Below are 55,282 nucleotides of genomic sequence, written 5' to 3'. Positions count from 1 at the left end.
GCTGGTCGCCATCGGCTCTTCGGCCTCTTCCAGCGTCGAAAAGACCGCGAGACCGCCGACGATGACGAGGCTGGCTGTCACGCCGATCGCGGCGATCGGCGACATCCGGGCCGATCCTGTTCGGCTCGTTTCTCTCCTGCCCGCTTCGAGCGCCTTCAGGCGTTCGTCGAGGCTCTCGGTTGCGCTGCACTGATCGTCGACTTCACTCATCCGACCGCTCCCGCCACTAAGGCCTGAGGTAGCGCCTGGATACAAATGACCTGATCGCCAAGGCGCAGAACCCAGCGCCCGCTTACGCCGGAAACGCGTACCACGTCCTGCTCGGTCGCAAGGGCGTTGACGGACCGCTCGCCATTACCGGAAACGCGGAAGATTGCAGGGATCGGCGCGTTCTTTGGAAACTGGAAATAGGTGAAGGTTCCGTCGTCCCAGACCGCGCTCGGCGTGATCTCGGACGAGTCGCTGGCGCCGTAGCTGTAATTTGGAGCACGCTGGGCTACGGCGTTCTGCGGCTTGGCGTCCGCGTTCGGATAGGAGAAACGGACGACGTAATGCGGATGCGCTGCTTCCCTCACACTGAAGTAGTAGCTGCGCCGATTGGTGTAGACGGTGATGTTGGTGGAGACGCCGCGCGCCGCCGGCTTGATGGCGAAGGCGCGCCCGCCCGGAACGCCGTCGAGCTGAAAACCTTCGGTATCGCCGGCGATGATCGAGCGGATGGTCTCACCTTCGCCGAACTCGACGCTGGTGACGCGTGTCATCGCCACGTGGATGCGGTAGACCTCACCGTCGCGATAGGTCGCCTCGCGCACCCGCTCGTCATAGCGGCCGCTGGCCGGACGGGACTCTCCAGAAGCGGGCTGCGCCCCGAAGATCGTGACAACCGTCAGGAACAGCGGCAAGAGAGGCCGGAGCAATTGGGATCGTGGCATCAGGCGTCTCCACCATTCTTAGCTTCGGACGCGTCGGGCTCCTTTCGATCGGAGGTCACGCCGTATTCGACAACGGTGAAGCCGAAGGGGTTCTGCCAGACATCGTCGATGGTCCGGCTCGTCTCAGGCCGGAATTCGAAGAGCAGGTTCGCGGTGAACTGGCCAGTCCTGCTGCCGCGCTGTGACGAAAGATGTTTTCGGTACCGCACCTGGGCGCGGTTGTTCGTCAGAAGCTGGATCGAGCCGACCTCGACTTCGAGCCGCGCGTCCGTGCCATAATTCGTCGGAGGGTAGGCCTCGTGACCGCTGGTCCAGAGCGCGCGAAGCGAGGCATCGGCGTTGCCGTCCGACATCGACAGGACGCGCCGGATGCGCAGATCGTTGTCGAGCTGGTTGTAGGTCTCGCGCGCCGTCACATAGCGGAAGACCTGCGCCTGGATGACGGCGGGCCGCTCCAAGATCGACACCGCCTCAACAGACGCATTCGGAAGCGCGACGCCGGTCTCGGAATCGAAGGGCACGACGACAGGTGGCGGATCGACGTCGAGAACGGCGACGCTCGCGGCAGCGAGACATCCGACAACGCCGAAGGCGAGCCCGGTGAATGCCAGGGTCTGCCAGAGCTGCTCGCGCCGCCGCGCGCCATAGACCAGCTCTTCTTCGAGATATTCATTCATGCCATCTGTTCCGTCGTTATGGCGGTCGGTCTCGCATGCGTAGGAAAGGGCCGCCCTTGCGATCCCGCTCGCGGTCGCAATCGCCTTCGTCGTCGCACGCTCGGCTGCCTATACTTGCCTGATCACCCGACGTTCGCTCAGTCGAGGTCTGGCAGTGTGAAGTCCATGAAGCGCTGCTCTTCGGCGATGGTCGCGGCATCGACGACGCCGCTCTGACCGGCACCGACGGTCTGGATCGCTTCGAGCTCCCACATGCGGGTGAGCGCGATGGCGAGTTCTGCGGTAACGCGGGTGTTGTGATCGACGCTCTGTTTCAGCGTCTCTTGATCCGGGATCATCGAGACGAGCTCGTCGACCCGTTCGAGTGACTTGCCTGCATCCTGATGGCTGTTCTCGGCCGCCGCCGACATGACCGCGCCGGTCGTTGCGCGGGTCGCTGTGTTACGAGCCGTAATCGCGCCGCTTGTTGCCAACTGGCGGATCGTATCCTCGTCGAAGCCCGCCTCGTTGAGGACTGTCTCCATCTGCGTCTTCATCTGCGGGGCCGCGCTTCCGATCAGGCCGGAATAGTCGCCGTTTGCGATATCGCTTGCGAGCTCGACCATGTCGCCGAACTCGGCATCGAGCAGGCCGTTCAGGTCACCGTCCATCGCCATCTGAACGATGTCGCTCGCGCCGCTGAGCGCTGCATAGGTCTCCTCGAGCTGGTCGATTTGATCCTGAAGGAGGTCAATCTGTTCGATGAGCCGGTCGAGTTGATCGGTCTGGATACCGAAGTCTTCCAACATCTGCTGGAACTGGCGGATTTCCTGGGCAATATTCCGGGTGTCGACGACGGGCACGCCTTGCGCGGCGGCCGGAGAGATGGACGCGATCGGCGAGACGAGCACCGCGCCGCCGAACGCAGCGGCGGTGAGGACCGACCGCACAGGATGCGAACGTCGCTTACCCGCAATGCGCGGAGCCGATTGATTATCGCGGGCTGTCGACGCGAGCGTTCCGTTCTGGGTAAAGGCCGGCATCAATTGATCTCCTGAAGCTCAAAGGTCATGAAGGCGCGTTCTCGGGCCATGCGGCTCGCCATCGCGATCTCACCGGCCGACAGCGGCTCGGTCCGCGCGGCCTTGAGGCGGGTTCGGAGCGCAACCAGGCGGGCGAGTTCGGCCCGGGCATAGGTGTTGAGGTCGTAGGATTCTTTGAGCGTTTCGGTTTCGCCGATCCGGTTGATGATCATTCGTATGCGCGCGACTGCGCCTTCGATCGTCGTCCGGCTCTCCGCGCCGTAAAAGCGTGCGCCGTCGGCCGATAGGCTTAAGTTTGAATTGGCGAGCAGCGCCGGCTCGATCGTACCGAGGGCGTCGATCCCGCCGACCCTGGCGAGATACTGGTTGTAGCGGCGCGGGATGACCTCGACGTAGTGCCGGGTCTCCGCAAATGGCGGGACGCCGCCATGCTTCTGAACATTGCCGGGGCCGGCATTGTAGGCAGCAAGGCCATGGAGGATGTTGCCGCCGAACATCGCCAGCATCTGCGCGAGATACCGAGCGCCGCCGGTCACCTGCAGATAGGGGCTGTCATAGTATTCCGGGTTGATGCCGAGATCGCTCGCCGTGCCCGGCATGATCTGGGTGAGACCGAAGGCACCGACGGGCGATTTCGCACCGATCGAGAACCGGCTTTCCTGCCAGATCAGCGCCTGCATGAGGCAGCGCCACTGAACGAGCGACAGACCCGCCTTGCCAACGCCGGCGAGACCATGGGTTTCCTTCGCTGCCTTGATGATCAGTTCTTCGACGTTGCTGCTGGCGTCACCAAAGAGGCGCGCTGATCCCGAATTTGGGCTATTCGCGCTGTAGAGTACGTCCGCGTCGGCGACGTCGCTTTCGTGGTCGGCTGCAGCGTCGCCGGCTTCAAGACCGTCGATCATCCCGGCGATGTCGCTCTCGCTAGTAACCGTCGTCGAATGAACGGCATCGAGGGCATCGAGCTGCTCGGTTTCGAGCGCGTGGATCTTGTCCGCCTTCGATAGCTGCTCACGCTGGCGGGCGAGATCGGCCTCGCTATGTTCGAGCGCCGCCTCACGCTTGGCGAAGACGTCCGGATTGAACACCGGGACGCCCTGGGCGAGGGCCGGTAGGGAGTACACGGTCAGCGCCGCTGCGAGGCTAGCGGTAAGAGCGAGCGCCCTCGAGGATGAGAGGAAGCGCTCATCCATCGAACTGATCCCAACGCGTGGTGCCGAGCGGTTTGAACTGGCACGGACCGTCGTCCTCGGAGGCATAGCTGAAGCAGTTCGCCGCCGGTGGGGTCAATCCGCAGCCGGCAAGACCGATCGTAAACACGGAGAGCACGGCGAAAGCGGCGAACTTCATCAGTGTGGTTTTCATGGCAGCCTCCAGAAGTCGGCGCGGTCGCGATAGTCGGCGCCGGCGAGTTCCTCCCCCTTTTCCATGCCACCGAGAATGGTGAGGAGGGGACCGAGGGCGCTGAGGTCCGCGTCGACGACGACCGAACCCTGGTCGTCTCGGATGAGAGCGAGCCGTGAATGGCTTCCCGAATTGAGAAGGACGTCGAGCTCCTTCTCCTGAAGCCCGAGCATGGCGTAGTCGTCCGCCTTGGCACGGATGTTCGGGAGAAGGATCTGTGTCGGGACGGCCTCAACGATCGTCTTGCCGGTGCGGGTGCGTTCGAGCTGGCTGGCGTACTGGGTCATCATGACGACGACGGCGTTCTGCTTGCGCGCCGTCACCAGCCAGTTGCTCAGGCGTTCGGCGAAGTAGCCGTTGTCGAGCGCCTTCCACGCCTCGTCGATGACGATGATCGTGCGTTTACGATCTTCGATCACCCGTTCGACGCGCCGGAAGAGATAGGAAAGGACGGCCATCCGCTCCTTCTCGCTCTCGCTGTCGAGAATGTCGGTGAGATCGAAGCCGACCGTGTCGCCCTCGAGTGAAAACGTGTCGTCGAGGCTCTGGCCGAAGATCCAGCCATAGCGGCCGTCGCGCGTCCATTCGCGGAGGCGCTCATGAATGTCGCCGTCGTCGTCGGCCGACACGAAGAGCGAGGCGAGATCGTCCCAATTCTGCAGAGCCTCATCCGCCTCGGCGTTCTGCCGGACGACCTCCTGGATGCGATTGATCTGAACCGGCGAGAGGGGTTTGTCGGGCCGATGCACGAGAGCCGCGAGCCAGTCGGCGAGCCAGGCCTGACCGCGGGCGTCGATCTCAGTTCGAAGTGGATTGAGACCAGTCGGCTCGGAGGCATTGATCGCGGCGTACCGGCCACGATTCGCCCGGACCGCCATCTCCATGCCGCGGCGATAGTCGAACACGAAGAGCCGGGCACCCAACCGCTTCGCTTGCGTCATCAGGAACGCCGCAAGCACAGACTTGCCGGAGCCGGGACGCCCAAGGATCAGCGTATGACCGCCGGTGGGCTCAGCGTCGGGAGTGCCCCGTTCGTGGAAGTTGAACCGGAAACCGCCACGACCGACCGTCGGAAGCATCGTCACCGGCGCGCCCCATGGCGTCTCCGCGCCAGGCTTACCCATCTGTGTTCGATGAAAGGCGGCGAAATCGGCAAAGTTTCGGTTGGTGATCGCGGCCTTTCGGCTGCGCTTGGCGGCGTTGCCCGGATGCTGGGCGAAGAAGTGGGTCTTGGCGGCGAGGCTCTCGTTGATCAGCCTCACGCCTTGCGTCGATCCGATATTGCGGATTTCCGCGCCGATCGCCTCGAGTTCGGCCTCGCTCTCGGCGAACACCGTCGCCGTCATATGATGCTCGCCGAAGCTGAGCCGTCCGGTTTCAAGCTCGTCGAGCGCGGCGGGCATTTCTTCGAGCAGCGAGATCGCGCCGTCGTCGGCCGCGCGCCGCATGCGCATCTCGCGGTAAATTCGTCCGGCCATGAGGTTCGAATTGATGCCGGTGAAGGAGTGGGTGACAACCATGTCGACGGGTAGGTCGAGTTCGTCGAACATCGTCGCGGTCGAGGCATGGGGATAGCTTTTGATGGCGTAGGACGCGCCGACACGGTTGCCGACGACACCTTCGGAAAGCGCGAAGGTCGATCCTTTGAACGTGACGCGCGTATTCGCAACGTCCTGGGCGATGTAACCGTAGGACGAACCGCGATAGAGCGGCGTCTCACGTCCGGTGTTGAGCGCCCCGAGAAAGCCAAGCAATTCACCGCTTGCGGCAGACAAGCGGCGCGGCTCCATGGCGGCGAAGGTCGAGAGGATGAAGTCGGCGACCTCGTTCAGCCGGCGGAGCGACTTCTGCGTCTCGCCGCGAAGCCGGTCCACCGACTTCGACCGCCGGAAGGGCAGCTTCGAGCCGAGCGTTGGGCGTTTGATGACGGTGAGCGTCAGGGTCTTTTCGCGGAGGCCTGATCCGTCAAGGTAAGCGCGCCACCGATGATCGACCGCGGATGCGAAACTGTCGCTTTCGATTGCGGGGAGGCCGTGGTCGACTCGCTTCGAAACCTTGTGGACGGTGAATGAGAAATCCGAGCCGCACTGTGCGACGATCCGGGCGAACAGCGCCCGCGTCTTGTCGAGGACGGCGTTGTCCGTCGTATGACTGTCGAGGCCGGACAATCGGATCGACTGGAAGAGCTCGTTGCCGCGCGTTCGGATCGTGACGTCGTCGACGAATGAGACATAAGGCAGAAGCGAAGCGAGCTCGGTCTCTTTCGCGGCCCACGTCGGCAGGAGTTCATGCGGCAGAGACACATCATGGAGCATAGCTGTCGCCCCCATGGCGTGACCTGTTGGGCGTCGGCCGCGTCTCCTGCAGGCTGACGGCGACAACATCAAGAAAATGCGGGTCCCAATCCGCCGCCTTCCAGATCGCCGGGTAGGCGAGCGCGGAGAGGGCGAGGACGATCCAGCTCTGGATCCAAAGGAACAGAAGCACGGACGCGAACAGCCAGACCATGGCGTACATCATCGGAAGACCGAGAAGTTTGGCGGGCCGTACGAGACCGAGATAGACGGGCGATTGTTCTGCCATGATGCCGAGTGCCGCCGTTTACGTCGTCGACCAGATCGAGCCGACGATTGTGGGCGCTGCGGCTACGCCCGCGATCCCGACGATCGTCCACATGGCTTGGCGAAAGTCGACGATGCCGAAGAGCCAAGACAGGAAGACTCCGATCAGCGCCAGCGTGCCGATGGCAATACCGAGCGGTCCGGTGATGATGTCGATGAGACCCTGAAGCAGCGCCTGGACCGGCGAGAGATCGAGCGCTTGGGCAAGAGCCGGCTCGCTCGCAAGGAGCGTCATCGCGAAGACGGGCAGTAGGGTGTAGAAGCGAGACTTCATCGGGTTTCTCCATCTAAGCGTTCGGCGACCGCCAGGACGCGGTCGACGTGGTTTTTGGTTTCTTTAAAAGGAGGAATGCCGTCATGGCGCGCGACCGCTTCGGGCCCGGCATTGTAGGCGGCAAGCGCTAGCCTCTCGTCGCCGAAGCGGTCCAACATAGCGAGGAGGTAACGGGCCGAGCCGTCGAGGTTCTGCGCGACATCGGAGGGATCAACGCCGAGATCGGCGGCTGTATCCGGCATCAACTGGCCGAGGCCGAGCGCGCCGACGGGACTCTTCGCAGCAGGATCGTAAGCGCTCTCGATCTCGATATTGGCGCGAAAGAAATTTCGCCAGTCAGAGACCGTCAGGCCTGCGCTTCGAACCGCAGGATGCGAGCCGTAGCGGATTGCGGTGTCGTCGATCGCGGCGAGAATGGCTGGAGGCGGTGTGGATGCGATGGCAACGCTCGCGCGAACCGAACCCGGCTTGTCGGGAGACGGGTTCGCGGGCTCCTTTTTGGAGCCGCCATCGACGCCGTCGTCTCCGTCGCTCACACCGAAGATGAACAGTTCCGTTCGACCCTCGCGACTGGCATCGCCATAGGTCTTTGAAAACGCGGCCTGATGGGTCTGCGCCTGCAGCGCGCCATCGCCACGCATGGAAAACACCATGCCTTCGGCAAATGTGGGGTTCGGAAGGAGGAATGCGACAGCGAACGCTGCTCTGAGAACCGAGTCAGTCCGCGTTATCGTCGGAAGCGGGCGGAACTTTGCGCTGAAGCGCCCGCGTCCCTGCGTTGAACGGGATATCGCAGAACCGATGCCCGGCATCGTAGAGAAGGCTGCAAAGCCCGAGCATCGTCTTGAACAGGCGCGGCTGAAGCTTTGGACCGATCGCGTTCTTGCCGCGCTCGGTGACGAGAACGAATTCTTCTCCGGTCTCCTCGGAGACCACGCGCACGAACCAAACGCCGGACCAGGTGTGGTTTTTCCGGACGGCGCTTTCCTCGCAGACGACCTCGGCGCGGTATCCGCGCTTGATGAGAGATCGGAAGGCATCCTCGACAACGACATTGGGGGCTCGCTCGAACATCACGACCTGACGCTTTCCTCTTCGGTTCGTTGGACCGAACGGGACACACCTGGACAAGACGCGGACCCGCTACAAAATACGTATTACGTCGGCAAGGGCTCGAGTGAGCCTTTCGAGCCGTCGATGGTGCTAACCTAGCCTTTCACCCTGCGTTACGTGAACCGCCTGAATGCCTGAATTTGAGGGGATCGCGCTCCATGCCGTTGCGCACGTGCAACGCTTTTACTTTTACGATTGTATTTGTCGCTTACGGCTGGAGTGCCGCGATGGGGTGTGAGTGCGTTCCGCCGGAAAAGCCATTCGTGCCGGCTGAACGACAAGCCGTCCAACAATATGAAGTTCTTCTCGGAAAGACTTCGAGACCTACCTGACAAAGATCTCGATTTATATCGCGTGTCTCGACGACGAACGGCGCCGTGCCATCGAGGTGTCGAAAGAAGTCACCAATGACTATCGGCGGTTCCTCGATCTCATCGAATAATGAGACAGGACCGGAAGGCGGTGAATCAGATCGACCAAACGTCACGGCGTAGCATCACTCGATGTTGCGACCGTGTTGCGGCGACGGAGGGTGTTGAGCCAGAGCAAAAAACGTATATTGTCTGCGAGCCTTCACGCCGTTCGGGAGAGACCATGATTTCTACGGCCAAGGCGGCTACCGCCGTCTTACTTGCAGCTGCCACAGTGATCGGCGCAACGGCAGCTCAAACCAAAGCTTATCCGATCGACTGCGCGATCCTGCTCTGCCTTTCCGGCGGATGGCCGGCCTCGGCCGAGTGCAGCGGAGCAGAAGCCGAGGTTATCCGTAGGATCACGCCAACGCCGATCGAACCCCCGGTGCAGATATGGCGGTGTCCGATGGACACAGGACTTTCGGGCATGCCGTCGTCAGGTGGTGGCGAAGTTGGAGTGGATTTCGGATCACCCGCGTTCGACGCCATCCGTTCGATCCGCGTCAGTGACATTCAGCGGCTCGTGCAGTACGAGACCGACATGCTGGACCAGGACGGTGAGCCGATCTGCCGGCGCTTCTCGTCCATCCGAACCGGTTTCTACGATATCGACGGCGAATACCGTTGGGTTCCAACGGGTGCCACGAGCCTACCAACGTCCTATCCACCCGCTCGCCTCTTCGGCGACGAGGACTGCCCCAGCATCTACGAGCGCGCCGTCGTTATCGAATGGCGGGACATCGAGGGCCGGCGTGATTTCGAGACGATTGATTATTGAATGCGAAAAACAGAAATGAGCGGTATCTGGGAAGGCGGCTTATCAACGATGCTCTGGTTTCGATCGACCTAGAAATACTACTTGAGACGATATCGATTGAGGCGCGTTCTTCGGAATGTCGATCGGTGAAAGCCGGTCGGGTTCGACTGGCCGGCCTCTCTCCTTCAACGAGAGTCAGGCGCGTTCAGGGTCTCTCTTGAGCGCTTTTTTTAGAAAATTGTGAATCAGTGAGAGATTCGTTTTTCATCGTCGACGACTTCAAGCCGATCGTCCGCGCCTGTGTTCCAGCGCCAAAGAACAAGATTGAGCGCGGTCGGGGACGCTCCCCGGGCAAAACTGCGGACGAGCAGGCCGGCAAAACCATCAACCAAAAGCCGTTCGGCGAAATCCTGCGTGGGGACGTGAAGGCGCTTCAGCATCCGATCCCGCCAGTCCGGGGCGACAAGGTCGTCCGCGCTCATTCCGTAGCCGGCAAGAGTCTGCCGATCGTGCGAGTCAAATACAAGGCGTAGATTCGCGCGATAAGCGACCAACGTCGTCGGCTGAAGCGTTCCGACCTGATTGGCTTCGCGCAAGGCGACGTCAGGTGAGAGCGAGAGATAGAGTGCCTCGCGACCTCGGGCGTTGAAGCGGCCGCCATGGATCGCCGCGCCACGGCCGGAAAGCGGCTCGCGGGCGTAGACCGGATTGAGCGCGCGATAAAGAAGGCCATCGTAACGGGCTTCTTTCAGCACATCCTACCCTTCGAGGGGTCCACGGCAATGTGGGGCATTGCGACCGGCATCAGGCGAAAACGCCGGCGTCAACGGCGTCGACATAATCCAGAACATCGCCAGCCCGTCCGTCCTGGACGAGTTGCATGGCGGTTTGCCCATCGAAACCGGCAAGCGGCTCGGACCGGTACCAGGCATAGGCGATCAGCGCTGAACCGAACCGCGGCTCGACCTTGTTCAGGACTTCGATCATCTCCCGAAGCCGGCGTTGGGTCCGGTCGGAGCCGATCCGCGTCTTTCGCTGAACGGCGTCGCGACCGAGACCAGCGGTGCGAGCGATTTCGTCGTTGGTCGTCCGCAGCGCTTCCGCAATTCTTCGAGGTGCAAATATTCCGTTTTCTGCAACAGTCTGGAGATTCATCTCACCCCTCAAAGCCATCATTCTTGACGCAATTTAGCGTCGTGATCGGTGCCGCGCAAGATATCTGCGGGTTCGTTCCGTGTCCAAGGTCCTGAAAGTCAGCGGCGCACTCGGACTGCACCCCTTTCCAACCGGACAGTCGGCATAGCCGATAAGGCATAGGCATCCGCCTTTAAGTACGACTACGTCAAAAGCTTCGGACGGCTCGTTTTCATGGGTCGAAGTCATCACTTCGGTGCAACATCAGTGCCGTTGCTCCGTGGACGAGAAGGCGCGCTTCGTGGAGGAGGCGAGGCAGCCCGGGATGGGTGTTTTCTTCGTCGCTCGCCAGGCCGAGAATTCTCCCTCACAGCTCTTTGCCCGGAAGCGTCGGATGCTGGAAGGCCGCCATGCTGCAGTTCAGGTGGACGAGGACGTCATTGGAACGTTCAGCGTCCGAGATCTGCAGAAGCGCTTTCGCGATCTCGAACGGCTTCTCGGTTGCAAGACCATAGAGAACGAGATCCTCAAGGAAGCCTTGGATGTCGCACGCCCACAAACATCCGTTCCAGCTGGTGGTGGGTCTCGGTTTCGTCGATCGTCTCACGCCGCCCGTGGCTCGATCTCGTGATAGTCGCCCGAGCGCCGCGCCTCCATCAGGTCGTAGGCGTTCTGCAGGCGCAGCCAAAAGCCCTCGGACGTGCCAAAGTAGCGGGACAGGCGGAGGTCGGTATCAGCAGTGACTGCACGGCGACCGCGGACCAGCTCACCAATGCGCGTGGCCGGCACACCGATTGCAGTGGCGAGTGCGTTCTTGGTCAGACCCATGGGCTCTAGATAGTCTTCGAGCAGGATCTCGCCCGGGTGAACGTTGGGCAGCCAATTCTGGGCAGTCTGTTCGCTCATGCCTGCCTCCTCAAGGTCAGTGGTAATCGACGATTTCGACATCGTAGGCATTTCCAGCGTCCCATCGAAAGCAGATGCGCCACTGGTCGTTGATGCGGACGCTGTGCTGGCCGGCACGGTTGCCCTGCAGCGCCTCCAGACGGTTGCCGGGAGGAATGCGCAGATCGTCCAGTCCTGCTGCGGCATCCAGCTGTCGCAGCTTCTTCAGCGCTGTGCGTTGAATGTCGCCGGGCAGCTTACGTCCAGCCCGTCCGCTTGCGATCGCCTCGGTCTGTTTGTCTCTGAAACTGACGATCATCCGGTGGGCACGCTGAGAATGTATTGAGGTGATATAACGCTTCGCAGCATATGACGCAACGCGTTATTTCGCACTGCTTTTTTCGGAGTTCTGCAGGTCGCCAGAAGCAGCCACACGAAGGCACGGCGTTTACTACGTAAAAATCAAAAACATCTCCTGAAAGTCGAGCCTTCCCGACAACCCTTCAATGGCTCGCAGCTACGGACCGGTATGCTTTCCGCTTCGGATCGTCTGCACACCACATAGCTGAGGAGAGCTATCGATAGAGGCCTGAGAACAGGTCCCCGATTGCGCGGCGCATGAGATAGGTGATGCGGCGACGGGCGAGATGGTGGGGCCGGTCGTGGATCATGTGACAGCGCTGGCAGAGCGCGGCGAGGTTTCCCGCCTCGTTGTTCGAAACGTCATGATCGAGATGGGCGCAGGCGAGGGAGACCCTCGTGAAGCGCGGCGCGAACTCCGGCGGCAGGGCGTCCGGTGCCGGCAGGTTGGTGCGTAGCTTTCGGCCCCTGCCGTCGCGCCAGCAGGCATCTACCTCGTCGAACCAGCGGCCGTCGCCGAGATGGCAGATGGTTGCGCCATGAGGCCGGGCGCAACGCTCGCAGCGGCCCTTGGCGCGGCGGAACCGGACCGAACGGGAGAGCTCGGTCCAATCGAGCGGATAGAAGCCACGCAGGTCATGCTTGATCGGCATCGGCATCCTCCTTCGGTCGCAGCCCCGCTGGCCTCATGCGCCGCTTGGCTCGCGTCTCGCCGGCTAAGGACGGCTCCGTCGGCTCGCGCAACGCCGAAGCGCCTACGGCGTCCCGATGTCCGCCATCTCGCCCGACACCGTCCGCGTCCGTGCCGGTCTCGGCTTGCGGGGTTCCGCCTACGCCGTCTCCGTCCACGGAGGCGTTCTCTTCATACTTATCACGCGCGCGGGTGATGGTCAGCCGGCTTACGCCGTAGTCCCGCGCGAGCCGCGAGATCGAAATGCCTTCAGCAAGTTTGGCGACGACCGACTGCTGCTGGCTCGGCGTCAGACGCGGCGGTCGGCCGAGGACCTTGCCTTCGGCTTTGGCCCGTTCGAGTCCGGCCTGGGTGCGTTCGATGAGAAGATCGCGCTCGAACTCGGCGACCGCGTTGATGACGCCCATGGTCATTCGGCCTGCCGGGCTCGTGAGGTCGACACCGCCGAGGGCGAGGCAGTGGACCTTGATGCCGAGTTCGGCCAGTTCGTCGACGGTCTTCCTGACATCCATCGCGTTGCGGCCGAGCCGGTCGAGCTTGGTGACGACTAGGATGTCGCCCTCCTCCAGCCGGTCGACGAGTTTGGAGAAACCGGGCCGCTCGGAAGCCGCCACCGATCCCGACACCGTCTCCGCGATCACCCGGCGCGGCTGGACCTCGAAGCCGGCTGCGCGAATTTCGCCGAGCTGATTGTCGGTGGTCTGCTCGACGGTGGAGACGCGGGCATAGGCGAAGATGCGGGACATGAATGGAAGACGACCGAACCTGATCTGCAAAACTGTATCGAAAATGCACCCGAACTTATCGGGCATGCTCGAAACGCGATCAAGCAGGGTTTCGATCGTTTTCCACAAAGATGCTCAAAACCGGTCACCTGTGAGCATATCGGTTTGCAGCAGAATTAAGTTCTGACCTGCCTTCACTTTAGGTCAATGGGGTGTTTATTGACCGCCAGATCGATACAAGCCATATATAGCCTATTAGTTTATGTCTAAAGAAGGCAGATCAATGATCCGGGTCAATGTTCTCCCGAATGGCCGCTTGGTCCTCCCGGCCGCATTGCGCGAGAAGCTTGGCGTGCAGAAGGGCGGTCACGTGATGGCGGAATTGATCGGAAGCGAAGTTCATCTGACTACTCCAGATGCTGCCTTGGATCGCGCCCGATCCATCTTTCGCGAATATGTGGCTCCGGGAACCGATATTGCCCAAGAGATCATTGCTGACCGGCGCAATGAGAATGACCGCGAGGCCAGTGACCGATCTGCGCAAGGCAAACGATCCTAATGCCATCATGCGTCATCGACACATCGGCTGTGTTTGTAGATCTCAATGAGGAGACGGGTGCCGCAGAAGCCAGACGCTGGCTTCGCGATGCTGCGATTTCCGCGGTCAACCTTCAGGAAGTGGTCTCGAAGAGCATCGACAAGGGCGTGCCGGTCGACGCAATCCCTCGACTGGTCGAAGCGCTCCGCCTTGACATACGGCCACTCGACGGCGAGCTGGCGATCGAAGCTGGTCTCATGCGCGGGGCAACAGCGCATCTCGGGCTGAGCCACGGCGACCGCGCATGCCTCGCTCTTTCTCGCAAACTCGGCCTACCTGCAGTGACAGCCGATCGAGCTTGGAAAGATGCTGAAACTGAACTCGGTGTCGAGGTCGTGCTGGTCCGATGACAATTCTGCTCCAACGGGCCGCTTTCGGCGAGTTGGACCTGAAGCAGACCGACAGCTTTTGGTGAGAAGACCGGAAAAGCCGACGTCCTGCTTCGGCTGGTTTGACCCAGAGCGGGCTTGAGTGAGATCAGCTTTTGGGAAGCTGACTGATTTTCTTGACGATCTCTCGAAACGCGACAGGCTTTTGCAGCCGCACTACATCCGCGAACAGGTGGGTAAACGGCCATAGCTTCATCCATCGCAATTCAACGACGCGGCGCTAGCGATGGATCGCGCCTGACGAGACCCTTTGATGGCGGCGAGCGTCCATACGCTTCATTGGCGACGCATTCGCCAGCGGCGGCGATCCTGCTTGGACGATAGTCGTCACCCACCACCTGCCAAGCCTTCGGTCGCTATCAATACGCGACGACAGGCTCAACCACTGCTATGCGAGCGATCGCGAGTCCGAGATCGCGGCGTAGAGCCCGGCGTTTTGGGTCCATGGTCGTATTCAAGCGACCGCCGGCTATCGGATCGGCAGCACGCGAGTCGTGGCGAACCCGCTCGGTCGGGCAGACGAGAGGACCGGTTTCGAACCGAGCCGGATCGTCACCATCTTGATCGAGTAGCGTTCGTACACCAACATCAAGGGACCGAACCCCATGCTTGAAGCCATATTTCGAAAAGCGACTATCATGACCATCAGGAAGAAGACGACCCTCGGCGCAGTTCTCGGAGCCGGCGCTCTCGCACTATTCTCGACGACGTTCCTCGCCGAAGCCGGCGAGGCGATGAAGGTTTACTCGTCGCCGACCTGCGGCTGCTGCGCGGCCTGGGTCCGCCATGTCGAGGACGCGGAGTACGACGTCACCGTCGAACAGCTCGCCTCGGCCGACCTCTACGCGAAGAAGCAGGAGGCCGGCTTCTCGCCGCAGCACGCGTCCTGTCATACCGGCCTTGTCGACGGCTATGCCATCGAAGGGCACGTCCCGACGGCCGAGATCGAACGGCTGCTGACCGAGCGGCCTCAGGCCATCGGCCTGTCCGTTTCAGGCATGCCGGCGGATGCACCGGGCATGGGCTCGGGCGACACGCCCTTCGACGTGCTGCTGGTCAAAGCCGACGGCTCGACCGAGGTGTTCGCGAGCTATCCCCGCTGATACCGCGGGGTGATCAGCGGCGCAGGAACTTGACGAGCGCCGCCATCGCCAGCACGACGAGAACGATCCAGAGGATGCCCCAGAGGCCCATGCCTAGGGGCATCCAGGCTCCCATGCCGCTCATGTGATCGTCCATCATTCAGAGCCTTCCTTTCCGCCTTCGACGGGCCGCCCCGCTTCTCGCCATCCCTTGAGCCCGCCTTCGATCGGCTGCGCCGAATAGCCCATCTCGAAGAGCATCGCGGCCGCCAAGCTCGCCCGCGCACCGGAAGCACAGAGAACGTGGACGGCCCGGCCTTCGGAATGGGCGGCATGCAGCGCCTTCACGCCGCCGTCGTTCGTGACGTCGGCCTTCGCTTCCAGAAAGCCTCGCGGCACGTGGACGGCACCGGGCACTCGGCCGTCCATATCGAGTTCGTCGGCCTCGCGCACGTCGAGCATCAGTCCGTCGGCCTTCGCGGCCTCGACGGATCCGCCCGTCCTCTCGCGAGCCTCGGCGACGAAATCCTTCATGGTCCTTGTCATTCGAGCCTCCTTCATGACCTTCCGACAGGAATCTTCGCCATGAATGATCCCCTTATTTTCTTCCGATCGCTCGGCAGGTGCGGCTTACGGTCGCTGGAAGATCAAGGAACAAGTACCGCCGATCGTTCCCGACGCCACGATCGCGGGATGCCCGGTCACGAAAACCGTCCCGTGACCAATTCGGTATCGTCATCCTGACGTCGTCCGCTCCAGGGATCGGATGTATCCCGGTCAGACGGCCCGCCGGGATCGCAGACCACAGGACGCTGCGATGCTCTCGCTTTCCATCTGCAGAGTCGCGTGCTCGATGCCGAACCCGTCGTGCAGTTCTCGTGGAACCCTTGCCAGCAGTTCGTCGGCCCGGTCCCGATCCGCGCAGACCAGATGCGCCGTCAGGGCCGTCTCGGTGGTGCTGATACCCGAGATATGCAGGTCATGGACCTCCTCGACGCAATTGGGCGCTTCGAGATGCCGGCGAACCGCCGTCTGGTCGATCCCCGGCGGTACCGCATCGGCAGCCAACGTCACGGAATCGCGGAGAAGACCCCAGGTTCCGAAGCTGCGATGGCGAGGCTTACGGCCGGATCCAGCCAGAGCCATCCCGTCCATCGGATCAGAAGCGCGGCGACGATGACGCCGATCGTGACACCGGTATCGGCTGCCATATGAAGGAAGGCGCCGCGAATGTTCAGGTCGTCCTTGCTTCCCGCCATGAACATCCATGCCGTGATACCGTTCACGAAGACGCCGACCAGCGCGACCCAGACGATAGTCCACGTGGCGACCGGAGCCGGCTGCATCAGCCTGTGAACGGCTTCCCAGGCGATGATGCCGACTGCGACCAGCAGGATGACGGCGTTGGCGAGGGAAGCCAGGATCGGCGTCCTTTTGAACCCGTAGGTCCGAGTCGCGCTTGGCGGCCTGGCCGCGAGCCATATCGCGCCCCAGGCGATCGCCAGGCCGAGCACGTCGGAAAGGTTGTGGCCGGCATCGGCAAGCAGGGCGAGGGAACCCGAGAAGAGGCCGAATATCGCCTCCAGGACGACGTAGACGACGTTCAATCCGATGCCGATCGCGAACACGCCATGCGACGCCTTCGGCGCGTGGTCGTGGCCATGTCCGCTCATGACGAACGTCCTGTCGCGAACTCGGGAGCGTCGGCTTCCGGGATCGAATCCATCGTGGCGTGTCCGCCCCGCTCGTCTCCGCCGTACTCGGCCCATGCCTGCCGGAGGATCTGGAACGACGAGACCAGGAACAGCCCGGCCATGACGGTCGCCACCGCCAGATCCGGCCAGGCGGAAGCCGAGCCCCAGACACCGAGGGCCGCAGCCATCACGACGAAATTGCCGATCGCGTCGTTCCGCGAGCAGAGCCAGACCGAGCGCACGTTCGCGTCTCCGTCCTTGTATCGCATCAGCAGGAGGACCGAGCCGAGGTTGGCCGCGAGCGCGAGGAACCCGATGCCGCCCATGATCTCGGCACTCGGAACACCGAGGACGAAGGTCTGATAGATCGTGGACCCGAGGATCCAAAGCGCCATGAGGCTGAGCGAAACGCCCTTGAAGAGCGCCGCCGTCGCTCGCGTTCTCAGGCTCGCACCGATGACGGCGAGGCTCAGTCCGTAGGTCACGGTATCGCTGAGGAAGTCGAGCGCGTCGGCCATCAGGGCTTGAGACCCGGCGATCCGGCCCGCCGCCATCTCGATGCCGAACATCAGGCCGTTGATGCCGATTACGGTCCACAGGATCCGCTTGTAGCGCGGATCGACGCCGTCGAAGACGGGAACGCCTTCCTTGCACCCGCAGCCGGTATCGGCCCTCGAGGTTTCGACGGTGTCGCGCTTCTCCGCGCCGCAGCAGCCTTCCGCCATTTTTGATCTCCTGTTCTTGAACACGAAAGGAAGCTACGATCTCTAGCGACTAGAGGAGCAAGAGGTATTCCCATGAACCTGGCGATCGGCGAGTTGTCGAAGCGAACGGGCGTGAAGATCCCGACGATCCGCTACTACGAGCAGATCGGCATTCTTCCCGAGCCGCCTAGGAGCGAGGGGAACAGACGTCTCTACGACGAGACCCACGTCCAGCGACTGGGTTTCGTCAGACACGCTCGGGAACTCGGTTTCGATCTCGATGCGATCCGCGAACTGATCGAACTGGCCGGGCATCCCTCTCGGCCGTGCGAGAAGGCCGACGAGATCGCGCGTGCCCACCTAGCGAAGATCGAAGACAAGATCGCCCGACTGTCGGCCCTGCGTACGGAGGTCGAACGGATGACCCAGTGCTCGAACGAGATGGTCGAGAACTGCAGGGTGATCGAGGTACTCGCCGATCACGGCAACTGCGTGCACGAAACTCGTCGGTAGGCCGACAAAGTGTGCTGTCGGGTGCGTAGCGGTTGAGATCGACCATTCCGACAAGGCTACGCTTTCAGTCTGAACGTAACCGGCCATTCAACTCTGGAACGGCACCTATTCTTCGATTGATCGCCTCATCTGACCATTGACCGCTAGCTTTACCCCTATCCCCTAGGGGTAGGGGTAAAGCATTAAGCACGCATCCCATCCGCACATCGTCACCCGCCTGAAACAGGCGCATGGCCACATCACCAGCATCCTGAAGATGCTCGAAGAGGAACTCCTGTCTCGACCTCGCCCAACAACTCCAAGCGATCGAAGCGACGATCCACAACGCTAAGCGGACAATGATCCTTGATCATATGAAGCGTTGCATTGGCGACGAAGTGGCCGAGGACGGGAGGCCAGCGGAAGATGCACTGCACGAGTTCAAGACGCTCGCGAAATATCTGTGAGGCCGAAGCGATGCTCGGAAAGATTGAAGAATGGTTCGGCTTCGGCGGATACGATCATGGTGCCGGGCATCCCCATGGCCATAGTAACCATCATGGCCATGGGGATTCTCACGATGAGCACGGCCACGGCCATACCCATGGCGAGCTCGATCGCTCGATCTGGTCGATTGAACGGTGAGCGCTTCAATGGTCTCAAAACCATACTTCATGAAGGACCACTTTTTCTAAGGCAGACCAGCGTCGGAATCGGGATCATTTCAGTCCGCGACCACGAGCAGCACGTCGACGTCTTCGAAGCCATGATTTCTGTTTCTATGAGAAGCTTGATGACGGATCATTGAACGAGCCCACTCTCAAACGGTCTCTCACCCTTTGGTAGGCAAGTGGTAGGCAAGTTACGGTTCAGCCCGACAGCAGTATGGTTGCTTTTATGCAATGAAGTTGCGGCCGTGGTGTAACGAACACAGAGCTCCACCCGAATGCAATGACGACCTTGTAGAAATTTTCGCGAACGTCTAGATACATGCGTATGAGACGGTGTTTGGCATTGTTGGCTCGTGCATCGCTTGCGATATTGCTTTTCGCAAGCGTCTATGCCTCTGCGTCTAACCATTCGCAGGCCCTTGAGGCGGAATTTTCCGCCGTCGAAGCCGCAGTATCTTCTCTGAATCTCGCGCACGACGGTGCATCTGGCCACTCGAAAAGCTCTGAGTCGAAAGATCACCATCCAAAAGGCACGTCGCACTGTGTTGTACAGTGCGTTTCTGGCATTGAGAGCCAGCATGATGTTTCGGCAGTGTCTATCGCTTACAAAGACGCAGCGTATGTTGAAGGCTCTAGGACCATTTTCGGTGTAGAGCCTGCCGCCGACGATCGGCCCCCTCGAGTATAACCGCACTTGCGGCTTGGTTTAAGCTGCATGACGTTCTGACTCTGTCAGTACGTCTGGGAAGCGTCGCACTTATCCATTTCTGCGGATAGTTGCGTCGATAGATCGGCAATAACCTGCTCTTGTAGATGAGCACAGCTTCTCGCGGTAGATTTCTCATGAAAAAAATAGCGCTCGGCGTAACCCTTACGGGTTTCGTCATGGCTAGCTGCGCGCCTGCACCTCGCGGTTTGCCGGACGTATTTGCCATACCTCCCGCTGCGGACCCTCAAAATCCATCGCCGACTGTCCAGAGCACGGCGGTCATAGGCTCTTACACTCCTCGATCGGTCACTGAGCCACGTGGCTGGCGCAACAGCGGTGTTCCGCTCGAAGCCATTCCCTCGACAAGCCAGGAGGCAGGGCAATGAAGCGCAGTCTACTAATTTCCGGTGTCATAACGCTGCCACTTCTCATCAGTGGGTGCGTCTCGGCGACCGAGGATTTCGAGACAGATCTGGGCTTTGCGTCTGTCTCAAGCCAAACGGCCCAACGCCTTGGAAAAGAGACCGTCTGGATCCAAAGCCAGGCGCAGGCGAAATCTGCTCAGGAACGTGTGGCGAGGCTCTTGAAACCCAAATACGTGGGCGTCGATGCTGCGATTCAGGTGGCACTCCTTAACAACAAGTCGCTGCAGACTTCCTATGCGGATGTAGGCCTCTCAGTTGCCGACCTCTGGCAGGAGGGACTGCTCCAAAATCCAAGCTTGTCCGTTGGATATAGCGGGATCGGCATCGCACGATCCGTCGAGGGACTCATCGCTGCCAACTTGATGAGACTTTTGACACGAGAACGGCGGCTGGATGTTGCAGAAGTGCGTGTGCTGCAGGCACAGCTACGCGCGGTCGACGCAACGCTTGCTCTCGCGATGGAAACTCGCCGCGCATGGATCGACGCAGCATCTGCCTGGGAGGCCGTGTCCTACCTCAACAGGGCGAAAGTCGCAGCCGACGCAGCCGCAGAATTGGCTCTCGAGCTTGGAAAAACAGGCGCACTCCCGAAAGTCGATCAGGCGCGTGAACAAGCGTTCTATGCCGAACTGACAGCTCAGACTGCCGAGGCAAGGCTTGCGGCGAAACTTGCGAAAGAACGTCTCTACAAAGTCATGGGCGTATGGGGGCAGAACCTCAAATTCGAGGTGCCGAACGCGCTTCCGCCACTCCCAGGTTCCTTAAAATCCTATAAGGCCATCGAAGCTGAAGCATTACGCAACCGCGTCGATCTTCAAGTCGCTCGTCTGGAGTTGGAAGCGCTGGCCCGCTCGTACGGCCTCACGACCGCAACGCGATACCTCTCCGACCTTGAAATCTCGGCTGGCATATCGGTCGAGGAGGAGATCGAGGAGGCCGAAGATGGGAGTGAGACGTCAACCAATGTCGTTTCCGGCTCGGGCGAAATTGGCCTAGAGATTCCAATCTTCGATAGTGGACAGGCGCGTCTTCGAAAAGCGGAATTCCAGTACCTGAAGGCTGCGAACCAGCTTGCAGCCAAAGCTGTCGACATCCGGTCAGATGCTCGGGCTGCATTTCAAGCCTATCGTGGACGCCATGATATTGCCCGCCACTATCGCTCGAATGTTGTTCCTATTCGAACGACAATCGAAGAAGAAGCGCTCTTGACATATAACGGAATGATCACAAATACTTTTGATCTTCTTGCCAACACACGTCGAAAAATTGCCGCAATACTAGCATCTGTTGATGCAAAGCGGGAATTTTATCTTGCCGATGCTGATCTGATGGCGGCTGTCTACGGTGGGGGGGAGAGCACTCCCGACGCGGACGCCGAGACAGAAATCGCGGATGCCGGCGACGAGTGACGTCACTCGGAATCTCAACCACGTCCTGAATGGAGAACATAATGGTTTCTCGACGTCAGCTTTTGGGTGCTGGCGTAGCACTTGCGGGTGCTACAGCATGGTCCAGAACATCGGCGATGGGGTTACCCGAGGCCCCGATCATGGAGAGTGCGGCGACGCAGCCGCCGGTCCATCCGAGCGAGGGGCCGCATTACAATCCTGTCGTTACCCTCAACGGCTGGTCGCTGCCCTTCCGCATGAACGGCAACGTCAAGGAGTTCCACCTCGTCGCAGAGCCCGTCGAGCGCGAGATGGCCGAGGGCATGACCGCCTATCTCTGGGGCTACAACGGCCAGTCGCCCGGTCCGACGATCGAATGCGTCGAGGGCGACCGGGTGCGTATCTTCGTCTCCAACAAGCTTCCCGAACACACGACGATCCACTGGCACGGCATGATCCTGCCCTGCGGAATGGACGGCGTTGCCGGTTTGACCCAGCCGGCAATCCCATCCGGAAAAACCTTCGTCTACGAGTTCGACGCCGTGAAGAGCGGCACCTTTATGTACCACCCGCATGGCGACGAGATGGTGCAGATGGCGATGGGTATGATGGGCATGTTCATCATTCACCCCAAGGATCCGACCTTCATGCCGGTCGACCGGGACTTTGTGTTCATGTTGTCGGCTTACGACATCGACCCCGGCTCGTATCTGCCACGCGTCATGGAAATGACCGACTTCAACATGTGGACGATCAACAGCCGCATTTTCCCAGATGTGGCGCCGCTGGTCGCCGCAACTGGGGACCGGGTGCGAGTCAGGGTCGGCAACCTCACCATGACCAATCATCCGATTCACATGCACGGGTACGATTTCGAGGTGACGTGCACGGACGGCGGATGGGTGCGGCCTGAGGCACGCTGGCCAGAGGTTTCAATCGACATTCCTGTCGGCGCCATGCGGGCCTACGAATTCGATGCGGTTTATCCCGGCGATTGGGCGCTTCATTGCCACAAGTCGCACCACACCATGAATGCCATGGGGCACGAAGTTCCGACGTTCATCGGCGCGAACAAGGCGGAGGTCGCAAAGAAAATTCGCCAGGTTCAGCCGGAGTATATGCCGATGGGTACCAAGGGTATGGCGGACATGGCCGAGATGTCGATGCCGCTCCCCGACAACACCATTCCAATGATGACCGGCTGGGGCCAATTTGGCTCGCTCGAGATGGGCGGCATGTTCACCGTTATGAAGGTTCGCGACGGGCGCGAAGCTGGCAACTACGAAGATCCGGGCGACTACGAGCATCCGCCAGGAACGGTGGCTTACGAATGGACCGGGGCACTGGCCGCGGCCCCCACGGCCCCTGCTGGAAGCGCGGATGGATCAGCCTTTCGAAAATCGGATGTCCGCCAGATCAAGATGTCGGGCAGCGACCATTCCGGCCACTAGAAGCCGGAACTGAACAGGGAATTCTCAAGAAACTCAGGAGAAAGATTATCATGAGAACTTTTGTTGCGGCTCTCTCTATTGGTGCCGCCGCCCTCCTTGCCCTTCCAGCTTATGCAGCGGGAAGCCATTCTGGGGGCCACGACGACGAGATGGCCATCGGCAAACCAGGCGAAGCGGCAAATGTGGCGCGGACCATTAAGGTTGTGATGTCGGAAAACGACGACGGAGCGATGCTGTTTTCGCCTGCGGCCATTCAGGTCAAGGCGGGCGAAACGGTTCGCTTCAAGATCGTAAACGACGGCGAAACCGCACATGAATTCGTCATGGATTCCATGGATGAAATTCAGGAGCATATGGCTCTGATGGAGAAATTCCCCGAGATGGAGCATGCGGATGCAAACGCGATCCGTCTTGAACCGGATAATTTCGGCGAAATCATCTGGAGCTTCACCAAACCGGGAAGCTTCGAGTTCGCCTGCCTTATTCCTGGACACTACGAGTCCGGAATGCACGGTCCGCTGACCGTCGCTTCGAAGTAACGAATCTTAACACCGGTCAAGCAAGGGAAAGACAAATGCGCATCCTTATTACCGCTACTCTGGCAACCATGATTGCGTCCACAGCGAGCTACGCCGCTGGTCTCGTTCCGGGTTCGGAAGCTGGAATTGTTGCCCATGAAACGGCAGAACGCATGGCCGTTACTCGAGGAGGCCATGTTGCAGCCGGCAGTGCCGATCACACGATCCTGCAGCATGGGACGCAAACCTTCGGCTATTCGGATTCTGCGACTGTCATTTCCGACCATAACCTAATCCCTGGGTCGGAAGCTGGTCTGGAACGTTCGCAGGAGAAATCACGTCGAAGGGTGGCAAGCGACAAGTATCACAATCAGGCTCCGGTCGCCGAGACGCAGTTAGGACGAAGGTCACTGGTGCCTGGCACGGAAGACCGTTCGCAGTAATGCGCACCAAGCGAATCCTGAAAGGACTTTCTAATGAAAACGATCATCAAACTCGCTTTCGCGGCAATCATCGCAGCCTCGGCGGCAATGCCTGCAATGGCAGCTGAGTTTACCGCTGGCACCATACAGAAGGTCGACACCAAGGCGAAGAAGATCACGATCAAGCATGGTCCTCTGACAAACCTCGACATGCCAGGGATGACGATGGTGTTTTCGGTCGCCGATCCTGCAATGCTCGAAAAGGCCAAAGAGGGCAGCAACATCCAATTCATCGCCGACCGGGTTCGCGGCAAGTTGACTGTTGTCGAAATGAAATGACGAAGAGGCGCTCCGCTCTCCGTAGCGGAGCGCCCTTCGAATGGAGAGTTAAATTTTGCCTTTTACGCGCAGGACAGCCTTGACGGGTTTAGGATTACTGGCCCTCGGCGGATGTACGTCTGCAAACAGAATCGCCGCCTCTGCCCCGCCTCGCAGTCGACCGCGACTTCAGAACGCCACGTCGGGTTCTTGGACCTATCCGACCTATTACGGCCCGATCTATTCAGAGCCATTTACCATTCCTGCCGTTCCCCCGGGGGTCGTCGCCCCGCAATATTGGAGGCAGCTCGTCGATGATCCGACTGGAGAGCAGCCGGGCACACTCGTGGTCGATCCGGACGAGAAATATCTTTATCTGGTTCAAGAAGGAGGTCAGGCTCTGCGCTATGGCATTGGTGTCGGCCGACAAGGCTTTTCGTGGTCGGGCTCTGCGCGCGTCCAATACAAGAAGCAATGGCCCACTTGGACGCCCCCACGGGAAATGATTGAGCGGCAGCCTGAATTGGAGCCGTATTCCGCGGCAAACGGCGGGATGCCGCCAGGTCTCTCGAACCCGCTTGGCGCCAGAGCACTTTATCTTTTCCAGGATGGAGTCGACACGCTTTATCGAATTCATGGTTCGCCAGAGGCCAATTCGATCGGTCGAGCCGTTTCATCGGGATGCATTAGGCTTCTTAATCACGAAATCATCGATCTCTACAGCCGCGTCCCGGATGGAACATTGGTCAAGGTCAGACCATCCAGGCGTCAGATCGAGACGAGTTCTGTGATGGCCGCCCTATGAAGTTACCTCGAAGGGCCTTCTTGGCAGGGGCTGGAGCCGTCATCAGCCAGAAAGCCTTCGGTCGCGTTATTGACCTATCGAAGGAAAACGGGACTGCCCGTGTCTTGACGGCGCGCCGAGCTTCAGCCTTGATTCTTCCGTCCGATCTCGCTTCGCCGACGCCGATCTGGGGCTTCGACGGTACCGTGCCCGGGCCTGTCCTAAGAACAATGGCCGGGGAGCGGCTCAGCGCCGTCGTCGAGAATGGCCTCGACCAGCCGACCAGCGTCCACTGGCACGGCATCCGCATTGACAACGCGATGGACGGCGTGCCGGGCCTCACGCAGGAGGCGATCGCGCCCGGCGGCCGCTTCGTCTACGACTTCGAGGCGCCCGATCCCGGCACCTACTGGTATCATTCGCACGACCGCTCCTGGGAGCAGAACGCCCGCGGCCTGCACGGCGCGCTGATCGTTGAGGAAGCCGAGCCCTGGGAGGGTGCCGACCGAGACCTCGTTCTTCTCGTCGACGACTGGCGCCTCGCCGAGGACGGCTCGATCGACGACAGCTTTGGCCAGATGATGGACTGGAGCCATGGCGGGCGTCTCGGCAACTTCGTCACCGTGAACGGCCGTTCCAAGCCGCGGATCGAGGTGAGGCCCAACGAGCGTATCCGCGTGCGGCTGATCAACGCCGCCAATGCGCGGATCATGGAACTGGGACTGCCGGGAACGCGTACATGGCGCCTCGCCCTCGACGGTATGCCGGTGCCGCTCGTCGAGGAGAATGAGCCGGTCTGGCTGGCGCCTGCCCAGCGAACCGACCTCCTCGTCGACATCCTCGACGACGAAACGCCGAAAACGCTGGTTCTCCATACCAATGGCGGCCCGTTCGAGATCGCGGAATTCGCGGTTACGGGCGAGCCGGTGCGCGCCTCTTTCCCCGAAGCCATCGGCCTGCCGCGGTCGGGTCCGTCCCTGCCGGACGACCTTTCCGACGCCGTTCGGGCCGAACTCCTGATGGAGGGCGGTGCGATGGGTGGGATGGCCGGAGCCATGCACAAGGGCCGGATGATGGACACCCGCTCTCTCGTCGGCAAGGGCTATGTCTGGGCCTTCAACGGCGTCGCCGACGACAGGGGCAAACCGCTTGCCCGCTTCGCGAAGGGCCAGACGGCCGTCATCACGATCCGCAACGAGACCGGCTGGCCCCATGCGATGCACGTGCACGGCCATCATTTCCGGGTCCTGACGCGCAATGGCGAGCCGACGGGCGATGTCGCCATGCGTGACACCACGCTGACGGTGCCCGACGAGACCATCGAAATTGCCTTCGTTGCCGACAATCCGGGCAAATGGCTGCTTCACTGCCACATGCTGGAGCACTCGGCCTCCGGCATGATGACATGGTTCGAAGTGGCCTGAGCAGAGCAGAGATGAACATCAGCAAGACAACACTCGCCGCAGCCATCGGCGCCGTCGCCGTCGGGGCGTTCCTGATCTGGCGGGCGACGTCACCCGGCGATGCAGCCGCCGACCACATCGACGACGTGACCGTCCCTGAACTATCGGCGCAAGCTGCTTATGGCGAAGATCTTTTCAAAGAGAATTGCGCCGCGTGCCACGGCGAGAACGCTGGCGGAAGCGAGCAGGGCCCGCCGCTGATCCATCGCATCTACGAGCCGAACCATCACGGCGACCAGGCCTTCCTCATCGCTGCGACGCAAGGAGCGCGCGCCCATCATTGGCAGTTCGGAAACATGCTGCCGGTCGATGGGATCACGCCTCGCCAAGTTCGAGACATTGTCGCCTATGTGCGAGAAGTCCAGAAAGCCAACGGCGTCTTTTGATCGCCTTTACCATGAGGGCTTGAAATGAAATCTAGATTATTCGTTCTGATGCTAAGTGCTGTCGTCGTTTCAGCATGCTCAGCCACACAACCGGCAAGCTACGACAACTCTCTTGCATTCTCGAATGCCGCTGGAGGCGTGGAGAACGCGGTTCGGTTTACTCCCTACTCCGGTACGAGCGCTGTCGGGTTATTGGAGAAACCCTATTTTGTCTCATTCCGAGCTAGAAACGCAGAAAGCTATGGACATTCCTTTGTTGCGTTTGGCGAACGCGACTCCAATGGCAATATTCCCTACGATCGATCTGGTGTGCTGATCCAGTCGATGACGGAGATTGCGGGGCTTCATCCCGCCTCGACGAGCGACGTTCCGTACTCGATCGGCCATGTCGTGCCTGTGCCGTCTGAGACAGGTCCTTCGGATGGTGATACAGAAATTGCTTACCTTCAAAACGAGCTGACGATTGCACTTTCTCCAGGTGAATACAGAAAGCTATACTCGTTCATAAAGGACCTTCAGTCATCTCGCCCACTTTGGCATGCCGTTGCCTACAATTGCTCTTCATTCACGAACGAGATTGCATCATATATGGGGCTCGACACGGCAAATCACATTCTTTTTCCGACTAATTACATCGAAGCATTAAAGAAGAAAAATCCGAATGCGCGAACATTGTAGTATATCTTATTGTCTGGAACTCCTTCTGGTAACTACATTAGAGAGCAAAAAGAGGCCGTGTATGATGCACAGCTAACGAGTACATCGTTTTTTTCATCTATCTGCATAGTGCCTGTTCACATCCTCGCTCTAGATCCGCGTTAACTGAACGCGGATTGCAATTGCTGAACTCGATTGAGGTTTTGCGCATGGAGATCGTTCCTTGGGTCTTCTTAATCGGAATCCTGTCGGTGTTGTGCATCCGAGGAGTCCACGGCGTCCGACATTCGGCAACGGCACCTCAACAGCTTCCTTTCCTCGGAGGCGGAACGCCTGACACCCATGCCTGGCAGCGCTATCACATTCGCTACTACTCCATGACGCTGCTCTTTATCGCCTTCGAGATGGAGATGATGTTCATGTATCCTTGGGCTGTCGTCTTCGTCGAAGAAGGCGGGATGGCGATGATGGAGATGGGTATGTTCCTGGCGATCCTCTCCATCGGCATCGTCTATGCTTGGCGCGAGGGCGTATTCCGGTGGCAGTGAGTGTGCTTTCGAATTGGGCTGGCGAAGCACCAGTGGCGGTCTTCGTCGCGATCGGCGAAGGGATGCGCGACCGGCTCGAACGTCTCTTCAATGATGCGCGTTTCGTTCGCGCGGCGAGCCCGCGCCATGCCGCGATCTTCCTGATCGCGGGGCGCATGCGGCTGGAAGACCGCGAGGATCTGCGCCGCCTGCACGACCAGATGCCGCATCCTCGAGTAACGCTCCTCTGGAATGCTGAAGTGGGCGAAGCACTGGGGGACGCGGAAGTCTTTACCGGCAGCACTCTCGAAGTCGACATAGAAGCAAGCGAAGCGGGGCGCTCGGACGATGCAGTGCGCGACCGTCTCGAGAAGCTTTGGCAAGAGCTGGCCAGCGGCGAGCGGTCAAGCGAGCCGGACCTTTTGCACGACGAGCCGCCCAACTCCTGGGAGGGCATTGGCCCCCATGGCCAGGGCGGCCAGGGCATGATGGGTGGTACGCCCTATGGCCGACCTATGGCGATGACGTCCGATGATTTGAGGGACGGCCTCGCGCTGGACCTCTACACGGCGCGATTTGGCCCTTTCCTGCCGATGTTCCCGCCGGGTTTGCTTCTGGAAATGACGCTTCAGGGCGACGTGATCCAGTCCGTCAAGGTGGTGCGGCCACCGCTCTCGCAGGCTGGGGGGAACGATGTTCCGGCAGCGCTCTTGCGGCTTGCCCGGCTTCTCGACGTTCTCGGCCTGCCGGTACTCGGCCAACGCGCCCGGCTTGCAGCAGTGGGCGGTGCGACTTCCGTGCCGCTCGAAAAGCTCAGTCGTGCCATCCATTGGGCTGGCGCTACGCTCGCCATCCCCCGCGGGCTCGGTGCGGTCGAAGGGTACGGCGACACGCGCACTCGTTTTGCGAATCTTGTGTCCGTCGCGAACGGTTTTTCGCCTGCGATGTGGCCCGGACTAACGAGATCGGCGCATCTTTCTTCGATCCTACCCGGCCTTGAATGGTCAGAAGCCATGCTAGTCCTGAACAGTTTCGACGACGAAACTCTGTCCACGCTCGCTGCCATCGTGGAGGGGGCTGACGAGGACCGTGACGGCCACGACCATGATAGCGGTCATATGCACCATGACCACGGAGGCCCTCACGACCATGACAGGCATCAGGGACATGGCGGCCGCGGCTCGCATCTGGGGAACGACTATCACGGCCGCCATGGAGGCCACGCATGATGGAGCTCATTGCCGCCCTGCTTCTCCTCCTCTTCCTTTCGGTCGGCTTCGCCGGAGCGGCACTCGTCGACGGCATGCTGCCCGCGTTTCTCGCGGGGCAATCCCGCCCATCCTGGCGTCGGCCGATCGCGGACGCCGCGCGCCTGCTCCAGACCCAGCGCATCCGCACCGAGGCCCCTGACGCGCTGCTCTGGTTTCTCGCGCCCGTCCTTTATCTGGCGCTGGCGATCATCGGCCTCGCGGTCATTCCCTTCGGCCCGGGTCTCGTTACTATCCCGAGCGAGGTCGGCATCGTGGTCTGGGGCAGCTGCGAGGCGCTGACCATCGTTGCGGTCTTCATGTTCGGCTGGTCGGCCAATGCGCCACTGCCACTAATCGGGGCCTATCGCTATGTGGCGATCGCCCTGCCGGCGATGCTTCTCTCCATGTTCGTGTTGATCGGCGCGGCGCTGCCGGCGGAATCTCTCGGCTTCACGGAAATCGTCGAGGCGCAGCGCAGGGTCTGGAATGTCGTGCGCCAGCCGGCGGGCCTGATCCTCTTCCTGATGCTCGGCCTTGCCATCAGCCTGCGCGGGCCCTTCGACTATGCCGATCCAGCCGACCTCGCCGGCGGCACGACGGCGGACGTCTCCGGTCCGATGGTTCTCGCCTGGAAGATCGCCCGGCTCACGATGCTTGTTTCGGTCTCGGCGGTCACGGCCACGGCCTTTCTCGGCGGTTATCTCGGGCCGCTCCTGCCGGGCTTCGTCTGGCTTCTCCTGAAGACGGCGTTGATCCTTGTCGTCCTCGTTGGCGCCGGCAATTTCTTCGCCCGCATGCCGCCGGCCCGCATGATGAGCGTCATCTGGACGATGCTCTTGCCACTGTCCTTCCTCATGCTTCTGGCCGTCGGAGTGGAGTTGCTGCTATGGGGCTGACCGATCTGCTCTTCCTCGCCCTTTCGGCAGTCGCGATCCTCTCCGGCTGGCGGGTCTTCGCCACTGATTCGATGGTGCGCGCTTCCTTCCTCCTGCTCCTCTCCTTTGTCGCGGTGGGTCTGATCATCGTCATGCTCGCTGCCCCCTATATCGGCGTTGCGACCGTCTTCATGATGGCGGTCGAGATGATGGTTATGGCCCTCTTCATGGTCATGTTCATGATGAACCCGGCCGGGCTCAACCCAATGATGATGGTGCATCAGCACCGCTTCTCGATCGTCGCCGGCGTCCTCGCCTTCGCCGGGCTGACGGCCGCGATCCTCTTCACGAGCTTTCCGAAGATTCCCGTCGATCCTTCGACGCCAGTCGTCCACGATCTCGGCATCGAGCTTCTCGGGCCCTCCATGCTGATCTTCGAGACCGCCGGGGTGACGCTGCTCGCCACCATGATCGGCTCGGTGATCCTTTCCTCGCGCTCGGGCCGCTTCGGCATGGCGGATCAGGGCTCCAGGCCGCCAGGCCTCGAACCGGACGGCGAACCCGCCGGACGCCAGCCCGAAGCGGGCAACGGTCATCATCACCATCATTAGGAGACCGACCCGTTGACGCTCGCCACCGTCCTCATCGTCGCTGCGGCCCTTATCGGTATCGGGCTCTATGGCGCCCTGTCGCAGCAGAGCTTCGTCATGCTGATGATGGGGCTCGAACTGATGCTGAATGGCGGGCTTCTTGCCGTCATAGGCCTTTGGGCGAACACAATGGGCGGCGCGCCGGAGGGCCAACTTCTAGCGATCATCATCATGGCGGTGATGGCCGTCGACATGGCGATCGGCTTCGCGTTGGTAACGGCTGTCTATCGCAAGCGACAGGCGGACGTGACCGAAAGCCTCACAACGATGAAGCACTGATCGATGGCCTTCGTCCTCCCCCTCCTGCCGATCCTCTTCGCCATCGCGACGGCCTTCGCGCCAAGCGGTGTTGGCCGACGCCAGCGCCTCTGGCTAACAAGTCTCGCCGTTGCGGCCATGACGCTGACCGCATCCGTCGCCGTCTTCGGCGCGGCGGGCGGATGGACCGGGCGTATCGCCTGGCACGAACCGCTCGGCCTGACGGCCGCGCTGCCGCCGCTCGCAGGCGCGATGGCGGTCCTCGTGCCGCTGATCGCGCTGCCCGTCCTTGCCTATGCCGCCTTTCACGAGGAAGCCCAAGGCCTCCAAAGGCTTCTCGCCATCCTCCTCGTCTTCGTCGGCGGCATGGAGCTTCTGGTCGTCGCGGCGGATTTCCTGACGCTTCTGATCGGCTGGGAGCTGGTCGGCGTCTGCTCCTATCTCCTGATCGCCCATGAATGGCACGAGCGGGAGAACGCCGCCTCCGGCCTCTACGCCTTCCTGATGACGCGCTTCGGCGATCTCGGCCTCTTCGCCGCCGCCATGGCGGTCTTCGCGACCACTGGCTCTTTCTCCTATGGCGGCCTTGGCCACATGGAAGGCGGGCCAGCGGCGGTCGCAGGCTTTGGCCTTCTGATGGCCGCCGCCTCGAAATCCGGCCAGATCCCCTTCGCGCCTTGGCTCTTTCGGGCGATGGCGGGGCCGACCTCTGTCTCCGCACTCCTCCATGCCGCAACCATGGTCGCCGCCGGGGCCTTCATCCTGCTTCGCCTTGAGCCCTTTCTCGCCTCGGTGCCGGGTCTGTCCGGCGCGATCATCGCCGTTGGCGCAGCGACCGCTCTCTCGGGTGGCATCGTGGCGCTCCTCCAGACCCATGCGAAACGCCTGCTCGCTGCCTCCACCTCGGGCCATTACGGCCTGATGTTCGTGGCCGTCGGCGCAGGCTATCCGGCCGTCGCCTTCCTACACCTTACCGCCCATGCCGCCTTCAAGGCGCTGCTATTCCTTGCCGCCGGTCTCGCCCATGAAAAGACCGGTAGCTACGACCTTTCGACCATGCGTCTCGGCCGCGCTCTGCCGCTGGCGGGGCTTCTGACCCTGATCGGTACCTTGTCGCTCGCCGGCCTGCCGCCGCTCGGCGGGGGCTGGACCAAGGAGGCGGTGGTGACCGCGGCCGAGCATTGGAGCGTCTGGGCCACCGGCTCGGTGATCCTCGCTGGGGCGCTGAGCGCTGCCTATGCGGCCCGCTTCCAGCTCTCCGCCTTCGGCCTGCTCGAGATAAAGGATGGGGACAATGAAGATGAGGGCGAAACCGCACCGCTCTGGCCTCAGACCCGCGCCCGGCAGATCGAGATAGGCGCAATGGCGCTCCTCGCTATCTTCATTCTGGTCACCTCGCTGCTCTGGCTTCCGCCGGTCCGCATGAGCGCCGAAGAGCTCCTGCAGGCAGCCCTTCCGCAAGCAAGCGTCGCGACGCTCATCCTGTCTCTTGTCGCCGTCGGTTTCGGCCTACTCATCGGCACGCTGATCGCGCGGCAATACCGCACCCTCGGCGCTGATGGTCCCGCCGCCGAGGCGGCCCACTGGCTCGGCCTGCCGGCGTTGATCGATGCCGCGATCACGAGGCCGGTCCTCTGGCTGTCACGGGTGGCCGCCAAACTCGACGACCGCCTCATCGACGGCGCCGTCCGGTTTCTTGTGCTCGGCGGTCGAAGCGCCTCTTGGGTCCTGCGTCAGACGGGCGAGGCCGGCGCGGAAGGCTTCGTCACCCAGGCCACCAACCTCGTCGGAAGCCTGTCGCGCACGACGTCCCGCTTCGGCGAATGGCTGACCGATGGTGTCGTCGAGGGCCTCTTGCTCACCGTTGGTCAGAGCGGGCGCGACGCGCGTCGGCTCCAGACCGGCCTCTCCCACCATTACTACGCCATCGCCACGCTCGGCGGCGGCGCGGCGATCATCCTCCTGCTGAGCCTGTCCTGATCCATGCTGACGCTCTCGATCCTCATCCCGCTTCTTGCTTCGCTCGGCCTGTTCGGCTGGTCAAATGTCACGAAGGAGAAAGCCCGCCTCGTCGCCCTCGGCGCGTCTACCCTGTCTTTTCTCTGCCTGATCATCGTCTGGATCGGCTTCGACACCGGGTCGGAGGCGCCGGCCTTCCAGTCGGTCGCCGAAGTCGGCTGGATCGATGCGCTGGGGGTTGCCTGGCGAGTGGGTGTCGACGGCATGTCGCTCGCCGTCTCTTTGATGAGCGGTCTGCTCTTTCTCTGCTCGATCGCCTGGCCGGCGGAGACCAAGGGCCGGGCGCGGCAATATTACGGATGGTTCCTATTCCTGCAGGGCGTCTCGCTCGGCTTGTTCCTCTCGCTCGATCTTTTGGTCTTCTACGTCTTCTTCGATCTGACGCTGGTCGGCATGTATTTCCTGATCGGCCGCTGGGGGCATGATCAGGCGGAATACGCGGCGCTGAAATTCTTCGTCTATACGCTTGCCGGCTCGCTCGCGATCCTGCTTGCGATCCTTGGCCTCGTCCTCGCCAACGGCACGCTCACCTTCGACATCCGCGAGCTGATCGCTGTTCAGCCGCTTGGCGGAACGGACCTTCGCTCGAGCCTGATCCTCTTCGGCTTCCTCGTCGGCTTCGCCATCAAGACGCCGCTCGTGCCGTTCCATACCTGGCTACCGCTCGCCCATGTGGAGGCACCGGGGCCGGCCTCTGCCGTACTCGCGGGTGTCCTTCTGAAGATGGGCACCTACGGCATGGTGCGTATTCCCTTCCAGATGATGCGCGAGACTTTCGCAGCCTATGCTTTTCCGTTGGCGATCGTCGCCCTGGTCGCGATCCTTTGGGGCTCGCTCGTCGCCCTTGCCCAGACAAACCTGAAACGCCGCATCGCCTACACTTCGGTCAATCACATGGGCTACACCGTGCTCGGCATTGCCGCCGCCGGCGCGATGATCGGCAGCGAAAGCGTCCGGACGCTTGCCCTCTCCGGCGCGGTGACGGAGATGGTTGCGCACGGTCTGATCACAGGCGCGCTGTTCCTGATCGCCGGCAGCTTCTATACCCGCGCCGGCACCTATGATCTCTCCCGCTTCGGCGGCCTCGCTCGCCTCACACCGCTGCTGATGGTGGCCTACTTCCTCGCCGCTTTCGCGAGTTTCGGCCTGCCGGGCCTCGCCGGGTTCGTCGCCGAATTCCAGATCTTCGCCGGCAGCTTCGGCGTCTATCCGATCGTGGCCGCGATCGGCCTTCTGGGCCTCGTCATCACCGCCGCGCTCTTCCTGATGATGGGACAAACCATCTTCTTCGGCGAGACAAAACCCGAAATCGCCGCGATCAAGGACCTTAAACCCGCCGAGATCTGGCCCCTCGCCGTGCTACTCGTTCTTGTCGTCCTCATCGGCATTGCGCCCGGCTGGCTCCTCGACCTGATCCAGACCGGCTCGGCCTTCGCACCGTTCAAGACCGGGGGCGGGCCGCAATAGCATGATGCCGATCGAAGATGTCCTGCCGGAGATCACCGTCCTGGTGACGGCCGTTGCCATTGTGCTCCTCGCAAGCTTCCTGCCGCGAAGGCTTCAATGGGTTAACGCGCCCGTTGCGCTCGCCGGCCTTGCGACCGCCACACTGCTCCTCCTCCCTCAGGTGAATGGCGAAGCGCGGGCGACCTTTTCGGATACCTACGCGCTGGACATGGCGAGCATCGGGGGCCGCCTGCTTATCCTCTTCGCGACCGCCGTTACCGTGCTCCTCTCCCCGCGCTGGTTCGCGACTGATCAGCGGCATGGCGAGTTCTACGCCATGCTCCTCTTCTCGGCCCTCGGCGCGATGGTCCTCGCCGGAGCGCTTGATCTTCTCTTCGTTCTGATCGGCGTGCTCCTCTCCTCGGCGACGGGTTACGTTCTCGCCGCCTATCACCGGGACTGGGCACTCTCCTTAGAAGCGGGCATGAAATATTTCCTCGTCGGCGCGCTGGCCAATACCGCGCTGGCGCTGGGGGCGACCTTCCTGATCGGCATGCTCGGCGGCCCCGGCTTCGGCGAGATGGCGGCCGCGCTTTCCGCGGGTAGGGCCTCTCCACTTCTCCTCGTCGGGCTTGGCCTCGTCACTATCGGTATGGCCTATAAGCTTGGCGCCGCGCCCGCTCATGCCTGGCTTCCTGATGTCGCCGAAGGCGCGCCAGCGCCCTCGGCCGCCTTCCTCACCGTCGTCCCGAAGATCGGCGCGGCGATCGCGCTTGCCCGGCTCGTTTCCCTGTTTCCGGAAACGGACTTCGCCATCCGCTCTCTTATCGCTGCACTTGCCGTTATTACTATGACCCTCGGCAACCTCGCAGCGCTGTGGCAGGACGACATGCGCCGGATGCTCGGTTGGTCCTCGGTGAGCCAGGCCGGCTATCTCCTGATGGCGGTCACTGTTACAAGTCTGACCGATCACGCGATTCCTGCTCTTGTTACGTTCCTGTTTGGCTACGCCGCCGCCAATCTTACCGCCTTTGCTGCTATCACCCATCTGCGTGGCCGTACCGACCGGGGCAACTATGGGGGGCTCTTGAAGACCGCGCCGCTCCCCGCGATTGCCCTCATTGTCGCCTTCCTCTCCCTCGTCGGAATCCCCCCTCTCGGCGGGTTCGTCGGCAAGCTGGAGCTGTTCCTGGCGACGATAGACGGCGGCTATGTCTGGCTGGCAATTGCAGCTCTCGTGAACACTGTCGTTTCACTTGCTTATTATCTTCGCTTCGTAACGCCAATGGTTTTGGGACCACCATCGGAAAACGTCTTCCAGCTCGGATCATGGTCTCGTGTGGCCACGACAGTCGCCCTCGTTGCGACCATCGCAATCGGACTGTTTGGCCAATTGATACTTGGCCCTGTCACGGGCAGCGTATTTCTGCCAACGTAAACAGAAACATAGCAGGGACTTAGGAACTTCTGATATCGCCACGAAAAAATACTTTTATCCGTATCTATTGATGTTTTGAAATCATTTGAATTGCCTTGTATATAGATTACATATTATTTTCTCTATAAGTCACTACGACAAATTTCGAGTTTAAACAACTGTCAACCAAATGAAAAGGGGAAATCAGGTGTCATACTGGCGCTTCGCAGCGATGATCGCAACATCAACTGTCGTTATGCTCGGCTTGATGTACCTGAACACGTATTTGCCTGAGCACGTGTTCTACAGCGAGACACGCGTCTACATGGCAATCATGATGGGCGGCGTTATGGCGTTTATCATGCTGGGCTTCATGCTCTCGATGTACTCCAGCAGGACTATCAACGCCCTGATCTTCATAGGATCGGTGCTGGTCGCCGGTTTTGCTCTGTGGCTCGTCAGGAGCCAGATCACGATCGGAGACCGCTCGTACATGAAGGCGATGATCCCGCATCACTCGATTGCCATCATGACCTCGTCACGAGCCAACATTAAAGATCAACGCGTGCGGAAACTTGCCGACGAAATCATTTACGCGCAGGACAAAGAAATCGCGGAAATGCGATATCTCATCGCCGACATCGATCGATCGGGCAGGAAGGCAGGCAGGAACCCGAAAAAGCCGGCGCAGATGACGAATGTTGAAGAAGCCCTCGCGACACCGGAAACCGCGACGCTCGATGCCGAATTCCTGACTGAAGCTGAAATTAAAAGAGCGTTCTCAAACGGCGGCACCTGCAGTTTCCGTTATACCTCGCAAAGCGATCCATCTTATGTCGTTTCGGTCGCGGACGATCAGGCCTCAGGTGTGGTGAAGATCAGTGGCGACCTTGTTCGCCTCCAAGGTGACGACGCAACATCAATGTCTTCAGAAGATCTCGTCATCGGTCTAACACCGGTCGAGGAGGGCATGAATCTCACTGAAGCGATCGGAACGACGATCGAGGCGGATATGGTTCTGGCGATCGGCGAAGATCTCGAGGTTGGATACCGCGGGTATCTCGAATGCCCGCTCTGAATCTCTCTGGACTGAAGCGGGCACCATGATCTTCGACGTATCCTCGGTCGGTGGCCAGCAGAATGCCGATGATCCGGATCACGGCGCGTACCGACACTTGAAGGGTATACGTCCGAACATCGAAGCGCTCCCGCGCATCATGGCGACATACCTTTAGTTCTTAGGTTGGGAATCGTCACTCTATTCAGGTCTTAAGTCTTGGATCGAGGGGCTAGCCGACATATGCCATTCCGGTGGTGTTGCGCGGGAAAGGCTCGCCTGCGCAGTCGAGCCAGAGAGTGTATGAACTAGCGATCCATGCGGCGCCTGCGGCTGCTAAATCCTGCCATCACGAGGAAAACAAATCGCCTCGCCGTTCAGAGCCGAGGGAGGTCAATCTGTTCGTAAGCGTCATCCTCAGGCCACCGCGGTGAGATCGACTTTCGGCTTGAATGTCCACGGCATGAGGTCGTCGATCGCGCTGTTGGGATGGCCGTCGACGATGCAGGTGATGACGGCGCTGAGATAGGCGTACGGATCGACGTCGTTTAGCTTGCAGGTCTCGATGAGCGAGGCGACGACGGCCCAGTGCCGGGCACCGCCGTCGGAACCGGCGAAGAGCGCATTCTTGCGCGTCAGCGCCAATGGGCGGATCGAGCGCTCGACGGTGTTGTTGTCGATCTCGATCGTGCCGTCACCGGCGAACCGGCAAAGTCCCTCCCATCGTGACAGCGCATATCGGATCGCCTCGGCGAGCTTCGTCTTCTGGCTGATCAGGGCGAGCTTCTCGCGCAGGAAGGCTTCCAGCGCGTCGAGGAGTGGCAGGCTTTTCTCCTGCCGAACTTTCCGACGCTCGTCAGGAGACCGGCCGCGGATGGTGGTCTCGATCTGGTAGAGCGCGGCGATGCGCTTCAACGCCTCCGTCGCGATCGACGCAGGTCCATTGGCGGCGAGTTCATAGAACCGCCGACGGACATGCGCCCAACAGAAGGCTAGACGCACCTGTCCCTTCTCGGCGAGCGCCTTGTAGCCGCTATAGCCATCGACCTGCAGGATGCCGTTGAAGTCCTGTAAATGCTCGGTGGGGCGCACCGCCTTTCGGTCCGGCGCGTAGATGTAGGCGACCGCCGGCGGATCATCGCCGCCGAAGGGACGATCGTCGCGGGCATAGGCGAAGAACTGGCCGGTCTTGGTCCGACCGCGCCCGGGATCGAGGACTGGCGCAGTCGTTTCGTCGGCGAAGAGCTTGGTGGACGCCTTCAAGTGGCCGAGAAGCCGCTCGTGGATAGGCCTGAGCAGGAAGGCCGCCCGTCCAACCCAATCCGCGAGCGTCGATCGGTCGAGCCGCACGCCCTGGCGGGCATAGATCTGCGCCTGACGATAGAGCGGCAGGTGATCGGCGTATTTGGAGACCAGGACCTGCGCTACCGTCGCCTCGGTCGGAATGCCGCCCTCGATCAATCTGTTCGGTGCAGGTGCCTGAACGACGACGCCCTCGCAGGCCCGGCAGCCGTAGCGCGGCCGCCTTGTCACAAGAACACGGAACTGGGCGGGCACGATGTCGAGCCGCTCGGCGACATCCTCGCCGATGACGTGGAGCCAATGCCGGCAGCACGGACAGGACTTGTCCTCGATGTCGACGACGGTCTCGATCCGCGGCAGATGGGCCGGCAGAGAACCGCGGTTCGCCCGGCGCTTCGCCGCCCGTTCGGTCTTTCGTTCTGGATCGGCGCTTTCAGCCTCGGCCTCTTCGACGGCAACGCCTTGCTCGACGTCTTCGAGACCGAGAAGAAGCTGGTCCTCGGGCAGCGTCTCGGCCCGGCGGCCGAAGCGATGGCGCTGCAATTCCTTGATGATCTGCTCAAGACGCTCGGACCGCACGCGCTCGGCGATCAGCATCGCCTTCAGCGTGCCGGGATCGTCGGGAAGTGCTTCGAGAGCAGTGGCCATGAACCGAAGAGAATCATAATCTCGCGCCTTCGGCGAGAGATTTATCGGCGTCGATGCCGATCAGCTCACAGCTTCGGGCACCCGTGTCGTTCGGGCCTCGTGAACGCGGCGCCAGTCCAGACCTTCGAGAAGCGCGGAGAGCTGTGCGGCTGTCAGCCGAATGACGCCGTCCGTGATCGCAGGCCATTTGAACGCGCCGTCCTCGAGCCGCTTTGCAACGAGAACCAGACCGGTGCCGTCCCAGAAGATCAGCTTGATCCGGTCGGCGCGTTTGGCTCGGAAGACGTAGATCGTACCGCCAAAGGGATCGGCCGCCATCGTCTCGCGCACAAGGGCGGCGAGACCCTCGGCGCCTTTGCGGAAGTCGACGGGCTTCGTCGCGACCATAACGCGAACGGCGCCGCTTGGCCCGATCACGCGCTTCCCTTCAATGCGTCGATCACTGCCGCGATCGTTTTTGCGTCGGCACCCTTGGCGATCTTCACCGCGACGCCGTCGATCTCCAGTTCGACCGCCGGGATCGCCTTGCCGGACGAGCGTGACCGTTTCCGCTTCGCGCGAGGCTTCTTCTCGATGATGGAAGGCTCGACGATTGCCGGCACGAATGCCGGTTCGGTCGCGGTCGCATCGGACTTCACAAGAGCCGTCTCTCGCAACTTGCGCCGCCAGGTGAAGAGTTGCGAATGGCTCAGTCCGTGACGCCGGGCAACGGCACAAACGCTTTCCAAGCCGGAATAGCTCTCGGCGACGATCGCCGCCTTCTCTTCGTCGCTCCAGTCGCGCCGCCGTCCTGCGCCCGTGAAGACCTCGAACCGCCGAACTGGCTTAGTGCCAGCATCAGCACATGACATCGACATAGCTCCAAGCCTCTACCTCGCATGAAAGGCTCGGAAACTCGCTGGCTACGCCGCAATCAGCAAGGTGGGGTGACGGCAACGCTTACATCTGTTCCCTCTATAGCAACATCTAAACCAAGCTGCTTCTTGCTGGATCGTGAGTACGAGGTGCGATCGGCGGACGATCCACTATCAATTTGCTACAGAAGAGGTTCTCGCCATCATGAATTGCTTTCGTAGGATCTTTCGCGAGACTGGAACGCTGAACAACAGGGGACTGACATGACTTTGGTGGCTTTTGCGACGGGACTTTCTCTCGTGCTCATTCTCGGCATGATTCATCATGTCGGGGTCTTAACGATCGTCCGAGTGGCACCTAATTTCAGGGCCTCAGGGCATGCACCGATCATGATTACGTTCACATGCCTCTTGATACTTCATTCGTTCGAAATACTTTCATTCGCCCTCGTGCTGGCCGCACTGCTGGAAATCAACGGTTTTGGAGATCTCGGGGGCACCTTTTCCGGTACATGGGAAGGGCTTATCTATTTCTCTGGAATGAGCTTCGTGACCCTCGGCTTTTCCGATATAAAAGCTCTCGGTCCAATTCGCCTCGTTGCGATGTTCTTCTCCCTCGGCGGATTCATGGTCCTCACTTGGTCTGCGACCCTACTCTACTCGATCTGCAGCAAGATTTGGCAACAAGATAGTTAGCGTCGGCAAAATGGCACTGCGCGAACTCATCGAAGAAGAAAGACGACAGTCACTGTCCGTCCAGTGCTACAACGCGACGGGATAAAGATAGAACGATAAGTGGAATGACAATCCACTGCAATAAAGGGCTTAGACCAGTTCCAAAAGGTGGAACCAGTGGCATCAGATTTGAGTAATTCCAACGTTCGGAAACTTCTGTGTAGTAGTATTCGAACCCAATCGTGAGACCAATTCCGATTGCGAGAAACATTGCGACCTGCCAAATTCTCGGCGCCAGTATCCAGTATCGCGAGCGCGATGCTGCGGCCGTCGTCCAGAATGCAGTTAGTGCAAACCCTACATCACCGAACGTTGCACTGGTACAGATCTTTACTCCTTCCCAGTGAGGCATCACAGCCATTTCCGCATAGGTCGGAACTTGAATAAATTCCCAAACGAAATGCAGCGCAAACGACAGAAACGCAACGGTAATTTCCGGAACGGCCCAGAGGGAAAATGGCGATGCGGAGGAATGCTGCAATTTCAAACTCATTCTGTAGCGACTACGAAATCAAAGTCTGCTTAGTTCCCGCAATGACGACTGACGAAGATCGGATATACTTTCGTTAACACCGTAAGCTTAAACGACGCAACCGGCCGAAAAAATCTTTGAGTTGAACGGAAAGTGAGGTGTAAAGCTGCGCTCAATTGGTGACGAACTGACCCATCATGCCAGCATCTTCGTGCTCCAGGATATGACAATGGTACATGAAAGGTATGTCATCTCGCGATTCTGCTTCGACAGAAACCCAGAGGTCCCGCGTGCCGGACACCGTCACCACATCCTTCCAGCCCGTTTCCTCCGGTCCATTCGGCTCGGGCACCCAAAATTTTACCCCATGAGCATGGAAAGGATGAGCCATGCCCTCCGCGGAAATTGTCCACCGCTCAAACGTCCCACGCTTAACCGTGAAATCCATTCGGTCCGGATTGTAAGGTTCGCCGTTGATCGCCATCACCGGCCCGGAACCAATTGCGCTGCGCAGATGCTGCATTGGACCCATGTTCTCTTGCAGGACGAAGCGACGATTGGTGACTGGCGTCGGCGGATCAGGAAGCGGGTCCACCAAGCGATCGGGGATCCGGCCGCGGACAGGTAGCGACGCATCTGGAGCGAGCGTTAGAAGGGGGTGGGGCGTGCTTCTCTCCGCCATCATGCCACCACCCATCATGCTAGCATCACCGCCCTCTGAGCTGCCCACTGTCGCTGCCGTGACCGACGGCATACATATATCGCCATCACTCAGATCTACGATCACCTCGACCCGTGCACCGGGCGAGACAGTCACGCTTTCCACAGCAATCGGTTCGGACAGAAGCCCCTGATCGACTCCGACCACAACGGTTGGATGAGCGAAGGTTACATGATGTTCGGCGGAGGTAGCAGCGTTGATCAACCGCAAACGAACAGGTCCGGCAGGAACTGAAGCACGTGGCGCAAACTGGCCGTTTACAAGCACGATCTGGCCTACCACTCCGTGCATGATACCCATCATGCCTGGATCGTAGTTTGCACGCCCCTCGGCATCAAAGCTCTTGTCTTGCATGATTATCGTGAAATCATCGATACCGTCTGTGGACGGCAAACCTAATGCATCCGACACCTCATCCTCTAGGATTATCGCACCAGCGAGGCCGGCCCAAACGTCGGGCGCCGTGTGGCCATGAACATGAGTGTGATACCAGAGCGTCGCCGCAGGCTGTTCGATAGGCAGCATGGCTCGCCAACTGTCACCTGCAGCGATGGCGGATTGCGGAGCTCCGCCATCAGCATCGGATGTCACGTGTAGTCCGTGCCAATGCACAGAGATCGAGCGTTCGGTTGCGTTCGCGACTTGTGCTTCGACCGTTTCCCCCCGCCTAAGACGTATCGTCGGTCCTAAGTAGGCTTGACCGAACCCCTTTGTCTTTGTCGGAGCACCGCCTTCAAAACGCGTCTGTCCAGCCATTGCGCGCAGATCGAGTTTGCCATCAGTGGCATTGAGTGTGGGTAAGGATCTGAACGGGGCGCCACCGGCGGGAGTCGCGGCTGTTGAATTTCTGCCGCTCTCCATCATGCCTCCATGCTCCATCATACCCTGAGCGCGCAGCAAGCCAGGCGCGGCGAGAGCAAAGGTGCTGCCAAGCAACACTGCACGGCGGGTCGTCTTGAAGCCCGCATTGTTAGCCCTTTGGCTGATCATTGCATTGCCTCCATTTCGTCGTGACGCTGTCTGACATCATCCGGCCAGGTACTCTTAATGTAGGAGAGGACGGCAAGAATTTCTTCGTCCTCCAGAACACCGTCATAGGCAGGCATATTCGTTTCATAAGACGAACCAGGATCGAGCAGGGCGGTGGGCCCGAACTTCACTAGGCGGAACAATGTTCGGCCATCATGATGCCAAGTATGACCGGTTTCGTCGTGCGGCGGTGCCGGCATACGTCCATCGGGACCCGGCTGCTTCCAATTCGCCTCGCCTTGAAGGTCCGCACCATGGCAGGAGGCGCAATATTGAGCGTATATTCGAGAACCTTGCGCGACGACGGCGTCGTCGCCCGGCCGCAACTCGCCCGCTGATTTTGCAGATGGCCACCACCAAAGAACGGTGGATGCGATGATGGTGGCGATCGTCAGTCCGACAATTACGATCAAGAAGCGATTCAACGGCGTGATCCATCAAGGGAGCCGGGCTTCTTGAAAACTGGTAGACAACAAGCGGTATGCCAGAGACTTTCCATTTTACTCACCTGACCGAAATCTATGTTTCGAAACTCCCTCCCCCACCTTAATTTAAAGATCGACCGGATCTTTTCGACTGATTGGTCGCAGCGCGAGAAGCCAAGGCGGCGATCGACCCTTGGAGGGTGGCAGCTCGCGCCCCTCCGCGAACCCAATGCTGAGGCCCTAGATTATCTCCAGAGTCCGGGCGGCGAAGGCGATCGACGACGCGGCATCCAGAGGCCGCTTCGGAACACCAGGCGTCGCGCCGGACTGGACCCCGGTCTTTAGTCGCCGGGAGGCAGTAAGCGCCAGCGTGGGAGCCAGAGGGGACGCATAGCATCCCCACGGCCTTATTCAGCGGGCATTATGGCGCGGATGCCAACCATGCCGTCCGCTCCCTGCTCCAGCATGAGCATCGCCTCGTCGCCTTCCCCGATCTCTCCCATCTCAGCGCCGTCGAGCAGCGTCATGTCCATGGTCATGGCCGGCCATCGCAACGCGGGAATAGCAGGGTGGCTCACATTGACAGTATTGCCGTCGATGCTGTTGATCGTGGCGGTGGTGTGGATGCCCTCCATGTCCGAGTGCTTCATGGTACCGTGATCCATGCCGCTATGGGTCTCGGAGCCCTGGCTCATGCCCTCCATGTCCATCTCTCCATGGTTCATGCCCTCGCGCTGCATGTGATTGTCCGCGAAGGCGGGGGCGGCGAGTAGGGTTGCCGAAAGGGCGAGCGTGATGATGCGCATTGGTTTCTCCTGAGGTTTAATTATTCCGCGGGGGCGGCGATGGTCGGCTCTGCGCCTCCGGTGCCACGCAGGCGTTCCCGGTTGCGTGAGCCGATCTCCAGCCGCTTCCAGATCGTGAAGACGGCAGGTATGACGAATAGTGTGAGCAGCGTGGCGGTGGCCATGCCGCCAATCATCGGAGCGGCGATCCGCTGCATGATCTCGGAGCCGGTGCCAGTGCCGTACATAATTGGGATGAGCCCAGCGAAGATGGTGGCGACGGTCATCACTTTGGGGCGTAGTCTTAGTAGCGCTCCCTCGAAGACGACCTCCTCCACGTCGCGTGGCGTCAGCGCACGGTCCTGCACGTCCTCAATCCGCCGGTTCCAGGCGAGGTTGAGGTAGAGCAACATGACGATGGCCGTCTCCACCGCAACCCCGGCCAGCGCAATGAAGCCGACGAGTACGGCGACCGACATGTCGAAGCCGAGATACCACACCAGCCACACCCCGCCCGAAAGGGCAACAGGCAAGGCGGTCAGAATGATGGCAACCTCCTGAAAGCGGCGGAACTCCATGAACAGCATCAGAATAATGAGGCCTATGGTAGCCGGAGCCACCAGCGTCAGCTTCGCCCGCACCCGCTCGATGTATTCGTACTGGCCCGACCATGCGAGGGAATAGCCCGGCGGCAGCGTAACCTGCTCGGCCACCGCCCGCTGCGCCTCCTCGACATAACCGCCGAGATCGCGGTCCGCGATGTCGATAAAGACGAAGCCGGTGCGGCGCGCGTTCTCGGAGCGGATCATGCCGGGACCGTCGACTAGGCGGATCTCGGCCACCTGTTCGAGGGGGATATGAGCGCCCGAGGGTGTCACCAGCGGGAGTTCGCGCAGGCGCTCGGGGCTGTCGCGCCAGTCGCGAGGATAGCGCAGGTTAATGGGGAAACGCTCTAGCCCCTCGACCGTCTCGGAGATTTTCACGCCGCCGACCGCCATCTGCACGACCTGCTGCACGTCTGCGATGGAAAGCATGTATCGGGCTGCCGCCTCGCGGTCGATATCCATCTCGATGAAGCGCCCACCGACGGGTCGCTCTGCATAGACGGAGGCCGTACCCTCGATGCTTCCGACGGCACGCTCGACCTCGACTGCGATCTGTTCGATGACGTTCAGGTCGGCACCGGTCACCTTCACGCCAACGGGCGTCTTGATGCCGGTGGCGAGCATGTCGATGCGGTTCTTGATCGGCTGAATCCAGACATTGGTGACGCCGGGGACCTGCACGGCGCTGTCCAGCGCGTCGCGGATACCCGCCATCGTCATCCCAGGGCGCCATTCATCCTCCGGTTTGAGTTGAATGGTCGTCTCGATCATCGTTAGTGGGGCGGGGTCCGTGGCGGTGACCGCGCGGCCGAGCTTGCCGTGGACAGTCTCGACCTCCGGCACCGTGGCGATCAGCCTGTCGGTCTGCTGCAGCACCTCTCGAGCCTTGCCAATGGAAACGCCTGGATAGAGGGATGGCATGTAGAGGAAATCACCCTCGTTAAGTTCGGGCATGAACTCCGTCCCGATCCGCTGCATGGGATACGCCATCGAGGCGACGATCAGCACCGCGCAAGCGATGGTCGCCACCGGCCATGCCACTGCCGCGTCGAGAAACGGGCGGTAAAGCGCTATGCAGACACGGTTCAGGGGATTTTTCCGTTCAGGAACGATCCTCCCTCGCACGAAGTAGCCCATCAGCACCGGCACCAGCGTCACCGACAGGATCGCCGCTGCCGCCATCGCATAGGTCTTGGTGAAGGCAAGCGGCTTGAAAAGCCGGCCCTCTTGCCCCTCCAGCACGAAGACCGGCAAGAAGCTCACGGTGATGATGGCGAGCGAGAAAAAGAGCGCCGAGCCCACTTCGGATGCGCTCTCGCTCACAATGCGCCAGCGGTTTTCGGGGGTGAGCGGCTCGCGCTCGATGCGCCGATGCAGCGCCTCGATCATCACGATGGCTGCGTCCACCATGGCCCCGATGGCGATGGCGATCCCACCCAGACTCATGATGTTGGCGTTCACGCCTTGGAATCGCATCACGACGAAGGCGGAGAGGATGCCCAAAGGGAGCGTCAGCAGGATCACGAGCGAAGAGCGAAGGTGCAGCAAGAATGCCGCGCAGACCAGCACGACGACGATGAATTCCTCGGTCAGCTTGTCCTGAAGATTGACGATCGCCCTCTCGATCAGCCCCGAACGATCGTAGGTGGTTACGAGTTCGACGCCTTCGGGAAGCGAGCCGCGCAGGTCTACCAGACGCGCTTCCACCGCCTCTATGGTGGCGAGAGCGTTGCCGCCCCAACGCATGATAACCACCCCTCCAACTGCATCGCCCTCGCCATTGAACTCGCCCACGCCGCGCCGCAACTCCGGCCCCATGCGGACCTCGGCGACATCGCCGAGCGTCAACGCCGCGCCGCGTTCGTTCACCCGCACCGGCGCACTGGCCAGATCATCGAGGTTTTCGATGTAGCCCGTCGCTCGGACCATGAATTCGGCCTCGCCCATCTCGAGCACGCTGCCGCCGGTCTCGCGGTTGGCGTTCTCGATGGCGCGGCGAAGCTCCGGCAGGGTCAGGTCGTAGGCCCGCAGCTTGTGGGGATCGACCACGACCTGATACTGCCGCACCATGCCGCCGATGGTGGCGACCTCCGCAACGCCGTTCACGGCTTGCAGCTCGAATTTCAGCCACCAATCTTGGAGGGCGCGAAGCTGGGCGATGTCGTGGTTCCCACTTCGGTCGATCAGAACGTACTGATAGATCCAGCCAACGCCCGTCGCATCGGGACCAAGCTGCGGCGTCGCGCCTTCCGGCAGGCCAGATTGCACCTGCGCGAGATATTCGAGCACCCGCGTACGCGCCCAATAGAGATCGGTGCCGTCCTCGAAGACGATGTAGACGTAGCTGTCTCCGAAGAAGGAGAACCCGCGCACATCGGTTGCCCCCGGTACGGCCAGCATGGCCGATGCGATGGGATAGGTCACCTGATCCTCGACCAACTGCGGGGCCTGCCCGGGAAAGGGGGTCTTGATGATCACCTGCACGTCCGACAGGTCTGGGATCGCATCGACCGGCGTGCGCATAACCGCCCAGGTGCCGCCAAGCGCCAGCATAATCGCGAGCGCAACCACGACCACCCGGTTCGCAATGGAGGCGCGGATGAGAGCCGGGATCAACGCGCGACTCCTTCCAGCGTCATCTCGAAGGTGGCCGGATCCATGGATATGAGTAGCGTCGTCTCTTCGCCGAGCGGCAGGTCATCCGGCGCAAGGCTTTCGGCCATCACGAAATCCATGGTCATGCCGGGCATCCCGATGTCGGCCATTGGGCCGTGGGTGATATTGGCCTTACGGGTTTTGGGATCGACAGCGTTCACCTTGCCGGAAACCTCCATCGGTGGCTCGACGTTCTCGGCCGTTTCGAAACCTTCGAGGGTCATCTCGAAGGTTTCCGGGTCCATGGCGAAATACAGCGTCGTTTCCGCGCCGACCGGCAAGGCGGACGGATCGAGTTTCGCGCCCAGGCCGAAATCCATCGTCATGCCGGGCATTCCGATCTCGGTCATCGGGCCGTGGGTGATATTCGCCAATCCCTTGGCCGTATCGACGGAGTTGATGGTTCCCGAAACAGTCATCAGATCGGCGTTCACACCCGCAGCAGGCGTATCTTGCGTTGCGGGAGGTCTCGCCTCGTCCGCCACCGGACGCACGGCGATGATGCTGTAGACGCCCCCTTCTCCTTCCGACAGGTCGATCTCCACGCGCGTCTCCAGAGGCACCGCGTCAAGATCGACGCCCTGAGCGGGCATATCCATGGTCATGGCCGGCCAGCTCAACGCCGGGATTGGATCGTGGCTTACGCTGAGCTTTCCGTCCGGCGTCACCGCATGGACGGTGGCGAGACCCGTGGCGTCCACCCCGTCGTCGCGCCCGATCTGCACAAGCGAGAGCAGGCCGTCGGATCCACGCGCAAGTGAGAAGCGCACCGCCTCTCCCGGCTCTACCCGGTCTAGCCGCACGCCGTCCTTCAGGGCGAAGGTCGTGGTCAGCGCGGGCCAGTCGAGCGACGGGATCGCCGCGTGCTCGATGGTAACGGTGTTGCGCTGCGGATGCTCCGAGACCAGCATCCCCTTGCCGGTGGCGGGCGCGTCTGCGGTGGGTGCCATCCGCGTGGTGCCCGCCGACAAGGCGCTTTCGCTATCGATCAAGAACTGTGCGGAGGCGACCACTTCTTCACCCGCGCGAAGACCTTGCTTGATCTCCGTGCGCCCGCCCGCTCCAAAGCCATCGCGCAATCCAGTGGTCACGAGCCGGGGGCGGAAGGCACCTTCGCCGGTCCGGAGGATCACCCGTTCTGCCCGCCCTGTGCGGATCACCGCCTCGCTCGGTACGGTTACGGCTTCGCTGACCAGCGCGCCGGTGAGACGGATGCGGCCATACATGTTGGGTCTCAGGCTCTGATCGGGGTTGTCGAAGCGTAGCCGCACGGACAGCGTGCGCGTCTTCTGATCAAGCTCGGGATAGATGTAATCGACGGTGCCTTCGAAAACTTTGCCCGGTAATGGCTCGAAGCGTGCTTCCGCACGCATCCCCTCGGTGAGACGTCCGATATCCTTCTCGAAAACGTCCGCGATGACCCAGACGGAGGAGAGATCGGTAATCGACATCGCGCGGACGCCGGGCTCCAGATACATGCCATCCGTAGCGTTCAGTGCCGTCACCACGCCCGATTGCGGCGCGGTTACGCGCAGGTATTCCGTCGGTGCGCCGATGCGATCCGTGCCAGCGCGTTCCTGGCGAGGGCCATATATCTCGAACAGCGGTTCGCCTTCGCGCACCGGATCGCCAAGCGACCGAATCCTCAGATCCTCGACCCAGCCCGAGATGCGGGTATGAACATGGCTGGTTGCGTCCTCATCGTAGGTGACGAAGCCGACCGTCTCGATAAACGGCGCCACCGCCTCGACCCGCGCGACGGCGGTGCGCACGCCGATGGCATTTACCTCCTGCGGTGACAGCTCCACCTCCTGCGGGTCGCCCGAAGGTTCTTCGCCCTCGTAGACGGGCACGAGATCCATTCCCATCGGCGACTTGCCTGGACTGTCCCTTCGGAAATTCGCGTCCATCGGGGCGACCCAATAGAGCACCTTCGGCCCGCTTTCGCCGCCCTCGGATGGGACCGCAAAGTATAAACGTTCGACGGCAATTCCGCCGCCGAAGCCAGCGCTTAGGGCGAGAATAGACAGCGCAACATAACGACCGCGCATGGTCGCGCCTCCAGAAAAAGTCTTTCAGTTTCGAGAAATGAGCCGCTTCTCCCGCCGGCTCGGGCGGGTGTCAAACGCGCGGCGGCTGAAGATCGACGCCAGGATCGGCGAGCGCTGCACGAGACTCGTGCGTCATGTCGAGGGGAATGCCGGCCTTGCAAGACAGCATCGACGCGTGCCGCGCGCTTTCCGGAACAACTTGGTTCGGGCAGCAAGAAACGGCCTCCGGCGCGAACTCATCTGTAGCCAAATCCGGCACGTTCATGTCGGCATGGTCTGCATTGTTGAGACCGGTTTTGGAGGACGGCACGGTATGCTCGGCATGTCCTGCAGCGCAGAGAGCCATCGACGCTGTATAAACGGGTGCCACGAGTACGCCGACCAGCAGAACGAACACAAGGATAAATCCCGTGTATGAACGTCTGAAATGGCGGAGCGCATGCAGCATGAGGCCGCTATAGCAGCGTGCAGCGCGGAAATCCATTCCCTGCGATGTCACAATGCGACGTGGCGGCCGTCTACAGGTATTCGTTTTGAAGCCAAGGTTCACGATCGAAGGGAAACGCCTCTCTTTCAGTCCCCGTCCGCTCCGGGGAGTTGAAGTTCGACGGATTGCCCGACAGCAAGAGCGGCATCGCTTTCGATCGTGAAGCGGACCGTGCGCGTGCGGGTCAGCGGGTTCTCGACCGGAATGAGGGCGCGAACCCGCGTCGTCACTGCAACGCCGTCACGCGTTTCGGCCTCAATCGTTGCGCCTTCCTCAAGGAAGGGCAGCGCATCGACTGATACATCAGCCTCGACCTCCAGATCGGAGGTATCAATTAAGGTGAACATCTGACGTCCAGGCGTGACAAAATCTCCTGCCTCGATCTCCCGCTCGGTGACGACGGCGTCGTAGGGTGCGAGCACTTGGGCGCGCTCCACATCGACCAGAATCCGGGTGCTCCTCGCTTTCGCTTCCGCGAACTGTGCGCGTGCCACGGCGATCTCTGCGGTCAGCCGCGCGGCCTCGGCCTGGCTGTCCTCGAGCCGGGAGGCGTTGAAAGCCGAACTTCCGCGTAAGCTTTCCTGCCGACCCAACCGGAAGCGCTCGGCCTCCAGAGCCGCTTGTCTGGCGCCAACCTGCGCCTCGGCCACGGCGATCTGAGCTTCGGCGGTATCGAGATCCGCGCGACGGTCGGCGATATCGAGTCGCGCAAGAGCCTGGCCCTTCGAGACCCGATCACCGGCGACAACGAGGACTTCGGCCACGGGCGCCGCGATCGCCGCAGCAAGAACGCCGCCTTGACGGATAACGACTTCGCCGATGACAGATGATCTGTTGTCGTCTTGCGCCGCAGCCTCGGTTCCTCCCATCTCCAGAAAGGCGGAGGAGACCAGTCCGATACCAGCAAAAAGGAGAACAATAATTTTCTTCATAACCACCAAATTCTCTGCGTGTGAGAACCATCACGATCTCGCGCTTGACTGCGAGAGCCAATTCTTGAACCGATACCTTACTGCGAAAAGCGAGGTCGTGTGCGAACTCTCAGAATGGGGAATAGGCGTTAAAGACACAGCCCATCGCGATTCTCACCACTGTCTGGCAAGCGCAAAAGGCCGTCGTCAAGCCGATACTCGGTGGCCACGATCTCGACGTCGTCGACGGAATCGAACACGTGGCGTCTTATTTGATGGGCAACCGCTCCATCGAGGACGCGACGGAGCGTTGGCCTTGCTACGCATTGCATGCAGAGATAATGAACGTCGTAGAGGGCACCCGAAGCTTAGCGAACGGCGACGTCTTGGCCGGGCGACGTCGCGGGAAAGTCAAAAGCACAATTCTATTAGCCTAGTCTCGTCGACGCGGACATGTTTTTGCGTTCTACTACAAACGTAAGCTATTCGATCGACGGGTAATCCGTCCGGCGCTGGTCGGTCTCGCTGGTTTTGAAATTTTATTCTCAACTTCTGTTTCAATTCCCCGGAAGATCATCAAAATCGCCTCGGTAGACCATGCTGGTGAGCCAGACGCCAAGTGTGAGATCGACGCCGACACAGAATGGACCCCACCAAGACGGTGATGGGTCGGGTAGAATACGTCCGGCGGCAAGATCAAATACTCCATGCGCAATGAGCGTCGCAGCCAGCCACCATGCATTGGTTGCGGTTGCCAACACCGCAAAGAAAGCAGAAACCGCGGCGATGATAGTATGGATTATTAAAGTGCTGTGATTCCCATACTCAACCGCGAAGACGACGTAAAAGGAGGCGATAGCGAGAACTGTTGTAACCCAAGTTCCCCGCTGTCGCTCTATACCTGTCATTCTCATTGCAATGATTGAAATGACACCGAGAAGCAGGCCAGTTATAAGGCTCATTCTCCAATCATACGAAATTTTGGCGCAATCGCCATCAAAAAGGCAGGGGAGATGTCGAGAATTTGCCTGCAAACCCCATTCCCCACTCAAAACGTCTGCGTCTCATTCTGCTCTAAGAGAGAATGTGATAAGTCTGCCTTAAGCTTCGGTGCGACTTCGTGAACCGGTCCATGCCGTTCTAAAACCGCCGGTTGGCATCAGGCCCTTAAGATCTTTACCCGATCCTCCAGCGATCTTTAAAGACTTGCCTCTCGCGCTTGCATCCAACAAACAGTTCGGATGATGACTCCTTGTTTTGATCACGCCATGGTCGTCTTTCAAAGCTTCATTTGGTTCTGCGGTAGGTACCATGTCGATCCGTAGAACGCTTTGACCTCAACTCCATTGCGGCAGCGGGCCGCGATCTGGTAAGCTCGCATTCATGATCCGATCGTTTGCGCTCCTAAGACGTCTGACACCGCTTTCTGTTGTCCTCATCGTCTTGGCAAGTGGGATTCTTCAAGCTCCGTCCGCTTTCGCAGGCGCGCACTCTAATCATCCGCTACCTCACGCCTCGTTGGGAACTCATGATCATGGAGCGGAGAAGGCCCATTATGCCTGCCAGTCTGATGGTGATCGACATACGATGCGATCGGACGTTCCCGTGAACGAAACGAGCGACGACTGCGGCGTCCATTGCGTCAGTGCATTTCCAAACATTCTAATGCCCCAGACCTCGTTGCCGATCATTCTGACCGCGACTTTTTCTACGATAGAGGACAATCGGGCCGGCATGCCTGTTCCAGCTCTTGAACGCCCTCCGCGCGCCTGAACCCTTCGCTTCTTTCCTGACGTGATAGCGTGCCGTGGTGCTTGAGGGCGGGCCGGCGTCCGAATTGTGGCTGTGATCCAAGACAGTATCCGCGGCCGACCCTGAAACGCTCTGCCGGCCTTCGCCGCCGACTTCAGGAAGGGCGTCCTCCGGAAGGTGGACACGAAGGGTCAGAAACTGATTATCAAGCATGAGGAACTGACCAATCTCGACATGCCGGCCATGACGATGCTCTTCTCGTCGCCGACCTGGCGATGCTCGAGAATGCTTCCGAAGGCAAAACATCGAGTTCGTCGCCGAGCGCTGCGCGGAAAGCTCACCGTCACCAAGATGAAGTAAGCGTTGCGCCTGCCGGGCCTCGGCGGACCCGGCAGGCTCGATCCAAAGGAGGAATACGACATGAAGAGACTGATCCTGACTACCGCTTTCGCAAGCCTCGTTTGCGGCGGTGCCCTCGCCCATTCCAAGCAGGAGACGACGGAGCCTGCTGACGGCGCGACGGTCGGCACGGTCGAGGAGGTGGTCCTCAGCTTCGACAAGCCGATGCGCATCACGCGGATTTCGCTGGAAGGCGCTTCCGGTCCGATCGAGCTGACCAGCGAGAAGGGCACCGACGCGACGACGCGCTACGTCGCAACGCCGGGCGACCCGCTCGAAAGCGGTGCCTATTCCGTCGAATGGCGCGGCATGTCTTCCGACGGTCATCCGATGCAGGGCGACTTCTCGTTCGACGTTTCGCAGTGACGCCCGAACTGACATTCGCCTTCGAGGGACTCGCCACGGTCGACGCCTGGGCGCTTGCAGCGATCGCCCTTAAGGCTCTCGGCTACGCGATGGCCTTTCTCGCCATGGGCGGCGCGCTGTTTCTCGCCGTCTTTCCCGAAATGTCCCCGGAGATCGCCCGCCGGACGCGCCTCGTCACGGCCGCCGCCTCTCTGGCAGGGCTTCTGGACCTTGCGCTGAGGGTCGGCATCCGGGCCGCCCGGATTTCCGGCATGGGACTGGAAGGCATGATCGATCCGATGATGGTGCAGATCGTCTGGGAAAGCCCGCTCGGCACCGCCGCCTTCGTCGAGGCCCTTGGTCTGATCCTCGTGCTTCTGGTGCTCGTGCGGGGCACGGTGGCCGGCACGGCTACCCTCGTCGGCGCGACACTGACCGCCGTCGCCTTTACAGAGGTCGGACACAGCCTCGGCGACAATCGCGCCTTTCTGGCCGCGCTCCTCACCCTGCACGTCCTGACCGGAGCCTTCTGGGTCGGCAGCTTCTATCCGCTCTTCAAGGCCGCCGACGAGAGGGAGGGCTATCGCATACTGCACCGGTTCGGACAGATCGCGATGGGCGCGGTCGCCGTACTCGTGCTGGCCGGCCTCGGCTTTGCGTGGATTTCTGTCGGAACAATCGTCGGTCTGACGCAGACGGCCTACGGCGTCACTCTTCTGGTGAAGATAGTCTTCGTCGCGATCCTTCTCGGCCTCGGGGCGCTCAACAAGCTCGCGCTCGTTCCGGCGCTGAGGACTGGAGAACCGGGATCATCGGGTCGCCTGAAGCGCTCGATCGCCTTCGAAGCCGCGTTCGTGGTCCTCATCTTCGTCGCCACCGCGACACTTACCAGTATCACCACACCCCCCATGAGTCTCGACTGAGGAGGCCGATCCCAGTGTATGATCGCCGCCAATTTCTGAAAGCCGGAGCGGCCTTGCCGCTTCTCGCCATGTTTCCCCATCGTGCTCTGGCAGCCGCTGAGACCGATCAGGGCATCACCCTCCGGGCGCAGCCAGGCACGCAACAAATGATGCCGTCCGATCTCGCTTCGCCGACGCCGATCTGGGGCTTCGACGGTACCGTGCCCGGGCCTGTCCTAAGAACAATGGCCGGGGAGCGGCTCAGCGCCGTCGTCGAGAATGGCCTCGACCAGCCGACCAGCGTCCACTGGCACGGCATCCGCATTGACAACGCGATGGACGGCGTGCCGGGCCTCACGCAGGAGGCGATCGCGCCCGGCGGCCGCTTCGTCTACGACTTCGAGGCGCCCGATCCCGGCACCTACTGGTATCATTCGCACGACCGCTCCTGGGAGCAGAACGCCCGCGGCCTGCACGGCGCGCTGATCGTTGAGGAAGCCGAGCCCTGGGAGGGTGCCGACCGAGACCTCGTTCTTCTCGTCGACGACTGGCGCCTCGCCGAGGACGGCTCGATCGACGACAGCTTTGGCCAGATGATGGACTGGAGCCATGGCGGGCGTCTCGGCAACTTCGTCACCGTGAACGGCCGTTCCAAGCCGCGGATCGAGGTGAGGCCCAACGAGCGTATCCGCGTGCGGCTGATCAACGCCGCCAATGCGCGGATCATGGAACTGGGACTGCCGGGAACGCGTACATGGCGCCTCGCCCTCGACGGTATGCCGGTGCCGCTCGTCGAGGAGAATGAGCCGGTCTGGCTGGCGCCTGCCCAGCGAACCGACCTCCTCGTCGACATCCTCGACGACGAAACGCCGAAAACGCTGGTTCTCCATACCAATGGCGGCCCGTTCGAGATCGCGGAATTCGCGGTTACGGGCGAGCCGGTGCGCGCCTCTTTCCCCGAAGCCATCGGCCTGCCGCGGTCGGGTCCGTCCCTGCCGGACGACCTTTCCGACGCCGTTCGGGCCGAACTCCTGATGGAGGGCGGTGCGATGGGTGGGATGGCCGGAGCCATGCACAAGGGCCGGATGATGGACACCCGCTCTCTCGTCGGCAAGGGCTATGTCTGGGCCTTCAACGGCGTCGCCGACGACAGGGGCAAACCGCTTGCCCGCTTCGCGAAGGGCCAGACGGCCGTCATCACGATCCGCAACGAGACCGGCTGGCCCCATGCGATGCACGTGCACGGCCATCATTTCCGGGTCCTGACGCGCAATGGCGAGCCGACGGGCGATGTCGCCATGCGTGACACCACGCTGACGGTGCCCGACGAGACCATCGAAATTGCCTTCGTTGCCGACAATCCGGGCAAATGGCTGCTTCACTGCCACATGCTGGAGCACTCGGCCTCCGGCATGATGACATGGTTCGAAGTGGCCTGAGCAGAGCAGAGATGAACATCAGCAAGACAACACTCGCCGCAGCCATCGGCGCCGTCGCCGTCGGGGCGTTCCTGATCTGGCGGGCGACGTCACCCGGCGATGCAGCC

General features: G+C 61.0%; 60 protein-coding genes and 4 pseudogenes (1 of these 64 cut by a window edge). 30 read left to right on the top strand and 34 right to left on the bottom strand.

From position 1 onward, the window contains the following. From FP2506_RS17550 to FP2506_RS17505, 11 genes are all read right to left on the bottom strand, one after another. On the bottom strand, positions 1–210 hold the beginning of the coding sequence (locus FP2506_RS17550; RefSeq protein WP_007068961.1) for a TraB/TrbI/VirB10 family type IV secretion system protein. 1,140 nt of this gene lie to the left of the window's left edge; only the first 210 of its 1,350 coding nucleotides appear in the window; the start codon lies at positions 208–210; its stop codon lies off the left edge, out of view. Further along, on the bottom strand, positions 207–932 hold the full coding sequence (locus FP2506_RS17545; RefSeq protein ID WP_007068960.1) for a TrbG/VirB9 family P-type conjugative transfer protein: 726 nt from the start codon (positions 930–932) through the stop codon (positions 207–209). Before FP2506_RS17545 ends, FP2506_RS17550 begins: the two co-directional genes overlap by 4 nt. Further along, on the bottom strand, positions 932–1,609 hold the full coding sequence (locus tag FP2506_RS17540) for a VirB8 family type IV secretion system protein (RefSeq protein ID WP_007068959.1): 678 nt from the start codon (positions 1,607–1,609) through the stop codon (positions 932–934). Before FP2506_RS17540 ends, FP2506_RS17545 begins: the two co-directional genes overlap by 1 nt. Before the next feature lie 137 nt (positions 1,610–1,746). Next, the gene (locus FP2506_RS17535) at positions 1,747–2,631 is read right to left on the bottom strand and encodes a type IV secretion system protein (protein ID WP_007068958.1); all 885 of its coding nucleotides are present in this window, start codon (positions 2,629–2,631) and stop codon (positions 1,747–1,749) included. Further along, positions 2,631–3,824 (bottom strand): lytic transglycosylase domain-containing protein, encoded by a 1,194-nt coding sequence (locus FP2506_RS17530; RefSeq protein WP_007068957.1) that lies wholly within the window; start codon positions 3,822–3,824, stop codon positions 2,631–2,633. Before FP2506_RS17530 ends, FP2506_RS17535 begins: the two co-directional genes overlap by 1 nt. Continuing rightward, positions 3,817–3,996 carry a hypothetical protein gene (locus FP2506_RS18865; RefSeq protein WP_007068956.1) on the bottom strand — a complete coding sequence of 60 codons (180 nt, stop codon included), beginning with the start codon at positions 3,994–3,996 and terminating at the stop codon, positions 3,817–3,819. Before FP2506_RS18865 ends, FP2506_RS17530 begins: the two co-directional genes overlap by 8 nt. After that, entirely contained in the window at positions 3,993–6,350 is a 2,358-nt protein-coding gene (locus FP2506_RS17525; protein ID WP_007068955.1) for a VirB4 family type IV secretion/conjugal transfer ATPase, read from the bottom strand. The genes FP2506_RS18865 and FP2506_RS17525 overlap by 4 nt, the downstream gene beginning before the upstream one ends. Next, the gene (locus FP2506_RS17520) at positions 6,340–6,618 is read right to left on the bottom strand and encodes a VirB3 family type IV secretion system protein (protein WP_007068954.1); all 279 of its coding nucleotides are present in this window, start codon (positions 6,616–6,618) and stop codon (positions 6,340–6,342) included. The genes FP2506_RS17525 and FP2506_RS17520 overlap by 11 nt, the downstream gene beginning before the upstream one ends. 18 nt (positions 6,619–6,636) lie before the next feature. Continuing rightward, positions 6,637–6,930 carry a TrbC/VirB2 family protein gene (locus FP2506_RS17515; protein WP_007068953.1) on the bottom strand — a complete coding sequence of 98 codons (294 nt, stop codon included), beginning with the start codon at positions 6,928–6,930 and terminating at the stop codon, positions 6,637–6,639. Then, positions 6,927–7,571, bottom strand: a complete 645-nt coding sequence (locus FP2506_RS17510; RefSeq protein WP_202814204.1) for a lytic transglycosylase domain-containing protein — start codon at positions 7,569–7,571, stop codon at positions 6,927–6,929. The genes FP2506_RS17515 and FP2506_RS17510 overlap by 4 nt, the downstream gene beginning before the upstream one ends. A 76-nt stretch (positions 7,572–7,647) precedes the next feature. Further along, positions 7,648–8,004, bottom strand: a complete 357-nt coding sequence (locus FP2506_RS17505; protein WP_007068951.1) for a hypothetical protein — start codon at positions 8,002–8,004, stop codon at positions 7,648–7,650. A 633-nt stretch (positions 8,005–8,637) separates the two neighbouring features. Here FP2506_RS17505 and FP2506_RS17500 point away from each other — a divergent pair. Beyond that, entirely contained in the window at positions 8,638–9,234 is a 597-nt protein-coding gene (locus FP2506_RS17500; protein ID WP_007068950.1) for a hypothetical protein, read from the top strand. Between the two features lie 224 nt (positions 9,235–9,458). Here the strand turns inward: FP2506_RS17500 and FP2506_RS17495 are convergent, their stop codons facing one another. Then, positions 9,459–9,968, bottom strand: a complete 510-nt coding sequence (locus FP2506_RS17495; protein WP_007068949.1) for an RES family NAD+ phosphorylase — start codon at positions 9,966–9,968, stop codon at positions 9,459–9,461. A gap of 49 nt (positions 9,969–10,017) precedes the next feature. After that, positions 10,018–10,368 carry an antitoxin Xre/MbcA/ParS toxin-binding domain-containing protein gene (locus tag FP2506_RS17490; RefSeq protein WP_007068948.1) on the bottom strand — a complete coding sequence of 117 codons (351 nt, stop codon included), beginning with the start codon at positions 10,366–10,368 and terminating at the stop codon, positions 10,018–10,020. A gap of 226 nt (positions 10,369–10,594) precedes the next feature. On the opposite strand from FP2506_RS17490, the pseudogene FP2506_RS18590 reads away from it, so the two are divergent. Further along, positions 10,595–10,900, top strand: a pseudogene (locus FP2506_RS18590) (transposase); the annotation flags it as partial. 50 nt (positions 10,901–10,950) lie between these two features. Here the strand turns inward: FP2506_RS18590 and FP2506_RS17480 are convergent. The 5 genes and pseudogenes from FP2506_RS17480 to FP2506_RS19415 all read right to left on the bottom strand — a co-directional run bounded on the left by FP2506_RS17480 (position 10,951) and on the right by FP2506_RS19415 (position 13,411). Further along, positions 10,951–11,295: a HigA family addiction module antitoxin gene (locus FP2506_RS17480; RefSeq protein ID WP_425277095.1), complete on the bottom strand. Its 345-nt coding sequence runs from the start codon at positions 11,293–11,295 to the stop codon at positions 10,951–10,953. Beyond that, positions 11,270–11,551, bottom strand: a complete 282-nt coding sequence (locus FP2506_RS17475) for a type II toxin-antitoxin system RelE/ParE family toxin (protein WP_007068945.1) — start codon at positions 11,549–11,551, stop codon at positions 11,270–11,272. The genes FP2506_RS17480 and FP2506_RS17475 overlap by 26 nt, the downstream gene beginning before the upstream one ends. 256 nt (positions 11,552–11,807) lie before the next feature. Next, a complete protein-coding gene (locus tag FP2506_RS17470; RefSeq protein WP_040490347.1) occupies positions 11,808–12,245 on the bottom strand; it encodes a hypothetical protein in 438 nt (145 codons plus the stop codon). Positions 12,246–12,459: 214 nt separating this feature from the next. Then, positions 12,460–13,029: pseudogene (locus FP2506_RS17465) on the bottom strand (recombinase family protein); the annotation flags it as partial. A 259-nt stretch (positions 13,030–13,288) separates the two neighbouring features. Next, complete coding sequence (locus tag FP2506_RS19415) at positions 13,289–13,411, bottom strand: hypothetical protein (RefSeq protein WP_280109665.1); 123 nt, start codon at positions 13,409–13,411, stop codon at positions 13,289–13,291. Between the two features lie 155 nt (positions 13,412–13,566). On the opposite strand from FP2506_RS19415, the gene FP2506_RS17455 reads away from it, so the two are divergent. Together FP2506_RS17455 and FP2506_RS17450 are read left to right on the top strand one after the other, a co-directional pair. Next, entirely contained in the window at positions 13,567–13,956 is a 390-nt protein-coding gene (locus FP2506_RS17455; protein WP_040490325.1) for a PIN domain-containing protein, read from the top strand. 677 nt (positions 13,957–14,633) lie between these two features. After that, positions 14,634–15,098: a DUF411 domain-containing protein gene (locus tag FP2506_RS17450; protein ID WP_040490324.1), complete on the top strand. Its 465-nt coding sequence runs from the start codon at positions 14,634–14,636 to the stop codon at positions 15,096–15,098. Between the two features lie 13 nt (positions 15,099–15,111). Here FP2506_RS17450 and FP2506_RS19410 read toward each other — a convergent pair whose 3' ends face one another. The 4 genes and pseudogenes from FP2506_RS19410 to FP2506_RS17435 form a co-directional block, all read right to left on the bottom strand. Continuing rightward, a complete protein-coding gene (locus FP2506_RS19410; protein WP_274533414.1) occupies positions 15,112–15,237 on the bottom strand; it encodes a hypothetical protein in 126 nt (41 codons plus the stop codon). Beyond that, positions 15,234–15,623, bottom strand: a complete 390-nt coding sequence (locus FP2506_RS17445) for a rhodanese-like domain-containing protein (RefSeq protein ID WP_040490344.1) — start codon at positions 15,621–15,623, stop codon at positions 15,234–15,236. The genes FP2506_RS19410 and FP2506_RS17445 overlap by 4 nt, the downstream gene beginning before the upstream one ends. A gap of 231 nt (positions 15,624–15,854) precedes the next feature. Continuing rightward, a pseudogene (locus FP2506_RS17440) lies at positions 15,855–16,750 on the bottom strand (cation diffusion facilitator family transporter). Next, positions 16,747–17,496, bottom strand: coding sequence for a cation efflux transmembrane domain-containing protein (locus FP2506_RS17435; protein WP_007068932.1), 750 nt, complete (start codon positions 17,494–17,496; stop codon positions 16,747–16,749). Before FP2506_RS17435 ends, FP2506_RS17440 begins: the two are co-directional and overlap by 4 nt. Positions 17,497–17,568: 72 nt before the next feature. Between FP2506_RS17435 and FP2506_RS17430 the strand changes: the two genes are divergently transcribed. From FP2506_RS17430 to FP2506_RS17330, 21 genes are all read left to right on the top strand, one after another. Then, entirely contained in the window at positions 17,569–17,988 is a 420-nt protein-coding gene (locus FP2506_RS17430; protein WP_007068931.1) for a MerR family transcriptional regulator, read from the top strand. 305 nt (positions 17,989–18,293) lie between these two features. Next, positions 18,294–18,434: a metal-sensitive transcriptional regulator gene (locus FP2506_RS19405; protein WP_341871900.1), complete on the top strand. Its 141-nt coding sequence runs from the start codon at positions 18,294–18,296 to the stop codon at positions 18,432–18,434. Between the two features lie 56 nt (positions 18,435–18,490). Beyond that, complete coding sequence (locus tag FP2506_RS17420; protein WP_007068928.1) at positions 18,491–18,775, top strand: hypothetical protein; 285 nt, start codon at positions 18,491–18,493, stop codon at positions 18,773–18,775. 954 nt (positions 18,776–19,729) lie between these two features. After that, the gene (locus FP2506_RS17415) at positions 19,730–21,181 is read left to right on the top strand and encodes a TolC family protein (protein WP_007068927.1); all 1,452 of its coding nucleotides are present in this window, start codon (positions 19,730–19,732) and stop codon (positions 21,179–21,181) included. 41 nt (positions 21,182–21,222) lie between these two features. Continuing rightward, entirely contained in the window at positions 21,223–22,611 is a 1,389-nt protein-coding gene (locus tag FP2506_RS17410; protein WP_040490323.1) for a multicopper oxidase family protein, read from the top strand. Between the two features lie 50 nt (positions 22,612–22,661). Beyond that, positions 22,662–23,150 carry a cupredoxin domain-containing protein gene (locus FP2506_RS17405; RefSeq protein WP_040490322.1) on the top strand — a complete coding sequence of 163 codons (489 nt, stop codon included), beginning with the start codon at positions 22,662–22,664 and terminating at the stop codon, positions 23,148–23,150. 35 nt (positions 23,151–23,185) lie between these two features. Then, complete coding sequence (locus FP2506_RS19105) at positions 23,186–23,572, top strand: hypothetical protein (protein ID WP_007068924.1); 387 nt, start codon at positions 23,186–23,188, stop codon at positions 23,570–23,572. A gap of 33 nt (positions 23,573–23,605) precedes the next feature. Continuing rightward, entirely contained in the window at positions 23,606–23,890 is a 285-nt protein-coding gene (locus tag FP2506_RS17395; protein WP_007068923.1) for a copper-binding protein, read from the top strand. Between the two features lie 55 nt (positions 23,891–23,945). Continuing rightward, entirely contained in the window at positions 23,946–24,674 is a 729-nt protein-coding gene (locus tag FP2506_RS17390) for a L,D-transpeptidase (RefSeq protein ID WP_244404345.1), read from the top strand. A gap of 128 nt (positions 24,675–24,802) precedes the next feature. Continuing rightward, on the top strand, positions 24,803–26,077 hold the full coding sequence (locus FP2506_RS17385; protein WP_244404343.1) for a multicopper oxidase family protein: 1,275 nt from the start codon (positions 24,803–24,805) through the stop codon (positions 26,075–26,077). An 11-nt stretch (positions 26,078–26,088) separates the two neighbouring features. Continuing rightward, on the top strand, positions 26,089–26,502 hold the full coding sequence (locus tag FP2506_RS17380) for a c-type cytochrome (protein ID WP_007068920.1): 414 nt from the start codon (positions 26,089–26,091) through the stop codon (positions 26,500–26,502). A gap of 48 nt (positions 26,503–26,550) precedes the next feature. Continuing rightward, positions 26,551–27,180, top strand: coding sequence for a hypothetical protein (locus tag FP2506_RS17375; protein WP_192841592.1), 630 nt, complete (start codon positions 26,551–26,553; stop codon positions 27,178–27,180). A 188-nt stretch (positions 27,181–27,368) separates the two neighbouring features. Continuing rightward, positions 27,369–27,707, top strand: coding sequence for an NADH-quinone oxidoreductase subunit A (locus FP2506_RS17370; RefSeq protein WP_007068918.1), 339 nt, complete (start codon positions 27,369–27,371; stop codon positions 27,705–27,707). Next, complete coding sequence (locus tag FP2506_RS17365) at positions 27,698–28,915, top strand: hypothetical protein (RefSeq protein WP_148227726.1); 1,218 nt, start codon at positions 27,698–27,700, stop codon at positions 28,913–28,915. Before FP2506_RS17370 ends, FP2506_RS17365 begins: the two co-directional genes overlap by 10 nt. Next, positions 28,912–29,832: a complex I subunit 1 family protein gene (locus FP2506_RS17360; protein WP_040490316.1), complete on the top strand. Its 921-nt coding sequence runs from the start codon at positions 28,912–28,914 to the stop codon at positions 29,830–29,832. The genes FP2506_RS17365 and FP2506_RS17360 overlap by 4 nt, the downstream gene beginning before the upstream one ends. Continuing rightward, on the top strand, positions 29,823–30,422 hold the full coding sequence (locus FP2506_RS17355; RefSeq protein ID WP_007068915.1) for an NADH-quinone oxidoreductase subunit J family protein: 600 nt from the start codon (positions 29,823–29,825) through the stop codon (positions 30,420–30,422). Before FP2506_RS17360 ends, FP2506_RS17355 begins: the two co-directional genes overlap by 10 nt. A 12-nt stretch (positions 30,423–30,434) precedes the next feature. After that, positions 30,435–30,740 (top strand): NADH-quinone oxidoreductase subunit NuoK, encoded by a 306-nt coding sequence (nuoK, locus tag FP2506_RS17350; protein ID WP_007068914.1) that lies wholly within the window; start codon positions 30,435–30,437, stop codon positions 30,738–30,740. A gap of 3 nt (positions 30,741–30,743) precedes the next feature. Next, complete coding sequence (locus tag FP2506_RS17345; protein WP_007068913.1) at positions 30,744–32,699, top strand: NADH-quinone oxidoreductase subunit 5 family protein; 1,956 nt, start codon at positions 30,744–30,746, stop codon at positions 32,697–32,699. 3 nt (positions 32,700–32,702) lie between these two features. After that, complete coding sequence (locus FP2506_RS17340) at positions 32,703–34,205, top strand: complex I subunit 4 family protein (protein WP_007068912.1); 1,503 nt, start codon at positions 32,703–32,705, stop codon at positions 34,203–34,205. A 1-nt stretch (position 34,206) separates the two neighbouring features. Then, positions 34,207–35,622, top strand: coding sequence for an NADH-quinone oxidoreductase subunit N (locus tag FP2506_RS17335; RefSeq protein WP_007068911.1), 1,416 nt, complete (start codon positions 34,207–34,209; stop codon positions 35,620–35,622). Positions 35,623–35,833: 211 nt separating this feature from the next. Then, entirely contained in the window at positions 35,834–36,679 is an 846-nt protein-coding gene (locus tag FP2506_RS17330) for a DUF6692 family protein (RefSeq protein ID WP_040490337.1), read from the top strand. Positions 36,680–37,075: 396 nt separating this feature from the next. On the opposite strand, the gene FP2506_RS17325 is transcribed toward FP2506_RS17330, so the two are convergent. Genes FP2506_RS17325 through tnpA form a run of 3 tightly spaced genes read right to left on the bottom strand, consistent with a single transcriptional unit; the run spans position 37,076 to position 39,459 of the window. Then, entirely contained in the window at positions 37,076–38,608 is a 1,533-nt protein-coding gene (locus FP2506_RS17325) for an IS66-like element ISFpe1 family transposase (protein ID WP_007068908.1), read from the bottom strand. Positions 38,609–38,668: 60 nt separating this feature from the next. Continuing rightward, positions 38,669–39,025: an IS66 family insertion sequence element accessory protein TnpB gene (tnpB, locus tag FP2506_RS17320; RefSeq protein WP_040490314.1), complete on the bottom strand. Its 357-nt coding sequence runs from the start codon at positions 39,023–39,025 to the stop codon at positions 38,669–38,671. Then, positions 39,022–39,459: an IS66-like element accessory protein TnpA gene (gene tnpA / locus FP2506_RS17315; RefSeq protein ID WP_202814207.1), complete on the bottom strand. Its 438-nt coding sequence runs from the start codon at positions 39,457–39,459 to the stop codon at positions 39,022–39,024. Before tnpA ends, tnpB begins: the two co-directional genes overlap by 4 nt. A gap of 267 nt (positions 39,460–39,726) precedes the next feature. Here tnpA and FP2506_RS17310 point away from each other — a divergent pair, with 267 nt between their 5' ends. Next, positions 39,727–40,158 carry an ion channel gene (locus tag FP2506_RS17310; RefSeq protein ID WP_007068905.1) on the top strand — a complete coding sequence of 144 codons (432 nt, stop codon included), beginning with the start codon at positions 39,727–39,729 and terminating at the stop codon, positions 40,156–40,158. Between the two features lie 49 nt (positions 40,159–40,207). Here FP2506_RS17310 and FP2506_RS18580 read toward each other — a convergent pair whose 3' ends face one another. The 9 genes from FP2506_RS18580 to FP2506_RS17270 all read right to left on the bottom strand — a co-directional run bounded on the left by FP2506_RS18580 (position 40,208) and on the right by FP2506_RS17270 (position 51,300). Then, on the bottom strand, positions 40,208–40,678 hold the full coding sequence (locus FP2506_RS18580; RefSeq protein WP_007068904.1) for a hypothetical protein: 471 nt from the start codon (positions 40,676–40,678) through the stop codon (positions 40,208–40,210). Positions 40,679–40,841: 163 nt separating this feature from the next. Beyond that, positions 40,842–42,380: a multicopper oxidase family protein gene (locus tag FP2506_RS17305; protein WP_007068903.1), complete on the bottom strand. Its 1,539-nt coding sequence runs from the start codon at positions 42,378–42,380 to the stop codon at positions 40,842–40,844. Beyond that, entirely contained in the window at positions 42,377–42,844 is a 468-nt protein-coding gene (locus FP2506_RS17300) for a c-type cytochrome (RefSeq protein ID WP_007068902.1), read from the bottom strand. The genes FP2506_RS17305 and FP2506_RS17300 overlap by 4 nt, the downstream gene beginning before the upstream one ends. A gap of 407 nt (positions 42,845–43,251) precedes the next feature. Further along, positions 43,252–43,650 carry a copper-binding protein gene (locus FP2506_RS17295; protein WP_007068901.1) on the bottom strand — a complete coding sequence of 133 codons (399 nt, stop codon included), beginning with the start codon at positions 43,648–43,650 and terminating at the stop codon, positions 43,252–43,254. Positions 43,651–43,670: 20 nt separating this feature from the next. Further along, entirely contained in the window at positions 43,671–46,850 is a 3,180-nt protein-coding gene (locus FP2506_RS17290) for an efflux RND transporter permease subunit (protein ID WP_007068900.1), read from the bottom strand. Further along, positions 46,847–48,940, bottom strand: a complete 2,094-nt coding sequence (locus FP2506_RS17285) for an efflux RND transporter periplasmic adaptor subunit (RefSeq protein WP_007068899.1) — start codon at positions 48,938–48,940, stop codon at positions 46,847–46,849. Before FP2506_RS17285 ends, FP2506_RS17290 begins: the two co-directional genes overlap by 4 nt. A 70-nt stretch (positions 48,941–49,010) precedes the next feature. Beyond that, positions 49,011–49,424 (bottom strand): hypothetical protein, encoded by a 414-nt coding sequence (locus FP2506_RS17280; protein WP_007068898.1) that lies wholly within the window; start codon positions 49,422–49,424, stop codon positions 49,011–49,013. An 89-nt stretch (positions 49,425–49,513) separates the two neighbouring features. Beyond that, complete coding sequence (locus FP2506_RS17275) at positions 49,514–50,359, bottom strand: efflux RND transporter periplasmic adaptor subunit (protein ID WP_007068897.1); 846 nt, start codon at positions 50,357–50,359, stop codon at positions 49,514–49,516. Positions 50,360–50,895: 536 nt separating this feature from the next. After that, a complete protein-coding gene (locus FP2506_RS17270; protein ID WP_007068895.1) occupies positions 50,896–51,300 on the bottom strand; it encodes a hypothetical protein in 405 nt (134 codons plus the stop codon). A gap of 922 nt (positions 51,301–52,222) precedes the next feature. On the opposite strand from FP2506_RS17270, the pseudogene FP2506_RS17265 reads away from it, so the two are divergent. The 4 genes and pseudogenes from FP2506_RS17265 (at position 52,223) to FP2506_RS17250 (ending at position 55,175) form a co-directional block, all read left to right on the top strand. Then, a pseudogene (locus FP2506_RS17265) lies at positions 52,223–52,450 on the top strand (copper-binding protein). 60 nt (positions 52,451–52,510) lie between these two features. Then, complete coding sequence (locus FP2506_RS17260; protein ID WP_040490333.1) at positions 52,511–52,855, top strand: copper resistance CopC family protein; 345 nt, start codon at positions 52,511–52,513, stop codon at positions 52,853–52,855. Beyond that, positions 52,852–53,757 carry a copper resistance D family protein gene (locus FP2506_RS17255; protein ID WP_007068892.1) on the top strand — a complete coding sequence of 302 codons (906 nt, stop codon included), beginning with the start codon at positions 52,852–52,854 and terminating at the stop codon, positions 53,755–53,757. Before FP2506_RS17260 ends, FP2506_RS17255 begins: the two co-directional genes overlap by 4 nt. A 14-nt stretch (positions 53,758–53,771) precedes the next feature. Next, positions 53,772–55,175 (top strand): multicopper oxidase family protein, encoded by a 1,404-nt coding sequence (locus FP2506_RS17250; protein ID WP_007068891.1) that lies wholly within the window; start codon positions 53,772–53,774, stop codon positions 55,173–55,175. Positions 55,176–55,282 lie beyond the last annotated feature (107 nt).

Origin of the sequence: Fulvimarina pelagi HTCC2506 (genome assembly GCF_000153705.1) — a bacterium.
GTDB lineage: Bacteria > Pseudomonadota > Alphaproteobacteria > Rhizobiales > Rhizobiaceae > Fulvimarina > Fulvimarina pelagi.
The sequence above is the reverse complement of the archived record's forward strand: the minus strand, read 5'-3'. Positions and strand labels throughout refer to the sequence as shown.

What these genes read in the sequence shown, in the direction of transcription:
- FP2506_RS17545 (WP_007068960.1), bottom strand. Translation starts at nt 932, where the DNA reads ATGCCACGATCCCAATTGCTCCGGCCTCTCTTGCCGCTGTTCCTGACG.
- FP2506_RS17540 (WP_007068959.1), bottom strand. Translation starts at nt 1,609, where the DNA reads ATGAATGAATATCTCGAAGAAGAGCTGGTCTATGGCGCGCGGCGGCGC.
- FP2506_RS17535 (WP_007068958.1), bottom strand. Translation starts at nt 2,631, where the DNA reads ATGCCGGCCTTTACCCAGAACGGAACGCTCGCGTCGACAGCCCGCGAT.
- FP2506_RS17530 (WP_007068957.1), bottom strand. Translation starts at nt 3,824, where the DNA reads ATGGATGAGCGCTTCCTCTCATCCTCGAGGGCGCTCGCTCTTACCGCT.
- FP2506_RS18865 (WP_007068956.1), bottom strand. Translation starts at nt 3,996, where the DNA reads ATGAAAACCACACTGATGAAGTTCGCCGCTTTCGCCGTGCTCTCCGTG.
- FP2506_RS17525 (WP_007068955.1), bottom strand. Translation starts at nt 6,350, where the DNA reads ATGCTCCATGATGTGTCTCTGCCGCATGAACTCCTGCCGACGTGGGCC.
- FP2506_RS17520 (WP_007068954.1), bottom strand. Translation starts at nt 6,618, where the DNA reads ATGGCAGAACAATCGCCCGTCTATCTCGGTCTCGTACGGCCCGCCAAA.
- FP2506_RS17515 (WP_007068953.1), bottom strand. Translation starts at nt 6,930, where the DNA reads ATGAAGTCTCGCTTCTACACCCTACTGCCCGTCTTCGCGATGACGCTC.
- FP2506_RS17510 (WP_202814204.1), bottom strand. Translation starts at nt 7,571, where the DNA reads ATGCGTGGCGATGGCGCGCTGCAGGCGCAGACCCATCAGGCCGCGTTT.
- FP2506_RS17505 (WP_007068951.1), bottom strand. Translation starts at nt 8,004, where the DNA reads ATGTTCGAGCGAGCCCCCAATGTCGTTGTCGAGGATGCCTTCCGATCT.
- FP2506_RS17500 (WP_007068950.1), top strand. Translation starts at nt 8,638, where the DNA reads ATGATTTCTACGGCCAAGGCGGCTACCGCCGTCTTACTTGCAGCTGCC.
- FP2506_RS17490 (WP_007068948.1), bottom strand. Translation starts at nt 10,368, where the DNA reads ATGAATCTCCAGACTGTTGCAGAAAACGGAATATTTGCACCTCGAAGA.
- FP2506_RS17480 (WP_425277095.1), bottom strand. Translation starts at nt 11,295, where the DNA reads ATGTCGAAATCGTCGATTACCACTGACCTTGAGGAGGCAGGCATGAGC.
- FP2506_RS17475 (WP_007068945.1), bottom strand. Translation starts at nt 11,551, where the DNA reads ATGATCGTCAGTTTCAGAGACAAACAGACCGAGGCGATCGCAAGCGGA.
- FP2506_RS17470 (WP_040490347.1), bottom strand. Translation starts at nt 12,245, where the DNA reads ATGCCGATCAAGCATGACCTGCGTGGCTTCTATCCGCTCGATTGGACC.
- FP2506_RS19415 (WP_280109665.1), bottom strand. Translation starts at nt 13,411, where the DNA reads ATGAACTTCGCTTCCGATCAATTCCGCCATCACGTGACCGCCCTTCTG.
- FP2506_RS17455 (WP_040490325.1), top strand. Translation starts at nt 13,567, where the DNA reads ATGCCATCATGCGTCATCGACACATCGGCTGTGTTTGTAGATCTCAAT.
- FP2506_RS17450 (WP_040490324.1), top strand. Translation starts at nt 14,634, where the DNA reads ATGACCATCAGGAAGAAGACGACCCTCGGCGCAGTTCTCGGAGCCGGC.
- FP2506_RS19410 (WP_274533414.1), bottom strand. Translation starts at nt 15,237, where the DNA reads ATGATGGACGATCACATGAGCGGCATGGGAGCCTGGATGCCCCTAGGC.
- FP2506_RS17445 (WP_040490344.1), bottom strand. Translation starts at nt 15,623, where the DNA reads ATGACAAGGACCATGAAGGATTTCGTCGCCGAGGCTCGCGAGAGGACG.
- FP2506_RS17435 (WP_007068932.1), bottom strand. Translation starts at nt 17,496, where the DNA reads ATGGCGGAAGGCTGCTGCGGCGCGGAGAAGCGCGACACCGTCGAAACC.
- FP2506_RS17430 (WP_007068931.1), top strand. Translation starts at nt 17,569, where the DNA reads ATGAACCTGGCGATCGGCGAGTTGTCGAAGCGAACGGGCGTGAAGATC.
- FP2506_RS17420 (WP_007068928.1), top strand. Translation starts at nt 18,491, where the DNA reads ATGGTGCCGGGCATCCCCATGGCCATAGTAACCATCATGGCCATGGGG.
- FP2506_RS17415 (WP_007068927.1), top strand. Translation starts at nt 19,730, where the DNA reads ATGAAGCGCAGTCTACTAATTTCCGGTGTCATAACGCTGCCACTTCTC.
- FP2506_RS17410 (WP_040490323.1), top strand. Translation starts at nt 21,223, where the DNA reads ATGGTTTCTCGACGTCAGCTTTTGGGTGCTGGCGTAGCACTTGCGGGT.
- FP2506_RS17405 (WP_040490322.1), top strand. Translation starts at nt 22,662, where the DNA reads ATGAGAACTTTTGTTGCGGCTCTCTCTATTGGTGCCGCCGCCCTCCTT.
- FP2506_RS19105 (WP_007068924.1), top strand. Translation starts at nt 23,186, where the DNA reads ATGCGCATCCTTATTACCGCTACTCTGGCAACCATGATTGCGTCCACA.
- FP2506_RS17395 (WP_007068923.1), top strand. Translation starts at nt 23,606, where the DNA reads ATGAAAACGATCATCAAACTCGCTTTCGCGGCAATCATCGCAGCCTCG.
- FP2506_RS17380 (WP_007068920.1), top strand. Translation starts at nt 26,089, where the DNA reads ATGAACATCAGCAAGACAACACTCGCCGCAGCCATCGGCGCCGTCGCC.
- FP2506_RS17375 (WP_192841592.1), top strand. Translation starts at nt 26,551, where the DNA reads ATGCTAAGTGCTGTCGTCGTTTCAGCATGCTCAGCCACACAACCGGCA.
- FP2506_RS17370 (WP_007068918.1), top strand. Translation starts at nt 27,369, where the DNA reads ATGGAGATCGTTCCTTGGGTCTTCTTAATCGGAATCCTGTCGGTGTTG.
- FP2506_RS17360 (WP_040490316.1), top strand. Translation starts at nt 28,912, where the DNA reads ATGATGGAGCTCATTGCCGCCCTGCTTCTCCTCCTCTTCCTTTCGGTC.
- FP2506_RS17355 (WP_007068915.1), top strand. Translation starts at nt 29,823, where the DNA reads ATGGGGCTGACCGATCTGCTCTTCCTCGCCCTTTCGGCAGTCGCGATC.
- FP2506_RS17345 (WP_007068913.1), top strand. Translation starts at nt 30,744, where the DNA reads ATGGCCTTCGTCCTCCCCCTCCTGCCGATCCTCTTCGCCATCGCGACG.
- FP2506_RS17340 (WP_007068912.1), top strand. Translation starts at nt 32,703, where the DNA reads ATGCTGACGCTCTCGATCCTCATCCCGCTTCTTGCTTCGCTCGGCCTG.
- FP2506_RS17335 (WP_007068911.1), top strand. Translation starts at nt 34,207, where the DNA reads ATGATGCCGATCGAAGATGTCCTGCCGGAGATCACCGTCCTGGTGACG.
- FP2506_RS17330 (WP_040490337.1), top strand. Translation starts at nt 35,834, where the DNA reads ATGATCGCAACATCAACTGTCGTTATGCTCGGCTTGATGTACCTGAAC.
- FP2506_RS17325 (WP_007068908.1), bottom strand. Translation starts at nt 38,608, where the DNA reads ATGGCCACTGCTCTCGAAGCACTTCCCGACGATCCCGGCACGCTGAAG.
- tnpA (WP_202814207.1), bottom strand. Translation starts at nt 39,459, where the DNA reads ATGTCATGTGCTGATGCTGGCACTAAGCCAGTTCGGCGGTTCGAGGTC.
- FP2506_RS17310 (WP_007068905.1), top strand. Translation starts at nt 39,727, where the DNA reads ATGACTTTGGTGGCTTTTGCGACGGGACTTTCTCTCGTGCTCATTCTC.
- FP2506_RS17305 (WP_007068903.1), bottom strand. Translation starts at nt 42,380, where the DNA reads ATGATCAGCCAAAGGGCTAACAATGCGGGCTTCAAGACGACCCGCCGT.
- FP2506_RS17295 (WP_007068901.1), bottom strand. Translation starts at nt 43,650, where the DNA reads ATGCGCATCATCACGCTCGCCCTTTCGGCAACCCTACTCGCCGCCCCC.
- FP2506_RS17285 (WP_007068899.1), bottom strand. Translation starts at nt 48,940, where the DNA reads ATGCGCGGTCGTTATGTTGCGCTGTCTATTCTCGCCCTAAGCGCTGGC.
- FP2506_RS17280 (WP_007068898.1), bottom strand. Translation starts at nt 49,424, where the DNA reads ATGGATTTCCGCGCTGCACGCTGCTATAGCGGCCTCATGCTGCATGCG.
- FP2506_RS17275 (WP_007068897.1), bottom strand. Translation starts at nt 50,359, where the DNA reads ATGAAGAAAATTATTGTTCTCCTTTTTGCTGGTATCGGACTGGTCTCC.
- FP2506_RS17270 (WP_007068895.1), bottom strand. Translation starts at nt 51,300, where the DNA reads ATGAGCCTTATAACTGGCCTGCTTCTCGGTGTCATTTCAATCATTGCA.
- FP2506_RS17260 (WP_040490333.1), top strand. Translation starts at nt 52,511, where the DNA reads ATGAAGAGACTGATCCTGACTACCGCTTTCGCAAGCCTCGTTTGCGGC.